50 protein-coding genes and 1 pseudogene (2 of these 51 cut by a window edge) are annotated in these 57,671 nt (G+C 70.9%); 33 read left to right on the forward strand and 18 right to left on the reverse strand.

The window, feature by feature from the left end:
* Both ACFWFZ_RS21110 and ACFWFZ_RS21115 read right to left on the reverse strand, forming a co-directional pair.
* Nucleotides 1–524: the beginning of a FecCD family ABC transporter permease gene (locus tag ACFWFZ_RS21110; RefSeq protein ID WP_387124324.1), read on the reverse strand. The gene continues 577 nt to the left of window position 1, outside the view; only the first 524 of its 1,101 coding nucleotides appear in the window; the start codon lies at nt 522–524; its stop codon lies off the left edge, out of view.
* Nucleotides 514–1,542: an ABC transporter substrate-binding protein gene (locus ACFWFZ_RS21115; protein ID WP_387124325.1), complete on the reverse strand. Its 1,029-nt coding sequence runs from the start codon at nt 1,540–1,542 to the stop codon at nt 514–516. Before ACFWFZ_RS21115 ends, ACFWFZ_RS21110 begins: the two co-directional genes overlap by 11 nt.
* 118 nt (nt 1,543–1,660) lie before the next feature.
* On the opposite strand from ACFWFZ_RS21115, the gene ACFWFZ_RS21120 reads away from it, so the two are divergent.
* On the forward strand, nt 1,661–2,926 hold the full coding sequence (locus ACFWFZ_RS21120) for an MFS transporter (RefSeq protein WP_387124326.1): 1,266 nt from the start codon (nt 1,661–1,663) through the stop codon (nt 2,924–2,926).
* Here ACFWFZ_RS21120 and ACFWFZ_RS21125 read toward each other — a convergent pair.
* A complete protein-coding gene (locus tag ACFWFZ_RS21125) occupies nt 2,923–3,708 on the reverse strand; it encodes a VOC family protein (RefSeq protein WP_387124327.1) in 786 nt (261 codons plus the stop codon). The two genes, ACFWFZ_RS21120 and ACFWFZ_RS21125, sit on opposite strands and share 4 nt — an antisense overlap.
* 174 nt (nt 3,709–3,882) lie before the next feature.
* On the opposite strand from ACFWFZ_RS21125, the gene ACFWFZ_RS21130 reads away from it, so the two are divergent.
* A complete protein-coding gene (locus ACFWFZ_RS21130) occupies nt 3,883–4,728 on the forward strand; it encodes a sulfurtransferase (RefSeq protein WP_387124328.1) in 846 nt (281 codons plus the stop codon).
* Nucleotides 4,729–4,801: 73 nt separating this feature from the next.
* Here ACFWFZ_RS21130 and sepH read toward each other — a convergent pair whose 3' ends face one another.
* Entirely contained in the window at nt 4,802–5,827 is a 1,026-nt protein-coding gene (gene sepH / locus ACFWFZ_RS21135; protein ID WP_387124329.1) for a septation protein SepH, read from the reverse strand.
* Nucleotides 5,828–6,354: 527 nt separating this feature from the next.
* Between sepH and ACFWFZ_RS21140 the strand changes: the two genes are divergently transcribed.
* Nucleotides 6,355–6,480, forward strand: a complete 126-nt coding sequence (locus ACFWFZ_RS21140) for a hypothetical protein (RefSeq protein ID WP_387124330.1) — start codon at nt 6,355–6,357, stop codon at nt 6,478–6,480.
* A gap of 130 nt (nt 6,481–6,610) precedes the next feature.
* Here the strand turns inward: ACFWFZ_RS21140 and ACFWFZ_RS21145 are convergent, their stop codons facing one another.
* Nucleotides 6,611–7,948, reverse strand: coding sequence for a D-arabinono-1,4-lactone oxidase (locus tag ACFWFZ_RS21145; protein WP_387124331.1), 1,338 nt, complete (start codon nt 7,946–7,948; stop codon nt 6,611–6,613).
* Nucleotides 7,899–9,155 (reverse strand): MFS transporter, encoded by a 1,257-nt coding sequence (locus tag ACFWFZ_RS21150; protein WP_387124332.1) that lies wholly within the window; start codon nt 9,153–9,155, stop codon nt 7,899–7,901. Before ACFWFZ_RS21150 ends, ACFWFZ_RS21145 begins: the two co-directional genes overlap by 50 nt.
* Before the next feature lie 173 nt (nt 9,156–9,328).
* Between ACFWFZ_RS21150 and ACFWFZ_RS21155 the strand changes: the two genes are divergently transcribed.
* Both ACFWFZ_RS21155 and ACFWFZ_RS21160 read left to right on the forward strand, forming a co-directional pair.
* Nucleotides 9,329–10,480 (forward strand): ferrochelatase, encoded by a 1,152-nt coding sequence (locus tag ACFWFZ_RS21155; protein ID WP_387124333.1) that lies wholly within the window; start codon nt 9,329–9,331, stop codon nt 10,478–10,480.
* A gap of 117 nt (nt 10,481–10,597) precedes the next feature.
* Nucleotides 10,598–11,359: an inositol monophosphatase family protein gene (locus ACFWFZ_RS21160; RefSeq protein WP_387124449.1), complete on the forward strand. Its 762-nt coding sequence runs from the start codon at nt 10,598–10,600 to the stop codon at nt 11,357–11,359.
* Between the two features lie 108 nt (nt 11,360–11,467).
* Here ACFWFZ_RS21160 and ACFWFZ_RS21165 read toward each other — a convergent pair whose 3' ends face one another.
* Nucleotides 11,468–11,647 (reverse strand): hypothetical protein, encoded by a 180-nt coding sequence (locus tag ACFWFZ_RS21165; protein ID WP_030821464.1) that lies wholly within the window; start codon nt 11,645–11,647, stop codon nt 11,468–11,470.
* A gap of 246 nt (nt 11,648–11,893) precedes the next feature.
* On the opposite strand from ACFWFZ_RS21165, the gene ACFWFZ_RS21170 reads away from it, so the two are divergent.
* From ACFWFZ_RS21170 to ACFWFZ_RS21185, 4 genes are all read left to right on the forward strand, one after another.
* Entirely contained in the window at nt 11,894–12,547 is a 654-nt protein-coding gene (locus ACFWFZ_RS21170; RefSeq protein WP_030036265.1) for a response regulator transcription factor, read from the forward strand.
* Nucleotides 12,548–12,551: 4 nt separating this feature from the next.
* Nucleotides 12,552–13,796, forward strand: a complete 1,245-nt coding sequence (locus ACFWFZ_RS21175; RefSeq protein ID WP_387124334.1) for a sensor histidine kinase — start codon at nt 12,552–12,554, stop codon at nt 13,794–13,796.
* Nucleotides 13,797–14,179: 383 nt separating this feature from the next.
* Nucleotides 14,180–14,476, forward strand: coding sequence for a DUF4193 domain-containing protein (locus ACFWFZ_RS21180; RefSeq protein WP_030036261.1), 297 nt, complete (start codon nt 14,180–14,182; stop codon nt 14,474–14,476).
* Nucleotides 14,477–14,488: 12 nt separating this feature from the next.
* The gene (locus ACFWFZ_RS21185; RefSeq protein ID WP_387124335.1) at nt 14,489–15,418 is read left to right on the forward strand and encodes a hypothetical protein; all 930 of its coding nucleotides are present in this window, start codon (nt 14,489–14,491) and stop codon (nt 15,416–15,418) included.
* A 35-nt stretch (nt 15,419–15,453) separates the two neighbouring features.
* Here ACFWFZ_RS21185 and ACFWFZ_RS21190 read toward each other — a convergent pair whose 3' ends face one another.
* Complete coding sequence (locus tag ACFWFZ_RS21190) at nt 15,454–15,912, reverse strand: DUF3093 domain-containing protein (RefSeq protein ID WP_030650600.1); 459 nt, start codon at nt 15,910–15,912, stop codon at nt 15,454–15,456.
* A gap of 58 nt (nt 15,913–15,970) precedes the next feature.
* On the opposite strand from ACFWFZ_RS21190, the gene ACFWFZ_RS21195 reads away from it, so the two are divergent.
* The 7 genes from ACFWFZ_RS21195 to ACFWFZ_RS21225 all read left to right on the forward strand — a co-directional run bounded on the left by ACFWFZ_RS21195 (nt 15,971) and on the right by ACFWFZ_RS21225 (nt 22,739).
* Nucleotides 15,971–16,555: a PaaI family thioesterase gene (locus ACFWFZ_RS21195; RefSeq protein WP_387124336.1), complete on the forward strand. Its 585-nt coding sequence runs from the start codon at nt 15,971–15,973 to the stop codon at nt 16,553–16,555.
* Entirely contained in the window at nt 16,555–17,100 is a 546-nt protein-coding gene (dut, locus tag ACFWFZ_RS21200; RefSeq protein WP_387124337.1) for a dUTP diphosphatase, read from the forward strand. The genes ACFWFZ_RS21195 and dut overlap by 1 nt, the downstream gene beginning before the upstream one ends.
* A gap of 1 nt (nt 17,101) precedes the next feature.
* On the forward strand, nt 17,102–17,887 hold the full coding sequence (locus ACFWFZ_RS21205; protein WP_387124338.1) for a DUF3710 domain-containing protein: 786 nt from the start codon (nt 17,102–17,104) through the stop codon (nt 17,885–17,887).
* A 238-nt stretch (nt 17,888–18,125) separates the two neighbouring features.
* Nucleotides 18,126–20,849, forward strand: coding sequence for an ATP-binding protein (locus tag ACFWFZ_RS21210; protein WP_387124339.1), 2,724 nt, complete (start codon nt 18,126–18,128; stop codon nt 20,847–20,849).
* Nucleotides 20,846–21,532 (forward strand): response regulator, encoded by a 687-nt coding sequence (locus tag ACFWFZ_RS21215; protein ID WP_387124340.1) that lies wholly within the window; start codon nt 20,846–20,848, stop codon nt 21,530–21,532. Before ACFWFZ_RS21210 ends, ACFWFZ_RS21215 begins: the two co-directional genes overlap by 4 nt.
* Before the next feature lie 25 nt (nt 21,533–21,557).
* Nucleotides 21,558–21,977 carry an OB-fold nucleic acid binding domain-containing protein gene (locus ACFWFZ_RS21220; protein WP_351000611.1) on the forward strand — a complete coding sequence of 140 codons (420 nt, stop codon included), beginning with the start codon at nt 21,558–21,560 and terminating at the stop codon, nt 21,975–21,977.
* Between the two features lie 6 nt (nt 21,978–21,983).
* Nucleotides 21,984–22,739, forward strand: a complete 756-nt coding sequence (locus tag ACFWFZ_RS21225; protein ID WP_387124341.1) for a DUF3159 domain-containing protein — start codon at nt 21,984–21,986, stop codon at nt 22,737–22,739.
* A 193-nt stretch (nt 22,740–22,932) separates the two neighbouring features.
* On the opposite strand, the gene ACFWFZ_RS21230 is transcribed toward ACFWFZ_RS21225, so the two are convergent.
* Nucleotides 22,933–23,595 (reverse strand): potassium channel family protein, encoded by a 663-nt coding sequence (locus tag ACFWFZ_RS21230; protein ID WP_387124342.1) that lies wholly within the window; start codon nt 23,593–23,595, stop codon nt 22,933–22,935.
* Nucleotides 23,592–24,260, reverse strand: a complete 669-nt coding sequence (locus tag ACFWFZ_RS21235; RefSeq protein WP_387124343.1) for a potassium channel family protein — start codon at nt 24,258–24,260, stop codon at nt 23,592–23,594. Before ACFWFZ_RS21235 ends, ACFWFZ_RS21230 begins: the two co-directional genes overlap by 4 nt.
* 315 nt (nt 24,261–24,575) lie before the next feature.
* On the opposite strand from ACFWFZ_RS21235, the gene ACFWFZ_RS21240 reads away from it, so the two are divergent.
* Nucleotides 24,576–26,630, forward strand: coding sequence for an APC family permease (locus ACFWFZ_RS21240; RefSeq protein ID WP_387124344.1), 2,055 nt, complete (start codon nt 24,576–24,578; stop codon nt 26,628–26,630).
* A 113-nt stretch (nt 26,631–26,743) separates the two neighbouring features.
* Nucleotides 26,744–28,075 carry a class I SAM-dependent RNA methyltransferase gene (locus ACFWFZ_RS21245; RefSeq protein ID WP_387124345.1) on the forward strand — a complete coding sequence of 444 codons (1,332 nt, stop codon included), beginning with the start codon at nt 26,744–26,746 and terminating at the stop codon, nt 28,073–28,075.
* 957 nt (nt 28,076–29,032) lie between these two features.
* Here ACFWFZ_RS21245 and ACFWFZ_RS21250 read toward each other — a convergent pair.
* Together ACFWFZ_RS21250 and ACFWFZ_RS21255 are read right to left on the reverse strand one after the other, a co-directional pair.
* Nucleotides 29,033–29,404, reverse strand: coding sequence for a low temperature requirement protein A (locus ACFWFZ_RS21250; protein ID WP_387124346.1), 372 nt, complete (start codon nt 29,402–29,404; stop codon nt 29,033–29,035).
* A gap of 370 nt (nt 29,405–29,774) precedes the next feature.
* On the reverse strand, nt 29,775–30,278 hold the full coding sequence (locus ACFWFZ_RS21255) for a hypothetical protein (protein ID WP_387124347.1): 504 nt from the start codon (nt 30,276–30,278) through the stop codon (nt 29,775–29,777).
* Nucleotides 30,279–30,327: 49 nt separating this feature from the next.
* Here ACFWFZ_RS21255 and ACFWFZ_RS21260 point away from each other — a divergent pair, with 49 nt between their 5' ends.
* Nucleotides 30,328–30,912: a hypothetical protein gene (locus ACFWFZ_RS21260; protein WP_387124348.1), complete on the forward strand. Its 585-nt coding sequence runs from the start codon at nt 30,328–30,330 to the stop codon at nt 30,910–30,912.
* 285 nt (nt 30,913–31,197) lie between these two features.
* On the opposite strand, the gene ACFWFZ_RS21265 is transcribed toward ACFWFZ_RS21260, so the two are convergent.
* On the reverse strand, nt 31,198–31,425 hold the full coding sequence (locus tag ACFWFZ_RS21265; RefSeq protein WP_387124349.1) for a hypothetical protein: 228 nt from the start codon (nt 31,423–31,425) through the stop codon (nt 31,198–31,200).
* 158 nt (nt 31,426–31,583) lie between these two features.
* On the opposite strand from ACFWFZ_RS21265, the gene ACFWFZ_RS21270 reads away from it, so the two are divergent.
* From ACFWFZ_RS21270 to ACFWFZ_RS21285, 4 genes are all read left to right on the forward strand, one after another.
* Nucleotides 31,584–34,151: a helix-turn-helix domain-containing protein gene (locus ACFWFZ_RS21270; protein WP_387124350.1), complete on the forward strand. Its 2,568-nt coding sequence runs from the start codon at nt 31,584–31,586 to the stop codon at nt 34,149–34,151.
* 449 nt (nt 34,152–34,600) lie between these two features.
* Nucleotides 34,601–35,788 (forward strand): DUF4185 domain-containing protein, encoded by a 1,188-nt coding sequence (locus tag ACFWFZ_RS21275; protein ID WP_387124351.1) that lies wholly within the window; start codon nt 34,601–34,603, stop codon nt 35,786–35,788.
* 121 nt (nt 35,789–35,909) lie between these two features.
* On the forward strand, nt 35,910–36,779 hold the full coding sequence (locus ACFWFZ_RS21280) for a hypothetical protein (protein ID WP_387124352.1): 870 nt from the start codon (nt 35,910–35,912) through the stop codon (nt 36,777–36,779).
* Between the two features lie 316 nt (nt 36,780–37,095).
* Nucleotides 37,096–37,647 (forward strand): hypothetical protein, encoded by a 552-nt coding sequence (locus tag ACFWFZ_RS21285; RefSeq protein WP_387124353.1) that lies wholly within the window; start codon nt 37,096–37,098, stop codon nt 37,645–37,647.
* Nucleotides 37,648–38,806: 1,159 nt separating this feature from the next.
* Here ACFWFZ_RS21285 and ACFWFZ_RS21290 read toward each other — a convergent pair.
* Together ACFWFZ_RS21290 and ACFWFZ_RS21295 are read right to left on the reverse strand one after the other, a co-directional pair.
* Nucleotides 38,807–39,441, reverse strand: a pseudogene (locus tag ACFWFZ_RS21290) (transposase); the annotation flags it as partial.
* A 265-nt stretch (nt 39,442–39,706) separates the two neighbouring features.
* Nucleotides 39,707–40,327 carry a TetR family transcriptional regulator gene (locus ACFWFZ_RS21295; RefSeq protein WP_387124354.1) on the reverse strand — a complete coding sequence of 207 codons (621 nt, stop codon included), beginning with the start codon at nt 40,325–40,327 and terminating at the stop codon, nt 39,707–39,709.
* A gap of 102 nt (nt 40,328–40,429) precedes the next feature.
* On the opposite strand from ACFWFZ_RS21295, the gene ACFWFZ_RS21300 reads away from it, so the two are divergent.
* The 6 genes from ACFWFZ_RS21300 to ACFWFZ_RS21325 all read left to right on the forward strand — a co-directional run bounded on the left by ACFWFZ_RS21300 (nt 40,430) and on the right by ACFWFZ_RS21325 (nt 45,616).
* Nucleotides 40,430–42,034: a CocE/NonD family hydrolase gene (locus tag ACFWFZ_RS21300; RefSeq protein ID WP_387124355.1), complete on the forward strand. Its 1,605-nt coding sequence runs from the start codon at nt 40,430–40,432 to the stop codon at nt 42,032–42,034.
* 16 nt (nt 42,035–42,050) lie between these two features.
* Nucleotides 42,051–42,497 carry a DUF6069 family protein gene (locus ACFWFZ_RS21305; RefSeq protein WP_387124356.1) on the forward strand — a complete coding sequence of 149 codons (447 nt, stop codon included), beginning with the start codon at nt 42,051–42,053 and terminating at the stop codon, nt 42,495–42,497.
* Nucleotides 42,498–42,932: 435 nt separating this feature from the next.
* Nucleotides 42,933–43,946: an AMP-binding protein gene (locus ACFWFZ_RS21310; protein ID WP_387124357.1), complete on the forward strand. Its 1,014-nt coding sequence runs from the start codon at nt 42,933–42,935 to the stop codon at nt 43,944–43,946.
* Nucleotides 43,916–44,395 carry an acyl-CoA synthetase gene (locus ACFWFZ_RS21315; RefSeq protein ID WP_387124359.1) on the forward strand — a complete coding sequence of 160 codons (480 nt, stop codon included), beginning with the start codon at nt 43,916–43,918 and terminating at the stop codon, nt 44,393–44,395. Before ACFWFZ_RS21310 ends, ACFWFZ_RS21315 begins: the two co-directional genes overlap by 31 nt.
* Before the next feature lie 152 nt (nt 44,396–44,547).
* Nucleotides 44,548–44,826 carry a hypothetical protein gene (locus ACFWFZ_RS21320; protein WP_359942842.1) on the forward strand — a complete coding sequence of 93 codons (279 nt, stop codon included), beginning with the start codon at nt 44,548–44,550 and terminating at the stop codon, nt 44,824–44,826.
* 616 nt (nt 44,827–45,442) lie between these two features.
* Complete coding sequence (locus ACFWFZ_RS21325; protein WP_387124360.1) at nt 45,443–45,616, forward strand: hypothetical protein; 174 nt, start codon at nt 45,443–45,445, stop codon at nt 45,614–45,616.
* Nucleotides 45,617–46,067: 451 nt separating this feature from the next.
* Here the strand turns inward: ACFWFZ_RS21325 and ACFWFZ_RS21330 are convergent, their stop codons facing one another.
* Complete coding sequence (locus tag ACFWFZ_RS21330) at nt 46,068–46,283, reverse strand: DUF6243 family protein (protein WP_387124361.1); 216 nt, start codon at nt 46,281–46,283, stop codon at nt 46,068–46,070.
* A 583-nt stretch (nt 46,284–46,866) separates the two neighbouring features.
* Between ACFWFZ_RS21330 and ACFWFZ_RS21335 the strand changes: the two genes are divergently transcribed.
* The 4 genes from ACFWFZ_RS21335 to ACFWFZ_RS21350 all read left to right on the forward strand — a co-directional run bounded on the left by ACFWFZ_RS21335 (nt 46,867) and on the right by ACFWFZ_RS21350 (nt 56,129).
* The gene (locus tag ACFWFZ_RS21335; protein WP_387124362.1) at nt 46,867–48,447 is read left to right on the forward strand and encodes a sigma-70 family RNA polymerase sigma factor; all 1,581 of its coding nucleotides are present in this window, start codon (nt 46,867–46,869) and stop codon (nt 48,445–48,447) included.
* Between the two features lie 401 nt (nt 48,448–48,848).
* Nucleotides 48,849–51,218: a non-reducing end alpha-L-arabinofuranosidase family hydrolase gene (locus ACFWFZ_RS21340; RefSeq protein WP_387124363.1), complete on the forward strand. Its 2,370-nt coding sequence runs from the start codon at nt 48,849–48,851 to the stop codon at nt 51,216–51,218.
* Between the two features lie 38 nt (nt 51,219–51,256).
* Entirely contained in the window at nt 51,257–53,881 is a 2,625-nt protein-coding gene (locus ACFWFZ_RS21345; protein ID WP_387124364.1) for an RICIN domain-containing protein, read from the forward strand.
* A gap of 448 nt (nt 53,882–54,329) precedes the next feature.
* A complete protein-coding gene (locus ACFWFZ_RS21350; protein ID WP_387124365.1) occupies nt 54,330–56,129 on the forward strand; it encodes an ABC transporter ATP-binding protein in 1,800 nt (599 codons plus the stop codon).
* Between the two features lie 151 nt (nt 56,130–56,280).
* On the opposite strand, the gene ACFWFZ_RS21355 is transcribed toward ACFWFZ_RS21350, so the two are convergent.
* On the reverse strand, nt 56,281–56,637 hold the full coding sequence (locus ACFWFZ_RS21355) for a hypothetical protein (protein ID WP_387124366.1): 357 nt from the start codon (nt 56,635–56,637) through the stop codon (nt 56,281–56,283).
* Nucleotides 56,638–56,755: 118 nt separating this feature from the next.
* A protein-coding gene (locus ACFWFZ_RS21360) for a DUF418 domain-containing protein (RefSeq protein WP_387124367.1) crosses the window boundary here: on the reverse strand, nt 56,756–57,671 show its 3' portion. The gene runs 341 nt beyond the window's last position; the window shows 916 of its 1,257 coding nt (coding positions 342–1,257); its start codon lies off the right edge, out of view — the gene reads right to left on this strand; its stop codon occupies nt 56,756–56,758.

Here is a 57,671-nt window from a genome sequence, read left to right on the forward strand (position 1 = left end):
GTGCGGCGCAGCAGGAGCAGCAGGCCGGCGAAGGCGAGCAGCGCCCCGGCGAGGGCGCCGCCGGTGATGCCGAGGGCATCGGCGCCGAAGCCGAGGACGACCACGGTGACCGCGCCCGCCCCGGCGCCGGAGGAGACCCCGAGCAGGTACGGGTCGGCGAGCGCGTTGCGCGTGACGGCCTGGAGCACGGTGCCGCAGACCGCGAGGGAGGCCCCGACCAGGGCGGCCATCAGGACCCGGGGCAGGCGCAGGTCCCAGACGAGCGAGTCCAGCAGCGGCGGCAGCGGTTCGGTGCCCAGGCCGAGCCGCGCCCCGAACACCCGGCCCAGGTCGGTCCATCCCACGTCGGCGGTGCCGATCCGGGTGGCGGCGGCCACCGAAACGGCCAGTACGAGCACCAGGACGGCCAGCATCCCCGCCCGCGCCCGCGCCCCCGCCCGCGCCCGGGGGTGCCGGGGCGGCGCGGACGGCGCGGCGGCCGCCCCCGGCGCGCGGGCCGCGGGATGCAGCAGGTCAGCGGACATACCCGAGGTCCTTCATCCCGGCGGCCAGCAGGCCCAGGGCGTGCACGGAGCGCACGGAGGGGTCCAGCTCGATGCCCGGCACCTCGATGATTTTGTTGTCGCGCACCGCCGCCAGCCTGGAGACCATCGGATCCTCGGCCATCGCCTTGCGCTTCTCGGCGGCGCTGTCACCGGGCCGACCGCGCTCGGACAGGTCGCCGATCACGATGAAGTCCGGTTCCCGCTTGGCGACTTCCTCCCAGGACACCTCCGGCCAGTCCTCCTCCACGTCGTCGAAGGCGTTGCGCGCGCCGACGATCCGGCTCATCTCGCTGGGCAGCCCGGTCCGGCCCGCGACGTAGGGCATGCCGTTGAAGACGGAGTAGAGGTAGACGACGGTGGGCCGCTTCCCGTCCTGGGCCGTGCCGGAGGTGCCCTCGGCGGCCTTGGCGACGGCGGCGCGCTGCTCCCGGACGAGCACGGCGGCCCGCTCCTCGGCGCCGAAGGCCCTGCCGAGCTGCTCGTAGTCGGAGAAGAGCAGTTCGAAGGGGGACTTCCCCGCCTCGTTCAGCTGGGGGCAGTCCACGGCGCTGACGAAGGAGGGGACCTTGAGGTCCGCCAGTTCCTCCCGGGTGCCCGCCCGGTCCTTCGTGTAGAGGTCGGTGGAGCCGGCCAGCACGAAGTCGGGCGTGGCGGCGCGCAGTTGCTCACCGGTCGCGATCTTCGGGGCGATCACCGGGATCTTCGCGTACGCGTCCCGGTACTGCGCGGGGATCTTCGTCTTGAGGTTGGCGGTCCCGGCCATCCGGTCCTGGAGGCCCAGTTCCAACAGGGTCTCCGTCGAGGTCTGGTCCAGGGTGACGGCGCGTTCCGGGGGCCGGTCGAAGGAGAGCTGACGGCCGCAGCTGGTGACATCCGGCCGGGCGTCGGCGGCCGCCTGCGGTTTGCGGTCGGCGGTGGTGGTCGAGCAGCCCGCGGTGACGGCGGCGGATGCGAGAACGAGGGTCAGGGCGATGCCGGTTCGGGTGCGGTGGCGCATGGGTTCTCCGGTCTGGGAGGGGCGGTGTGGGCGCGGGTGTGCACCGGGCGGGAGTGCCGCGTTCACACAGTACTGTAATGGTTATCGTTTTCATTAACGGAATGAGGAGCACCCCATCGTGGCGACCACACCTGCCCCCACGGAGTCCAAGAGCCGTCCGCCGGGGACGCGTTCCGTCCTGCTGGACATCGCCTTCCTGCGCCTGTGGGCCGGCACGACCGCCTCCGGACTCGCGACCTGGGCCCTGCCCTTCGTCCTCGGCCTCGCGGTCCTGCAGCGCGAACTGGGCGCGGCCGGCCTCGGCCTCGTCCTCGCCGCGCGCACCGCCGGATTCCTCGCCGCCGTGGCCGTCGGCGGAGTGCTGGCCGACCGGCACTCCCGCCGGGCCGTCGTCCTCTGGTCCGCCCTCGCCGCCGCGGCCGCCGCCCCGCTCCTCGCCCTCGGGCTCGGCCGCTCGCTGCTGCTGATGACCGCCGCCGCCGCGCTCGCCGGCGCCGGCCAGGGCGCCTGCCGCCCCGCCTTCCAGGCACTCACGGCCGAGGTCGTCGACCCCGGCCGCAGGCAGCAGGCCAATGCCGCGACGACCCTCGCGGTACGCAGTTCCACCCTGGCCGGGCCCGCCCTGACCGCGCTGCTCGCGGCCTTCGTCGACGTCGCGACCCTGCTGCTGGGGATCGGCCTGCTCTGGCTGGTCGCCGCACTCCTGCCGGGCCGGGGCGCACCCGCCGCGGCCGGCACTGCGGGCTCGCCGCGACCCCAGCGCACCTCGTTCCGAGCCGAGTTCACCGACGGCATACGTGAGGCCCGCCGCCACCCCTGGTTCCTCGCCGGACTCGGCGCCCTGACCGCGGTGATCGCGCTGGGGTACTCCGCCACCAGCGTCGCCCTGCCCCTGATCAGCCGCGACCGCTACGCCACCGAGTGGGTGCTGGCCGCCGCCATGACGGCCTACACCGTGGGCGCGCTCGGCGGCGCCCTGGTCACGGCCCGCTTCCGGCCGCGCTCCCAGGGCTGGGCCGCGTTCGCGGGCCTGGCCGCCTACGGCTTCGCACCGCTGAGCCTGATGCTCCCGGTGCCCCCGGCCGTGGTGATCGGCGCCTACGCGGTCGCCGGCATCGGGATCGAGCTCTTCAACGTGCCCTGGTTCACCGCCACCCAGCGCGAGGTCGCCCCGGACAAGCTGGCCCGGGTCTCCTCACTGGACTTCCTCGTCTCCTACGGCCTCGCCCCGGTGGGCCTGGCCCTCATCGCCCCGGCCATCCACACCTTCGGCGCCACCCCGGTCCTCGGCGCATGCGCCGCGGCCTGCTTCCTCGTCCCCGCGGCGGCCGCACTGGCACCCACCGCCCGGCACTTCGGGCCGCCGCCGAAGCCCACCCCCTAGACGCGCGACCGTACGAGGGCGAACACAGCACCCTCCGGGTCCGTCACCGTGGCCTGCCGTCCGCGCATGCCCTCGCGGGGCGGGTCGACGACGCGCCCGCCCAGCTCCTGGACCCGCTGCGCGGCCGCGTCGGTGTCCTCCACCTCGAAGTAGGCCAGCCAGTGCGGGCCGCGGTCGTGCGGCAGCGAACGTCCCACACCGTGCACGGCGGCGACGGGCCGGCCCGCCAGGTTCAGGGTGAGGTGGTCGAAGTCGTCCGAGGCGGCGGTGTGGGTCTTCGCCTCGTGGCCGAACACGTGCTCATAGAACTTGCCGACCGTCGAGGTGTCCTGGGTGATCAGCTCGTGCCAGACAGGGGTACCCGGCCCGCCGTGCGGCCGGGGGCCCAGGCCGGGCTGCGCCTGCCACAGCCCGAAGACCGCTCCCAGCGGGTCCGAGCAGATCGCCACCCGCCCCGCGACACCGGCGTCCAGCGGTCCCACCGCGACCGTGCCACCGCACGCCCGTACGGACTCGGCGGTCGCGCCGGCGTCGTCCGTGGCCAGATACGTCGTCCAGGCCGTCGGAAGATGCCCGTCCGGCGGCATCTCGCCGATCCCGGCCACCTCGTGGCCGTCCAGCACGGCACGGACGTACGGGCCGAGCTGCTCGGGCCCGGGCACGTACTCCCATCCGAACAGGTCGGCGTAGAAGTCCTCGGTGCTCCCGAGGCCGTGCACCATGAGGCTCACCCAGCACGGGGTGCCGGGCGTGCGCCGGGTTGCTTCCGCTGCCTCGGTCATGTCAGCCGTCTCCTCCGTCGTGCCGTCACCGGTGCTGATGGTTTCACTCCGACGGACGCGGCGCGCCCCGACCGGGCCGCATTCCGGCGGCCCGGAACGGAGTTGACCGGATCAGGGTGCCCGCTGATGGCGGGCCTGTTACGCGGGTGGCGGGTGGAGTGGAAGATGGCCGCCATGACTGCGAAAACTGCGATCCTCTCCGCCGCCGAACTTGAGGACGAGCTGGCGGGCGCCCACCCGCCGGTCCTGCTGGACGTCCGCTGGCAACTGGGCGGCCCCGACCAGCGGCCCGCGTACGAGGCCGGGCACCTGCCCGGCGCGGTGTACGTCGACCTCGACCGCGAACTGGCAGGTCCGGCCGGGTCCGGCGGGCGCCACCCGCTGCCGGACCCGGAGGCCTTCGGCGCGGCGATGCGCAGGGCCGGGGTCTCGGCGGACGCGCCGGTGGTCGTGTACGACGGAGGCCAGGGCTGGGCGGCGGCCCGGGCGTGGTGGCTGTTGCGCTGGACAGGTCACCCGAACGTGCGAGTCCTGGACGGCGGCCTGGCCGCGTGGACGGAATCCGGCGGCACCCTCGCGGCTGAACGGGTGATTCCGGTTGAGGGCGATTTCAAGCCAAACCCCGGGGCGCGCGGGCTGCTCGACGCCGACGCGGCCGCGCAGCGGGCCCGCGAGGGCGTCCTCCTGGACGCCCGGGCGGGGGAGCGGTACCGCGGTGAGGTGGAGCCGATCGACCCGGTGGGCGGCCACATCCCGGGCGCGCTGTCCGCCCCCACCACCGAGAACGTGGGCCCCGACGGCCGCTTCCTGCCTGCGGACGCACTGCGGGCCAGGTTCGAGGCGCTCGGCGCGTCGAAGGGCACACCGGTGGGCGTCTACTGCGGCTCGGGGGTCTCCGGGGCCCATGAGGTGCTCGCCCTGGAGGTGGCCGGTATCGAGTCCGACCTCTACGCGGGCAGTTGGTCGCACTGGTGCACGGACCCGGCCCGCCCGGTGGCCACGGGCCCGGACCCCCAGTAGGGGGACGGCCCCTCCGGCCCCGTCACCAGCAGCCCGCCGCCGTCCTGGTGCGGCACCAGGACGGCGGTGGGCGCTACTCCTGCTTCTTGCGCCGGGTGCCGAAGACGATCTCGTCCCAGCTCGGCACCGCCGCACGGCGCCCGGGGCGGACCCCGTCGGCCTCGGCCTGCCGGTCGGTGGTGCCCGTCAGCCGGTCGCGGTGGCCCGCCACCGTGCGGGGCATCAGGACGTCGGCGTACGCGGCGCCGGCGCCGGCCGACGCGGCGGGGGCCGGCGGCTCCTCCGCCTCGGCCTCCGTCTCCGTCGGTTCGGTGCGCTCCGGGACGACCATGTCGCCGCGGAAGCTCGGTACCGCCTCCAGCAGGCTGGTCAGCGTGTCCCGTTCCTCCTCCGGCTCCGGTACGGGCGCCGGCCGGGGCTCGGCCCGCTCCAGCTGCCGGTCCAGGGCACGGTCCAGCGGCCGGTCGCGCGGGAGGCGCGCGATCCTCGGCACGAAGGGGAAGCTCGGCTCCGGCGCCGCCGGCAGGTCCTCCGACTCGCCGATGAGCGAGCGGGCCTCGTCGTCCACGGCCACGACCAGCCGGCGCGGGGGGTCGTAGGTCCAGCTCGCCGAGTGCGGCTCGCCGGCGACCCGGTAGACCAGGAGGACCTCCCAGGTGCCGTCGTCGCGGCGCCAGGAGTCCCACTGGACGGATTCCTTCTCGGCTCCGCGCAGGGTCAGGCGTTCCTGTACGGCCTCGCCGAGCTGCGGCCCGGTGTTCTCGCCGGGGCGGCGCACCGGGGTCTTGCGGGCGCGTTCGGCCATGAAGGCGCGCTCGGCGAGCACGGGACCCTCGAAGCGGCGTACGCGGTCGACGGGGATGCCGGCGAGTTGGGCGACCTCCTCCGCGGAGGCACCGGCTCGTATGCGCGCCTGGATGTCGCGGGGACGGAGGTGGCTCTCGACCTCGATCTCGATCTGGTTCAGGCGCGCGCGGTCGTTGCGTACGGCAGCCCGAAGCCGCTCATCGATCGGAAGCGTGTACTCCGTGCTGTCCGCAGCCTTGAGCACCAGTCGTGTGCCGTCATTGGAGACGGCCACGACACGCAGTTCGGGCATGGGGACCTCCCGGGTGGTGCCTGCCGACGTCACGTGCGTCGCTGCTTCCGCTAGTCGAGTGTGGCCTGCCCGGGTGCAGCCTGCCACAACCTTGCCGAGTTAAACCGGCGTGTCGGGCATGCGCCCTTGATCGCCGTTATGGCACGGTTACCTGTTGAGCACGCACAGTGACCGGACGGTTACTGTGCGCAGCAGGATCCGTGCCATGCCGCGGCATCGCCGGTCTTCGAGTGCCGCTTTCCGTCAGCCGGCCCCCTCTCCCGGGTCCGGACATCCGAAAGGAAGGACAGCCCCAGGGCTCGCCACAGTACTCCATTCGGGCCACCTGGGTGGACAGCCGCGCCGCCGAAGTTTCCCCGGACGGTGGGAGTTGGGCTGCCCGCTGTCGGGTCCCACCTGCGTCCGCAGCACGATCCCGGGTGTCCTGCTTCACACAATCACCCGAAACGGAACTATCCCCTTCGCTCAGCTGTCGGTAACTGCTGAACGAGGAGACGCGCGAGAGGTCGGGCACACAGGGGGTGGCGATGGATCGGAAGACGACGCGTGACGTCGGGGCCGAACCGGGCGGCGGGCAGGGGGACAAGAAGCTCGACCTGAGCGTGGCCCAGGTCGCCGGATCCTCCCGCCCCGCCCGAACACGGTCCGGCTGAGGGGGACAAGGAACGGCGGGGCGGCCCCGACACCCCCGGCCCCGACACCCCCGGCCCCGACACCCCCGGCCCCGACACCCCCGGCCCCGACGCCGGGCGCCGGCGGCGCGGCGCCGGGCACGTCAGAGCCTCAGGCCCCCAGCACGCGCCGCAGGTAGTCGTTGCCGAAGACCCGGTCCGGGTCGAGGCGGTCGCGCAGTGCGGTGAACTCGCCGAAGCGCGGATAGATCCGGGAGAAGTACTCCGCGTCCCGCGTGTGCACCTTGCCCCAGTGCGGGCGTCCGCCGTGCGAGGTGAAGATGTGCTCGGCCGCGGTGAAGTAGGCCTGGTACGGCGTGCCCTTGTACATGTGCACCGCGATGTAGGCCGTGTCCCGCCCGGAGGCCGTGGACAGCGCGATGTCGTCCGCGGGGGCCGTCCGCACCTCGACCGGGAAGCTGATCCGCAGCCGGGAGCGGTCGACCATCGCCCGCAGCTCCCGCAGCGCCTCGACCACCGCCTCGCGCGGTAGGGCGTACTCCATCTCCACGAACCGCACCCGCCGCGGGCTGGTGAACACCTTGTACGGGATGTCCGTGTAGGTGCGCGCCGACAGGGCGCGGCTGGCCACGCGGGCGATGGACGGGATGGTGGCCGGGACCGCGCGGCCCAGCGAGTTGACGGCCTGGAAGAGGCCGTTGGAGAGCAGCTCGTCCTCGATCCAGCCGCTCACCGGCCCGGGCGGGGCGGCGGGGCCCTGACTGCGGTTGTTGCGCTTGGTGTTGCAGTTGCCGGTGTGCGGGAACCAGTAGAACTCGAAGTGCTCGTTCTCCGCGAAGTGCTCCTCGAACTCGGCGGTCACCCGGTCGAAGCCCATGGGCTCCTCACGGGCGGTCAGGAAGAAGAGCGGCTCCACGGCGAAGGTGATCGCGGTGACGATGCCGAGCGCGCCGATGCCCACCCGGGCCGCCGCGAAGACCGCGCGCTCCTCGGCGGTCCCCTGCTGCGAGCACGTCAGCACACTGCCGTCGGCCGTGACCAGTTCCAGGGCGCGGATCTGGGCGGAGATGGAGGCCGAGTCGCGGCCGGTGCCGTGGGTGCCGGTGCTGGTGGCGCCGGAGACCGTCTGCTCCATGATGTCGCCCATGTTGGTGAGCGAGAGGCCCTCGGCGGCGAGCGTCCGGTTGAGGTCCTTCAGGGCCGTGCCCGCAGCCACCGTGACGGTGCCCGCGGCGCGGTCGATCGACCGGATCCCCGCCAGGGCCTGCGGCCGTATGAGGACCCCGTCGGTCGCGGCGGCCGCGGTGAAGGAGTGGCCGGTGCCGACCGCCTTCACCCGCAGCCCGTCCTCGGCGGCCCTGCGGACCGCCTCCTGGAGCTCCCCGACCGAGGCCGGGGTCACCACGCGGGCGGGCGTGGCGGTGACATTGCCCGCCCAGTTACGCCACGCGGTCGCCGTGCTGCTGTTCCGTGCTGTCGCCGTCCCCATCGGTTGCTGGCTCCTCCCCTTGCGCCGGCCTCGTCAGCCGGCGGTATCCCGCGAACGCCACCGCCGCCGCGGCCGCCCCCGCCGAGATGGAGACGACGTACCCGGTCCGCGCGCCGGCCGCGTCGACGACCCAGCCGGTCACGGAGGACCCCAGCGCGATACCGACCGCGAGGCCGGTGCTGATCCAGGTCATGCCCTCGGTCAGCTTCGCGTGTGGTACGTGCGCCTCGATCAGGGCCATCGTGGTGATCATCGTGGGAGCGATGGCGAGGCCCGAGACGAAGAGCGCCACGGCCAGAAACGGAAGGTTCCCGGCCAGTAGGAGGGGGATCATACTCACGGCCATCGCACATACGCCCAGTATCCAGCGCAGTTCCGTCCGGCCTTTGAGGTGGAGCAGACCGAAGACGATGCCCGCGAGGCAGGATCCGGCCGCCCAGACGGCCAGGATGAAGCTTGCGGCGGACTTCTGGCCCTGCTCCTCGGCGAAGGCCAGCGTGGACACGTCGATGGAGCCGAAGATCGCGCCGGTCGCCACGAACGTGGCCGTCAGGACCTGGAGGCCGGGGGAGCGCAGGGCCGAGGTGCGGTTGCCGTCCAGCGCGCGCGGGTGCGGCGCGGGCTCGGTGGACCGCTGCGCGGTGAGCAGCCAGACGCCGACGAGCAGGCAGACGGCGGCGATCAGCGGACCGGCCTCGGGGAACCAGGTGGTGGACAGCCCGATGGCGAGGATCGGGCCGAAGATGAAGCACACCTCGTCGACGACGGACTCGAAGGAGTACGCGGTGTGCAGTTCGCGCGGGGAGTCGCGGTAGATGACGGTCCACCGGGCGCGGACCATCGACCCGACGCTGGGCACACAGCCCGCCACGGCCGCACAGACGAAAAGGGTCCAGTCGGGCCAGCCGTTCGCGGCGGCCACCAGCATCAGGGCGATCGCGGCCACGCAGACCAGGGTGGCGGGGCGGAGCACCGCCCGCTGCCCGTGCTGGTCCACCAGCCGGGACACCTGCGGGCCGACCACGGCCGCGGCGAGGGCGAGGGTGCCGGTCAGGGCGCTCGCCATGGCGTAGCGGCCGGTGATCTCGGAGATCATCGTCAGGATGCCGACGCCGACCATGGATATCGGCAGGCGGCCGATCAGGCCGGCGGCACTGAACCCCTTGGTGCCGGGGGCCGCGAAAATCGCGCGGTAGGGACTGGGCAAGGGGGGCCCTCCGTAAGGGACGTGATCGGCCCGTACAGGTTACGACGGCCGAAGAAGCACCGCACGGGAGAGTTTCCGCTGACCGGAACTTAGGGTCACCTTACCTGTGTCGGTGTCCGCCTCGCGGACAGGGTGGTTCTCTCCGGAGCGGCCCGGGTGGCAGGATTCGAGGCATGTCAGACCAGCTCCCCCCGCCCGCCGGCGGGCCCGCCGCCCCGTACGACGCCCTGCTGCTGCTGTCCTTCGGCGGCCCCGAGGGGCCCGACGACGTCGTGCCGTTCCTGGAGAACGTCACGCGCGGGCGGGGTATCCCGCGCGAGCGGCTCAAGGAGGTCGGGCAGCACTACTTCGGCTTCGGCGGGGTCAGCCCGATCAACGCGCAGAACCGCGCGCTGCTGGACGCGCTGCGCAAGGACTTCGCCGAGCACGGGCTGGACCTGCCGGTCTACTGGGGCAACCGCAACTGGGCCCCGTACCTGACCGACGTGATGCGGGAGATGGCCGCCGACGGACGCCGCCGCATCGCCGTGCTGGCCACCAGCGCCTACGCCTCGTACTCGGGCTGCCGGCAGTACCGCGAGAACCTCGCCGACGCCCTGGCCACCCTGGCCGAGGAGGGCGTGGAGCTCCCGCGGGTCGACAAGCTGCGGCACTACTTCAACCACCCCGGCTTCGTGGACCCCATGATCGAAGGCGTGGTGGCGGCGCTCGACGGGCTGCCCGAGGCGGTCCGGGAGGGCGCCCACCTCGCCTTCACCACCCACTCCATCCCGACCGCCGCGGCGGACACCTCCGGCCCCGTGGAGGACCACACCAGGGGCGGCGAGGGCGGCGCGTACGTCAAGCAGCACCTCGACGTCGCCCGGGTGATCGCGGACGAGGTCGCCGTGCGGACCGGTGTCGCGCGTCCCTGGGAGCTCGTCTACCAGTCCCGCAGCGGCGCCCCGCACATCCCGTGGCTGGAGCCCGACATCTGCGACCACCTGGAGGCCCTGCACGCCGCGGGCGCGCCCGCCGCGGTCATGGTGCCCATCGGCTTCGTCTCCGACCACATGGAAGTCCTGTACGACCTGGACACCGAGGCCACCGCCAAGGCGGCGGAACTGGGCCTGCCCGTCGCGCGTTCGGCGACCGTCGGAGCCGACCCGTCCTTCGCCGGGGCCGTACGCGAGCTCGTGCTGGAGCGTGCCGCCAAGGAGCGCGGGGAGCCGGCCGAGGAGTGCTGGGTGGGCCTGCTGGGCCAGAGTCACGACCTGTGCGCGGTGGGCTGCTGCCCGGCGCGCAGCCCCCGGCCGGCCGCCGCGGGCGCGGACAGCCCCTACTAGCGGGCACCCCTACTTGTGTAGCGGGCACCCCCTACCGGGGGGTGCGCCGTACCAGCCGTACGAGGAAGAGGAACCGTGATTTCCGAAGAGCTGAAGGCCGAGCTGCTGGATGTCGGCATGGAGGCCGCCCGGCAGGCCGGGGCTCTGCTGCGCGACGGACGGCCGGCCGACCTGGCGGTGGCGGCGACGAAGACCAGCCCCATCGACGTGGTGACCGAGATGGACATCGCGGCGGAGAAACTGATCACCGGCATCCTCGCCGAACGGCGGCCCGAGGACGGGCTGCTGGGCGAGGAAGGCGCGGACACCCCGGGGACGAGCGGGGTGCGCTGGGTCGTCGACCCGCTGGACGGGACCGTGAACTACCTCTACGGACTCCCCAGCTGGGGCGTGTCCATCGCCGCCGAGTACGGGGGCGAGACCGTGGTCGGCGTCGTGGCGGCGCCGATGCGCGGGGAGGTCTACCACGCGGTCCTCGGCGGCGGGGCCTGGCTGGGCACGGCCCGCCTCGCCTGCCGCCCGGCGGCCCCGCTGGACCAGGCGCTGGTCGGGACCGGCTTCGCCTACGTCCAGGCCCGGCGGGCGCACCAGGCCGACGTGGCGCAGCGGATCATCCCGCTGGTGCGGGACATCCGGCGGGGCGGCTCGGCGGCGCTGGACCTGTGCGACGTGGCCGCGGGGCGGCTGGACGGCTACTACGAGCGCGGCCTGAACCCCTGGGACCTGGCCGCCGGCGAGCTGATCGCCCGGGAGGCCGGGGCCGTGACCGGTGGCCGCCCGGGGCAGCCGGCCTCGGGCGAGCTGGCGCTCGCCGCCGGCCCGGCCGTCTTCGCCTCGCTCCAGCCGCTGCTGGAGGAAGCCGGGGCCTGGCACGACTGAGCGGCGGGGCGAACGCACGCGGACCCCGGCCGCCCGAGGGGGCGGCCGGGGTCCGCGTCGTCCTGGAGTCTGCGCTCGGCGACCGGGCAGGAGCCGGTCAGCAGCCGCTCAGCAGGCGGGTACGGCGGCCGTGACCGGGACACCGTGCTCGGCGGCCAAGCGCTGGAGGTCTTCCAGCTCCGCCTGTTCCACTTCCGCGAGGAAGTCGTCGCCCGTCTCACGGGCGTGCCTGAGATCCGACTGCGTGGCCCTGATGCGGTGCAGGAGACCCGCGGTGAATGCGTCCATGATGGGTTCGCCCCCTCTTCGTGGGTCGGCGGCGGCACGTGGCTATACCGCCGTCAGGGAGTGGATGGGGTGTCTTCACGTCCTCCCCTGCACCCTGGGCGCAGAAACCTCTGAAGGCCAAGGAATTCCCACTTCCGCCTCGTGAGCCCCTCCACGACCCGCCTTACAGCCGGTTTACGGCTGCAACGTGCAGGATGTACGACGCAAGACAGGTGTGCCCTTCAGGGCTCGGAGGAAGGAAACGACGTGCGCGTACTCGTCGTCGAGGACGAGCAGCTGCTCGCCGATGCGGTGGCCACCGGCCTGCGCCGGGAGGCCATGGCCGTGGACGTCGTGTACGACGGCGCCGCCGCCCTGGAGCGGGTCGGCGTGAACGACTACGACGTGGTCGTGCTCGACCGGGACCTCCCGCTCGTACACGGCGACGACGTGTGCCGGAAGATCGTCGAGCTCGGAATGCCCACCCGCGTACTGATGCTGACCGCCTCCGGTGACGTCAGCGACCGCGTGGAGGGTCTGGAGCTCGGGGCGGACGACTACCTGCCCAAGCCCTTCGCCTTCACCGAGCTGACCGCCCGCGTGCGAGCCCTCGGCCGGCGCACCACGGTCGCGCTGCCGCCCGTACTGGAGCGTGCCGGGATCAAGCTGGACCCGAACCGGCGCGAGGTGTTCCGCGAGGGCAGGGAGGTGCAGCTGGCCCCGAAGGAGTTCGCGGTGCTGGAGGTCCTCATGCGCAGCGAGGGGACCGTGGTGTCGGCCGAGCAGCTGCTGGAGAAGGCCTGGGACGAGAACACCGACCCGTTCACCAACGTGGTGCGCGTGACGGTGATGACCCTGCGCCGCAAGCTGGGCGAGCCGCCCGTCATCGTGACGGTGCCCGGCTCCGGATACCGGATCTGACCGCGTGGCGACCACCCCGGCGCCACCGGCGGCGCCACCGAAACCGACCTGGGACCCCGGCCAGCCCGAGGGTCCCTTCCCGTGGCTGAGGCCGACCATCCGGATACGCCTCACCCTGCTCTACGGCGGGATGTTCCTGATCGCGGGCATCCTGCTGCTGTCGATCATCTACCTGCTGGCGGCCCAGGCTCTGCGGCAGGGCAACGCGCTGCCGTTCCAGATCGTCGGCGGCCAGGTCAAGGTCACCAGCAGTTCCTGCCCCGGAGTGGTGGGCCTCGAACTGACGCCCGACCAGTTCAACGCCGCGATCGGCCAGTGCATCCTCGAACAGCGCAGGCACGCCCTGGACGACCTGCTGAGCCGCTCGCTGATGGCCCTGCTGGGCCTGAGCATCATCGCCTTCGCCTTCGGCTACGCGATGGCCGGCAGGGTGCTCTCGCCGCTGGGCAAGATCACCCGTACCGCCCGCCGGGTGGTCGGCTCCGACCTGACCCGGCGGATCGAGCTGGACGGGCCGGACGACGAGCTCAAGGAGCTCGCCGACACCTTCGACGAGATGCTCGACCGGCTGGAGCGGGCCTTCACGGCCCAGCAGCGGTTCGTCGCCAACGCCTCGCACGAGCTGCGGACCCCGCTGGCGATCAACCGGACCCTGCTGGAGGTGCACCTGTCCGACCCTGGCGCCCCGGTGGAGCTCCAGCAGCTCGGCAAGACCCTGCTCGCCACCAACGAGCGCAGCGAGCAGCTGGTCGAGGGCCTGCTGCTGCTGGCCCGCAGCGAGAACCAGATCGTCGAGCGCAAGCCCGTGGACCTGGCGGAGGTCGCCTCGCGCGCCGTCGACCAGGTGCGGGGCGAGGCCGAGGCCAAGGGCGTGGAGATCCGCGGCGAGCGCGAGCCGGCCGTCGTGCAGGGCAACGGCGTCCTGCTGGAGCGGATCGCTCTCAACCTGGTGCAGAACGCCGTCCGGTACAACGTGCCGGAGGACGGATGGGTGGAGGTCACCACCACCGCGCAGCACGATCAGGCGGTGCTCCTGGTATCGAACACGGGTCCCGTGGTTCCCGCGTACGAGGTGGACAACCTCTTCGAGCCGTTCAGGCGGCTGCGTACGGAGCGTACGGGCAGCGACAAGGGTGTCGGACTGGGCCTGTCGATCGCGCGCTCCGTGGCGCGCGCCCACGGCGGCAGGATCCAGGCGATGCCACGGGAAGGCGGTGGCCTCGTGATGCGTGTCACTCTGCCTTTGTGAGACCCCCCACCCCGTGTTCGCTTTTGGCTGAATGTGTGGCCTTTGAATCCATCCGCCCCTGTGTGATCGATCACAGTGGGTGGTGTCCGGCCCTGCGCGTTCGGTGACTCGGAGGCGGCCGGAACGCCCGGGAAGTCCGGGTTTCCGGCCCCTCGAATGGCGGGAAATACACGGGGTGGCGTTTGTGCAAGACGGCACCCGGACCGTGTACGGTCCCGGTCGTCATCCCAGCCAATCGCCCCTCCAGGTGGGCGGCTGGGTGTCGATTGAGTAACAGACCTTGATGTGAGGCAAAATCTCCGCCTCAGGTCGGGCACAAGTCCGGCCTCTCGTGCGTTACGTGCGCTGAGACACCGCTAACACCCAGAGGGGGAGAGCGAACAATGGCAACGGACTACGACACCCCGCGCAAGACGGACGACGACGTCGACAACGACAGCATCGAAGAGCTGAAGGCTCGACGCAATGAGAAGTCGTCCTCGTCCGTCGACATGGACGAATTCGATTCGGCCGAGAGCCTGGAGCTTCCCGGTGCGGACCTCTCCAACGAGGAGCTGGCCGTCCGGGTCCTGCCCAAGCAGGCCGACGAGTTCACCTGCATGAGCTGCTTCCTGGTGCACCACCGCAGCCAGCTGGCGCGTGAGAAGAACGGTCAGCCGATCTGTCGCGACTGCGACTGAGAGGCGTCGGCCGTGGCTGGCTCCACACCCTTTCGGAAGCGCCGCTTCCGAAAGCCGGGTGATCCGGCGGAGACGCAGGTGGTGACCACGGACCCGGAGACGGGCACCGAAGCCCCCGGCGGCTCCGCCAGTGCGGCGCTCGTCGTGCCCTCCGCCGCCGCCCCGGCGGCGTCGGACACGGAGCCCGGCGAGGAATCCCGGCGCGGCCCCGGGGGCCGTCGCCTGCAAGCCGTCAGGAACGGTGTGCGCAAGGGCGGCGAAGGCGTGCGCGGCGCCGCCCTCTACATCACCGACAGGATCATCGAGAACGCACCGCGCGTTCCGGTCCGGGACCTCGCGACGCTGCGCGCGCAGTTCCCCGGCCTAGGCCCCGACCAGCTCGCAGACAAGCTGATCTCGGGCGCCACCGCCGCCTCGGCGACCGTCGGGGCGAGCATCGGTGCGGCGGCCATGCTGCCCGTGCCGCCCGCGATGCCCGCCGAACTCGCGGCGGAGATCACCGGCGTCGCGGCCATCGAGCTGAAGCTCATCGCGGAACTCCACGAGGTCTACGGCCAGCGGCCGCACGGCAACCTCAAGGAGCGCACGTTCGCCTACCTGACCGCGTGGACGGAAGAACGCGGGGTCGACCTGACCAAGCCCACGACGCTGAACGCGGCGCTCGGCGGGCAGATGAAGCGCGAACTGCGCCAGCAGATCGTGAAGCGGATGATCCGCAGCCTGCCGAACCTCATGCCGTTCATGGTGGGCGCGGCGGTCGGAGCGGTCATGAACCGCCGCGGCACCCGCAAACTCGCCGAGAAGGTCCGTGGGGACCTGCGCAGGCAGGCGGTGGCCTGGGAGGCCCTGCGCGCCCTGCCGCCCCTGGAGCGGCCCGTGGAGCCCCTTCCCGAGGCGACCAGGGCCGCCCTTGAGGGGCCGGAGTACTTCACGCGCGGCTGACGCCGTCCGCGGGCCCCGCCGAGGGCCCGGCGGGATCAGGCCGCCCGCGCCGCGCGCAGGGCCGAGACCAGGGCCTGCGGCTCACGGGTGGAGACGTAGACGTACGGAGTCGGGTCGGCGGGGTCGGTGACCTCGACGCGGACCGCCGTCGGCACGTAGCTGCGCATCAGCATGAAGGCCCGGGTGTCCGCCTTGTACGTCCGCCAGGCGCGGGCCTCCTCGGCGTCCAGGATCTCGGGCTCGCCCAGCGCCGACACCGGGATCCGCGCGTCGCCGACGGCCAGCGCCCCGTTCACCACGCGTACGCGTGCGGAGCCGTACGAACTCACCAGCAGCCCCGCCAGCGCGGTGCCTCCGACCAGGCCGGCCAGCAGCGGCAGCGTGCCCAGGGGCAGCAGCATCAGCGCGCCCGCGAGGCCGGTCAGTACGGCGATGCCCCACCAGGAGCGGGGGGCGGTCAGGCGTTCGTCGTGGTGCGCGGTGGAGAGCTGCATGCGCTCAAGCCTGCCACGAGGCGACCGACGGGTAGCCGCGCGGGTAAGGTCTGCGGCTGTGAGTGGACGAAACACTGCGCTGACGCCCCCGGCCGATGCCGCCGCACCGGTCCGGCATCCCGACGCGCCGGCCCCCGGCGAACTCCTCGGTGCCCACTACGAGCACTGCTTCGGCTGCGGCGGGAGCCAGCCGCACGGCCTGCACCTGGAGGCCCGGGCCGGCGACGGTGTGCGCGTCACCGCCGAGTTCACCGTCAAGCCCGCCCACCAGGGTGCCCCCGGGCTCGCCCATGGCGGGGTGCTCGCCACCGCACTCGACGAGACGCTGGGCTCGCTGAACTGGCTGCTGCGCGTCATCGCCGTGACGGGACGGCTGGAGACGGACTACGTGCGGCCGGTGCCCGTGGACACCGTGCTGTACCTGGAGGCCGAGGTCACCGCCGTCGCCGGCCGGAAGATCTACTGCACGGCCGTGGGCCGGATAGGCGGGCCCGAGGGCCCGGTCGCGGTCCGCGCCGACGCGCTCTTCATCGAAGTGAAGGTCGACCACTTCATCGACAACGGTCGGCCCGAGGAGATCCAGGCGGCCATGGCCGACCCGGACCAGGTCAGGCGCGCACGCGCCTTTGAGGTGAACCCCTGATGTCCCTGAACCACAACGGATCCCGCCATGAGGTCGACGTGCTGATCCGCCGCGTCGACCCGGAGGTTCCCATTCCGGCGTACGGGCACCCCGGTGACGCCGGCTGCGACCTGGTGACCACCGAGGCCGCGGTGCTGGAGCCCGGCGAGCGCGCTGTGCTGCCCACCGGGGTGTCGATCGCCCTGCCCGACGGGTACGCGGCCTTCGTGCACCCGCGGTCGGGTCTGGCCGCACGCTGCGGGCTCGCGCTCGTGAATGCCCCGGGGACGGTGGATGCCGGGTACCGTGGAGAGATCAAGGTGATCGTGGTCAATCTCGACCCTCGCGAGAGCGTCCGGTTCGAGCGTTTCGACCGCATTGCCCAGCTGGTTGTCCAGCGGGTCGAGAAGGTGCGCTTCCACGAGGTGGCGGAACTTCCCGGCTCGGCCCGGGCCGAGGGGGGTTTCGGCTCCACCGGCGGTCATGCGGCCGTGGCCGGATCCGGGGCTGGTCAGCAGGGTGGGAATGGCTACGCTTCGGTCGTAACCGACCGGGAAGGACAGTGACGTGTTCGGACGTCGCAAGAAGAACGACTCCGCCCATGACGGCGGCGCGGCCGAGCAGGTCGTAGACGGCGTCGCCGCCGCTGAGCAGGACGACGCGGGCGAGCCGGACGGCGCTGCCGCGCCGCGCCGGATCAACCTGCCCCCCGCCCCGCGCCCTGACGGCCCCTGGGACGTCTCCGAGGTGCTCGGGAACCCGGCCGACGGCCGGGTCGACCTGGGCGGCATCTTCGTACCCGGTGTCGACGGCATGGAACTGCGCGTCGAGGTCGCCGGGGACGCGATCGTGGCCGCCACCGTGGTCCTGGGCGACAGTGCCGTGCAGCTGCAGGCCTTCGCCGCGCCCAAGAAGGAGGGCATCTGGGGCGAGGTCCGCGACGAGATCGCCGCGGGCATCACCCAGCAGGGCGGCATCATCGACGAGGTCCAGGGCGCCCTGGGCTGGGAGCTGCGCGCGCAGGTGCCCGTCCCGCTGCCGGACGGGCAGACCGGCGCCCAGCTGGTCCGCTTCGTCGGCGTCGACGGCCCGCGCTGGTTCCTGCGCGGCGTGATCTCCGGCCAGGGCGCGGTGCGCCCCGAGTCGGCGGGTGTGCTGGAGCAGATCTTCCGGGACACCGTCGTCGTCCGCGGCGACGGCCCGATGGCCCCGCGCGACCCGATCGTCCTGAAGCTGCCGAACGACGCCCAGATGGTGCCGGACGGTGTGCAGACGGAGGAGCAGGAGGGCTCCCGCTTCGGCGGCGGTATGGGCCAGCTTGAGCGAGGCCCGGAGATCACCGAGGTCCGCTGACCCCGGTGCGGCCCCCGCGCGGCCCCCGTGCACAGGGGGGTGCGACGTTTCTTCGGCCGGTGGGCCCCACCCCGGCGGGGTGGGGCCCAACGGAGTTCGCGCGCTGTGTCCGCCCGGCCCGGCGCCGCACCGCACTCCGCGACAGAGAACCTCGGGGATCCGTAAGGGATCCGTCAGGGATCGGTCCCGGGGTCGCGATCGGTACGTGCGCCGCCCGCCCGTCCCCGAGAATGAGCCCATGGGACGCGGCAAGCTCAGGATCTATCTCGGCGCGGCGCCCGGCGTGGGCAAGACCTACGCGATGCTCTCCGAGGGGCGCCGCCGAGTGGAGCGGGGCGCGGACTGCGTCGTCGGCTACGTCGAGCACCACGGGCGGCCGCGTACGGAAGCCATGCTCCACGGCCTCGAACAGGTGGACCGCAAGCCCCTCGCCCACCGCGGCTCCTCCTTCGACGAGATGGACGTGGACGCGGTCCTCGAACGCGGGCCGGCCATAGCGCTCGTGGACGACCTCGCGCACACCAACGTCCCCGGCTCGCGCAACGCCAAGCGCTGGCAGGACGTGGAGGAGCTGCTGCGGGCCGGCATCGACGTCGTGTCCACGGTCAACATCCAGCACCTGGAGTCGCTGGGGGACGTGGTCGAGTCGATCACCGGGGTGCGGCAGCGGGAGACCGTGCCCGACGAGGTCGTCCGCCGGGCCGACCAGGTGGAACTGGTCGACATGTCCCCGCAGGCGCTGCGCCGGCGGATGGCGCACGGGAACATATACAGGCCCGAGAAGGTCGACGCGGCCCTCTCCCACCACTTCCGGCCCGGCAACCTCACGGCCCTGCGCGAGCTGGCGCTGCTGTGGGTCGCCGACCGGGCGGACGAGTACCTCCAGCAGTACCGGAGCGAGCACGGTATCCGCTCGACCTGGCAGGCGCGGGAGCGGATCGTCGTCGGGCTCACCGGCGGCCCCGAGGGACGGACGCTGATCCGGCGCGCCTCGCGGATGGCGGCCAAGGGCTCGGGCAGCGAGATCCTCGCCGTCCACATCGCCCGCGGCGACGGCCTGACAGCGGCCGCGCCGACGGAGCTCGCGGTCCAGCGGACGCTGGTCGAGGACCTTGGCGGAACGTTTCACCATGTCATCGGCGACGACATCCCCGACGCCCTGGTCGCCTTCGCGCGCGGGGTCGACGCCACCCAGATCGTGCTCGGCTCCAGCCGACGCCGCTCGTGGCAGTACGTCTTCGGACCCGGTGTCGGCGCGAGCGTGGCCCGCGACCCGGGACCCGACCTCGACGTCCACATCGTCACGCACGACGAGGTCGCCAAGGGACGCGGCCTGCCCCTGCCCCTGGCCCTGCCCCTGGCCCCCTTTGCCGCCCGCCTCGGGCGCGGCCGGAGCCTCGCCGGCTGGGTCGTCGGCACGGTCCTCCCGGTACTCCTGTGCCTCCTGCTCACGCACACCGCCGCGGACCTCGGCATCGCCAACGACATGCTGCTCTTCCTGGCGCTCACCGTGGCGGCCGCCCTGCTGGGCGGGCTCTGGCCGGCCCTGGCCTCCGCCGCCGTCGCCTCGCTGCTGCTGAACTACTACTTCGCGCCGCCGCTGCACGGGTTCACCGTCTCCGACCCCAGGGACATCGTCGCCATCGCCGTCTTCTTCGGCGTGGCCGTCTCGGTGGCCTCGGTGGTGGACCTGGCCGCCCGGCGCACCCACCAGGCGTCCCGGCTGCGCGCCGAGTCCGAGATCCTCTCCTTCCTCGCCGGGAGGGTGCTGCGGGGAGAGACCACCCTGGACGCGCTGCTGCAGCGGGTACGCGAGACCTTCGCCATGGAGTCGGTGGCGCTGCTGGAACGGGCGGACGAGCGGGAGCCCTGGAAAAGGGCCGGCAGCGTCGGCCCCCGCCCGGTGGCCCGGCCCGAGGACGCCGATGTGGACATGTCCGTCGGGGACCACATGGCGCTCGCCCTGTCCGGGCGGGTCCTGCCCGCCGAGGACCGCCGGGTGCTCGGTGCCTTCGCCGCCCAGGCCGCCGTGGTCCTGGACCGCCGGCGACTGGTCGGCGAGGCCGAGGAGGCCCGCCGGCTGGCCGAGGGCAACCGGATCCGGACCGCCCTGCTGGCCGCCGTCAGCCATGACCTGCGCACCCCGCTTGCCTCCATCAAGGCCTCCGTGACCTCGCTGCGCTCCGACGACGTGGAGTGGTCCGAGGCGGATCGCGCCGAGCTGCTGGAGGGCATCGAGGACGGCGCCGACCGCCTCGACCACCTGGTGGGCAACCTGCTGGACATGTCGCGCCTGCAGACCGGGGCCGTCACCCCGCTGATCCGGGAGATCGACCTCGACGAGGTGGTCCCGATGGCGCTGGGCGGCGTGCCGGAGGACAGCGTGCTGCTGGACGTGCCCGAGTCGCTGCCGATGGTGGCGGCGGACCCCGGACTGCTGGAACGCGCCGTGGCCAACGTCGTCGAGAACGCCGTCAAGTACAGCCCGGCCGGGGCGCCGGTACTGGTGGCGGCCAGCAGCCTCGGCGACCGGGTCGAGGTCCGGGTCGTCGACCGCGGGCCCGGGGTGCCCGACGAGGCCAAGGACCGGATCTTCGCCCCCTTCCAGCGGCACGGGGACGCCCCGCGCGGAGCCGGAGTGGGCCTCGGGCTGGCCGTCGCCCGCGGCTTCACGGAGTCCATGGCCGGCACGCTCGCCGCCGAGGACACCCCCGGCGGCGGGCTGACCATGGTGCTGACCCTGCGCGCGGTCCCCCGCGGCCGCGCGGCGGCCCGGGGCACAGTGGACCGCGACGAGGGCGGGGGCGGAGGCGGGGACGAACTCGGAGCCGTCGGCGCGGACGCACGCCAGACCCCTGGCGCGGACGCGGTGCAGACCCCGGGCGCGGACGCAGTGCAGAACGGTCACGGCCGTGACCGGAGGACGAATGTGAAGACGCGACAGAAGGCAGGATCCCGATGACCCGGGTGCTGGTGGTGGACGACGAGCCGCAGATCGTCCGAGCCCTTGTGATCAACCTGAGGGCACGCGCGTACGAGGTCGACGCCGCCGCCGACGGTGCGAGCGCTCTGGAGCTCGCGGCGGCCCGCCACCCCGACGTGGTCGTCCTCGACCTCGGGCTCCCGGACATGGACGGGGTGGAGGTGATCAAGGGGCTGCGCGGCTGGACCCGCGTGCCCATCCTGGTCCTCTCCGCCCGGCACAGCTCCGACGAGAAGGTCCAGGCCCTGGACGCGGGCGCCGACGACTACGTGACCAAGCCCTTCGGCATGGACGAGCTGCTGGCCAGGCTGCGCGCCGCCGTCCGCCGGGCGGAACCGGCCGCCGGTGCGGGAGAGAGCGAGGTCATCGTGGCGACCGAGGGCTTCACGGTGGACCTGGCCGCCAAGAAGGCGGTGCGCGAAGGGCGTGACGTACGGCTGACGCCCACCGAGTGGCACCTGCTGGAGGTCCTGGTCCGTAACGACGGCAAGCTGGTCGGCCAGAGGCAGCTCCTCCAGGAGGTCTGGGGGCCTTCGTACGGCACCGAGACGAACTACCTGCGGGTCTACATGGCCCAGTTGCGGCGCAAGCTGGAGGCGGATCCCTCGCACCCGCGGCACTTCATCACCGAACCGGGCATGGGATACCGCTTCGAGAGGTAGTCGGCGCGCCGGTAGGCTTTCAGGTATGAGTGCTGAACCGCGTCCCGAGAAGCCCGCGAAGCCGGCCAGGCCGGCGGGCCGGTTCCGCCGGATGATCGAGCGGCTGTCGACCTCGCAGGAGGAGCTGCACTCCGCGGAGCTGCAGGAGGACGCAGAAGCCGCGGGCTGTACGAGGATCTGCGACTGCGACGACCGCCAGATAGTCAAGGTGACCGGCACCCTGCGTACGGTCACCCTCCGCCCGCGCGCCGGCGTCCCCGCCCTGGAGGCCGAGCTGTTCGACGGCTCCGGCGCAGTGGACGTCGTCTGGCTCGGGCGTCGCTCGATCGTGGGAATCGAGCCCGGACGACGCATGATCGCCTCCGGGCGGATCTCGCTGAGCCACGGCCGTCGGGTGCTGTTCAACCCGAAGTACGAACTCCGACCGCTCGGACAGGAGCAGTAACCGGCGATGTCACTCGACAAACCGACCAACCCGGAGCCCGGCGCCGAGTCGTCCGCGGACCAGCCCACGGACCAGTCCACGGACCAGAAGGCCGTGACGCAGGCGGCGCTGTTCGACGCGTTCGGAGGTGTCCGGGGCACCATCGAGACGATGCTCCCCGGGCTGCTCTTCGTCATGATCTACACGGTCAACAAGGACGTGAAGATGTCCGCCATCGCGGCGGGCGCGGTCGCCGTGCTGCTGGTGATCGTGCGGCTGCTGCGCAAGGACACGGTGAAGCACGCCTTCAGCGGGGTCTTCGGCGTGGGCGTGGGCGTGGCCTTCGCCCTGTTCACGGGCAGCGCGAAGGGCTTCTACCTGCCGGGCATGATCTACGGCGTGGGCCTGGGCGTGGCCTTCACAATCTCGGCACTGGTGGGCTTCCCGCTGCTGGGCGTGATCCTCGGTCCGGTCTTCAAGGAGAACCTGTCCTGGCGCACCCGCAACCCGGGGCGAAAGAAGGCGTACACGAAGGCCAGCCTGGCCTGGGGGCTGATCTTCCTCGCCAAGTACGCGATCCTCTTCCCGCTGTACTGGTGGGGCGACGCGACGCAGCTGGGGTGGGTGCTGATCGCGCTGAAGCTCCCGCCGATGGTGCTCGCGGTGTACTTCACCTGGGTCTTCCTGGCGAAGGCGCCGCCGCCGATCGACGTCATCGCCGAGTGGGAGGCCAAGGAGGCCGCCGAGGAGGCCCGCAAGGCACCGTCCCACCGAAAGGCGTGACCGGCCGGCGGACATCGTCAGGCGAACCGGCCCCAAGCCCGCTCCCAGCCCTCGGCGCCACTGCGGAACCCCGGGCCTGGGGCAGGGCCGAGGCCGGCGCCCGGTACGACGACCGCGCCCCGCAGGGCTGTGGCGGGGAAGCACGAAGGGGGCGCGCCCCCTTCGTGCTTCGACCGTGTCCGCAGGACGAGGACTAGCGGCGGGCCTGGAGGATGTCCTCCAGCTGCTCCTCGCGGGCCTGGGCCGCCACGAAGAGGAGCTCGTCGCCCGGCTCCAGGGTCTCCTCGCCGTGCGGGGTCAGCACCCGGTTGCCCCGGATGATCGTGACCAGCGAGGTGTCCTCGGGCCAGCTGAGCTCGCTGATCTGCCGACCCGCGACCGAGGAGTCGGCCGGCAGGGTCAGCTCGACCAGGTTGGCGTCGCCGTGGCTGAAGCGCAGCAGCCGTACCAGGTCGCCGACGCTCACGGCCTCCTCGACCAGGGCCGACATCAGGCGCGGCGTGGAGACCGCGACGTCCACGCCCCAGGACTCGTTGAAGAGCCATTCGTTCTTGGGGTTGTTGACGCGGGCCACCACCCGCGGGACCCCGTACTCGGTCTTCGCGAGCAGCGAGACGACGAGGTTGACCTTGTCGTCACCGGTCGCCGCGATGACCACGTTGCAGCGCTGCAGAGCCGCCTCGTCCAGCGAGGTGATCTCGCAGGCGTCGGCCAGCAGCCACTCGGCCTGCGGCACCCGCTCCACCGAGATGGCGGTCGGCGCCTTGTCGACCAGGAGCACCTCGTGGCCGTTCTCCAGCAGCTCGCCCGCGATGGAGCGGCCCACCGCGCCTGCCCCGGCGATAGCGACCCTCATGCGTGTGCCTCCTCAGGCCCCTCGGAGAAAGCCGCCTCGACCGTGTCGATCTCGTCCGTGCGCATCATCACGTGGACGAGGTCGCCCTCCTGCAGCACCGTCTGCGACGTCGGCAGCATGGCCTCGCCCAGCCGGGTGAGGAACGCGACACGCACGCCGGTCTCGTCCTGGATCCTGCTGACCTTGTGCCCGATCCAGGCGGGGGAGGTGTGCACCTCGGCGAGCTGGACGCCGCCGCTCGGGTCCCGCCACAGCGGCTCGGCGCCCGAAGGGAGCAGCCGGCGCAGCATCTGGTCGGCGGTCCACCGCACGGTGGCGACGGTGGGGATGCCCAGGCGCTGGTAGACCTCGGCGCGCTTGGGGTCGTAGATGCGCGCGGCGACGTTCTCGACGCCGAACATCTCCCGGGCCACCCGCGCGGCGATGATGTTGGAATTGTCACCACTGCTGACGGCCGCGAACGCGCCCGCGTCCTCGATTCCCGCCTCCCGCAGGGTGTCCTGGTCGAAGCCGACCCCGGTGACGCGGCGGCCGCCGAAACCGGCGCCGAGCCGGCGGAATGCGGTGGGGTCCTGGTCGACGACTGCGACCGTATGCCCCTGCTGTTCCAGGGTTTGCGCGAGGGCGGAGCCCACTCTTCCGCAACCCATGATGACGATGTGCACGGCCGTCCTTCCGGCTGTCAGCGACTCGCTGGTTCCCAGCCTCATTGCATCTCTGGTTTAACAGGGTCTCAGACCATGGCCCAAGCTACACACGGGCGGTCACGGGTGAGGCCTCTTGTCCGCTTCTCGGGACGCACCCGAGCCGACCTGGGCACATCCGGGGCGCATCCGCGACGAATGAGCGGCACGTCAGCGACACGCCCGCGGCGCACTCGTGGTGCGCTCGTGGTGCGCTCGGGGAGGAAATGCGGCGGGATTGCGGGATGAGGGGGTGGGGGTTCGTCAGTCCGATTTCGAACGCTTACGATCCTCTGCGTGTCCAAACTGACCGACGTGCCCAAACGGATCCTGATCGGCCGGGCGCTACGCAGCGACCGCCTCGGGGAAACACTCCTTCCCAAGCGGATCGCCCTTCCCGTCTTCGCGTCCGACCCTCTCTCCTCGGTGGCCTACGCCCCGGGCGAAGTCCTGCTGGTCCTGTCGATCGCGGGTGTGTCCGCGTACCAGTACAGCCCCTGGATCGCCCTCGCGGTCGTGGTGCTGATGTTCACGGTGGTCGCCTCCTACCGGCAGAACGTCCACGCCTACCCCAGCGGCGGCGGCGACTACGAGGTGGCCAACACCAACCTCGGCCCCAAGGCGGGACTGACCGTGGCGAGCGCCCTGCTCGTCGACTACGTCCTGACCGTCGCCGTGTCGATTTCCTCCGGAGTGGAGAATCTCGGCTCCGCGGTGCATTTCGTCATCGAGCACAAGGTGCTCTCGGCGATCGTCATGATCCTTCTGCTCACGCTGATGAACCTGCGCGGCGTGAAGGAGTCGGGCAAACTTTTCGCGATCCCGACCTATGTCTTTGTCGCCGCGGTCTTCGTCATGATCGGCTGGGGTGCCTGGAAGGGCATCGTCCTCGGCGAGACCATGTCGGCACCGACGGCCGACTTGGAGATCGAACCCGAGCAGAAGGGCCTCGCCGGCTTCGCGATGGTCTTCCTGCTGCTGCGCGCCTTCTCCTCGGGCTGCGCCGCACTTACGGGCGTCGAGGCCATCAGCAACGGCGTCCCCGCCTTCCGCAAGCCCAAGAGCAAGAACGCCGCGAGCACCCTCGCCCTCATGGGCGGCCTGGCGGTCACCATGTTCTGCGGCATCATCGGCCTGGCCATGGCCACCGACGTGCGCATGGCCGAGAACCCCGCCGTGGACCTGCTGGACAACGGTGTCCCGGTCGGCGCCGAGTACGTCCAGGACCCGGTGATCTCCCAGGTCGGCGAGGCCGTCTTCGGCGACGGCAGCATCCTGTTCATCCTGCTGGCCACGGCCACCGCGCTGGTCCTCTTCCTGGCCGCGAACACCGCGTACAACGGCTTCCCGCTGCTCGGCTCGATCCTCGCGCAGGACCGCTACCTGCCGCGCCAGCTGCACACGCGCGGCGACCGGCTCGCCTTCTCCAACGGCATCGTGCTCCTCGCCGGCGCCGCCATACTGCTCGTCTGGATCTACGACGCGGACTCGACCAAGCTGATCCAGCTGTACATCGTCGGCGTGTTCGTTTCCTTCACGCTGAGCCAGATCGGCATGGTCCGGCACTGGAACCGGCACCTGAGGACCGAGCGCGACGCCGCCGCCCGCCGTCGCATGCACCGCTCCCGCGCGATCAACACCTTCGGCGCCTTCTTCACCGGCATGGTCCTGGTCGTCGTCCTGGCCACCAAGTTCACCCACGGCGCCTGGGTCGCCCTGCTCGGCATGGTGATCTTCTACGGCACGATGACCGCGATCCGGAAGCACTACGACCGGGTGTCCGCCGAGATCGCCGCAGCCGAGGGCCCCAGCGACGACAGCGTGCGCCCCTCCCGCGTCCACTCGATCGTCCTGGTCTCCAAGGTGCACAAGCCCACGCTGCGCGCCCTCGCCTTCGCCAAGCTCACCCGCTCCGACACCCTCGAAGCGGTCAGCATCAGCGTCGACACGGCCGAGACCAAGGCACTGCGCGAGGAGTGGGACCGGCGCGGGATCAACGTCCCCCTCAAGATCCTCGACTCGCCGTACCGCGAGATCACCCGCCCGGTCGTCGAGTACGTCAAGGGCCTGCGCAGCGAGAACCCGCGCGACGCGGTCAGCGTGTACATCCCGGAGTACGTCGTCGGCCGCTGGTGGGAGCACCTGCTGCACAACCAGAGCGCGCTGCGCCTCAAGGGCCGGCTGCTCTTCACCCCCGGTGTGATGGTCACCTCGGTGCCTTACCAGCTCGAATCCTCGGAGCTCGCCAAGCGGCGGGCGAAGAAGCGCCAGGACTGGAACGCCCCGGGCTCGGTGCGCCGCGGTCCGGTGGACACCCCGCGCTCTGCGAAGGCGCCGACCGACAAGGGCTGAACGGGTCGGTGAAAGGGTTGGTGAACGGCCGGACGAGATCCACGTAAACTGGTGGGTCGGTCGTCCGGCCGTTCACTTTTTTTGGTCTTTCTTATCCTTGGAGCCTCCCCGCCATGACGGAGCAGAACGAGAAGCAGTCACTGGTCGGGGAGGAGTACGAGGTAGAGGTCGGCCCCGTCGCGCACGGCGGCCACTGCATCGCCCGGACCTCCGAGGGCCGGGTCCTGTTCGTCCGCCACACCCTGCCCGGCGAGAAGGTCGTCGCGAAGGTCACCGAGGGCGATGCGGACTCCCGCTTCCTGCGCGCCGACGCGATCACCGTGCTCGACGCCTCCAAGGACCGCGTCGAGGCCCCGTGCCCGTACGCAGGCCCCGGCAAGTGCGGTGGCTGTGACTGGCAGCACGCCAAGCCGGGCGCGCAGCGCCGGCTCAAGGGCGAGGTCGTCGCCGAGCAGCTGAAGCGGCTCGCCGGGCTCACCGCGGAGGAGGCCGGCTGGGACGGCACCGTCATGCCCGCCGAGGGAGACAAGCTGCCGGCCGGGCAGGTGCCGCAGTGGCGCACGCGCGTGCAGTACGCCGTGGACGAGGACGGCACCGTCGGCCTGCGCAAGCACCGCTCGCACGAGATCGAGCCGATCGACCACTGCATGATCGCGGCGCCGGGTGTCAGCGAGCTCGGCATCGAGAAGCAGGACTGGCCCCAGATGGCCACGGTCGAGGCCATCGCCGCCTCCGGCTCCCAGGACCGCCAGGTCGTCCTCACCCCGCGTCCGGGCGGCCGCCTCCCCCTGGTCGAGCTCGACAGGCCGGTCTCGGTCCTGCGGGTCGAGGAGAAGGACGGCGGGGTCCACCGGGTCCACGGCCGCCCCTTCGTACGGGAGCGCGCGGACGGCCGTACGTACCGGGTGGGCATGGGCGGCTTCTGGCAGGTCCACCCGCAGGCCGCGGACACCCTGATCAAGGCCGTCATGCAGGGCCTGATGCCGCGCAAGGGCGAGATGGCCCTCGACCTGTACTGCGGCGTCGGCATCTTCGCCGGGGCCCTCGCCGAGCGCCTCGGCGAGACGGGCGCCGTCCTGGGCATCGAGTCCACGAAGCGCGCGGTGGAGGACGCCCGGCACAACCTGGCGGACTTCCCCCGGGTCCGCATCGAACAGGGCAAGGTCGAGACGGTCCTCCCGAAGACCGGCATCACGGAGTGCGACCTGGTCGTCCTGGACCCCCCGCGCGCGGGCGCGGGCAAGCAGACGGTCCGCCACGTGGCGTCCCTCTCGCCCCGCCGCATCGCCTACGTGGCCTGCGACCCGGCGGCCCTGGCCCGCGACCTGGCGTACTTCGCGGAAGCCGGCTACAAGCCCCGCACCCTCCGCGTCTTCGACCTCTTCCCGATGACCCATCATGTCGAGTGCGTCGCGATCCTTGAGCCCGCCGAAAAGGGCCGCTGACCTGCAGGTTTGGCGAGTGTGCATGGTGGGCGCTATGTGCGTTACGGGCGATATCTTGACGCATATCTGACGCATGTGACGCACGTTTGACGCACGAACGGCCGACATCCTGATGGCCCGTCACCTTGACTTTCAGGCTGCTGGGCGGACACTCGCTGTGTGGAGGCGGCCCCCATAAAGGGGTGATGAGGCGGGCTGCCGCGGGGATGGCCAGTCCTGCCCCGTAGTTTCCTGGCCGTAACGTTCCGTGATGCTCGGCGGGTGTGGGCGCCGGTCTGGTGCTCGACGGCTACCACGGGCTCGTTCTGCGCAGCACTGTCAGTGGCAAGTGCCATGGTGTGTGGGAGGGGTTCGTTGCGAAGTCGGGGGTGCCGTGGCGTTCGAGTGGGAACGGATCAGCCAGCCGCATTTTGACCGTGTCGTGGAGGCGTTGGTGCACAGACATTCACCAACACTGCGGTGCTGTGGAGGCCGATCCCGCCCGCGTCAGAGACCTGTGCTGCAGTCTCCGTAGCCTTCCTCGGTGAGGACGGCAGCGTGCAGGCGTCGTACTCGGGTGGACTGAAAGCGCGGGGTTCCGGCTCCTTCGGGAGCTCGATCGAGGTGGACCTGCCTGGTGCGCTGCTTCGACTGCTGAGCCCGTTCGATGAATCGGCTCCTGGGAGGCTCGCGTATCAATTCGATCTTGCCGGGCTCAGTCCCGCAGAGGCGCTGACGGTGCTGCGGCTGCGCCGACGCCTTTCGCTCGGGGGCGACTTCCGAGTGATGATCGACGGCCACCTCGCAGGGGCGGGACGCCTGCCGATGAGCGGCACCGCAGACGATCTCCGCCGCTGGGCACAGCTACAGCTGTTCCTGGAGGACCTTGAGGTGGTCCAGCGATACTGCGATCAGGACTTCCCCATCCCCGCCGACATGCCGATGACCGACCGAATTGCTCTGCCAATGGCCCGTCTCCTAGAAGAACCAGGCGGTGGTGGCGAGGCGCCGGGCAGCGGGTGGGCGAGCCAGGTGCCGGTGAGGTCGATGAGGGCTGCGGCGGCCCACCACCACGGCCGCGGCCGGAGCCGACCGCCGCGCCGGCGAACCACAGCGGGCCGTCATCCAGATCAGGGTGCGGCGGAAGTGTTCGCACAGCGCGTCGGTGCGGGCGGCCAGGGCTGTCACCGAGCCGGCGAAGAAGAGGATGGCGAGGAGTGGGATCACGAACGCCCACGCCCGGTCGTCGAAGGCCTCGGGGATCGCGGCGTTCATGAAGAGCCCGAGGCCCATGACGATGACGATCATCCATCGGCTGACCTGGCGGTGGACGTCGAGGAAGGTGGCCACCTAGCTGGTGTAGGCCCAGGTGCCGACGACGGCGATCAGCAGGACGGCGGTTTCTGCGGCGCCGCGTCAGTTGAGGTGGTCGAGGAGGTGGGGGGAGAGTTGGGAGACCGCGAAGACGAAGACGAGGCCGTAGAGAGCTCCAGCGGCGAGACGACCCGCCGCAGTCGCAGTCGCAGTCGCAGGGCTGGGGAAGGCTGCTCATGGCGGTATCTCCTACGCCTCGTTTCGGACGGGGCCCGGGGCGTGCGGGCCGGGCGGTGAACATGGGTGCCCGTCCGGTGCGCGGCTGTAACGCGGCTGTGGCCCGCCTGGGCCTGCGCCGCCCGGTATACCCGGGGTCAAGACGGGTATTACATCGCGTACCAGACTCTCAGGCGCCGAGTTCGTCGCAGAGGGCGGCGTACGCCGCAAGGTGGTCCGGGTTGCTGCGGAACCTGCCCAGGCCGATCACGTCGAACTCGTCTGCAGTGGCCGTCGCCATCACGCCGAGTGCCGCCAGTGCCTGGTTGATCGACGCCCCGTCAGGTGACAGTCTTTCCTCGCCGTCGAACGCGACCGCCCACTGGCGGCCCGCCCCGCCGAAGTACTCGGTCTGGACAATGGCGAACCGAGGCCTGTGCCCGCCGGTCACCTCGCGGACGAGGTCGTGCAGCACCGCCTCGCTCGGGAATGTCACACTCTCCGCAAGGATCCCATCGGGCACGTCGAGCTGCGCGTCGTTGCCTCGCGTTGCAGCCCAATAGGCGGAGAAGTAGTGGTCGATCGGGAACACGCTGATGTCCTCGTACGTGAGCGTGGCACGCAGCCCCAACGACCCGGCCCACTGGGTGTCGACCTGTCCGGCCACGACGAGGGCGCAGATAGTGTGGGACATGCGAGGCATGGTATCCGGCGGAGCGAGCGGCCAACGGGAGTTGAGGGCCTTGAGCGAGGAAATCGCAGGCGCGGCGCAGGAGTTCGAGCGTTCGGCGGGTCGACTTCGGAGTGGGTTGATGGCCGTCGCGGCCGACGTCGCGCCAGGCGTGCAACCTGAGGTCGAGGAGAGCGTCAAGGAACGGCGGACCACGCACGGGTCCATGGGGCGCCAGTTCAAGATATCCATGACTCTGCCCGGCGTTCCGTGGACGAGTGCGGCGCCGGCCGTTTCCGACGCGCTGGGCGCAGCAGGCTGGTGCATCGAGGGCGGTGAGGGGGCCTCTGGGCCCTACGTGAAGGCACGGCGCGACGGGCTCGAGGCGGGCCTCTTCCGTCAGCCGTTCGGTGCAGTGTGCCTGTGGGGAGAGGCGCCCACCGTCTGGTTCCGCGCCCGCTGGAAGCGTCCGCCGCGCGTGGCCACGCCACAGACGGTGATGCCCGGCTACCGGCTGTGCCGCATGTGTGACGGCTGGGGAACCTGCATCGAGTGCGAGGGCCTGGGCTTCATGGACGGCCGTCAGTGTATCGAGTGCGGCCTCGGAATGGACTGCTCGTACTGCCGAGGCACCGGCCAACAGCACCTCGACAGCTGACCGGCCGGGCGAGCTCCGGGGCGGGGTACGCAGCGGGCCTCTCGCGGAGCTCGTCGGTGATCCCCGGGACACCGTAGGCGCCGTCCGAATTCCCGCTGCACGGTCCGTATCCGACTGGCGAGCCGGCGGCGGCCGCCTGCCGCCGCAGGCTGGTCCGCGGCGGCAGGCGTCAGTAGGAGAAGGGAGCGGGCGATACGAGGGTGGCACACAGCCGCCGCCCTGCCCCGGGTGCCCACCCACCAACCGCTCCCGTCCGTCGCGACGCGGCACGCCGAGGGGGGCGCGTCAGTGACGGCAGGCGGCCAAGATGGCCAGCAGGACGAGCGCGATGGCCGCGAGCTTGAGGCACGCGCGGGCTCCGCCCGAGTCCCTCCTGCGGCTCTCGATCTGACCGCCGGGGGGCGTCCCGGGGTGCTTCCCGGCGTAGTGCTCGATCTGCTGGCGCAGTCCCTCGGACTCTCCCAGCCAGGGCGTCTTGAAGCTGCAATCGCCGCACCAGTAGCGGTAGATCACGTGGACTCCTCGTCTGCCGTCGGTGTGTGCGCTGGACCCACGACAGTGACCTTCGTCATGTGAAGTGAACAGGACATAGAACCGGCCATCTGTGACCGGTGGTCAGTGGCTGTCGGTAGGCTCACCGCCGTCCGTACTGCCGAGTAGGGAGTTGCCCCGTGACCGATGACCTCGGCACGCTGTTGCGTGCGCTGCGCGATGCGGCGCAACTGACGCAGGAACAGGTCGCCGAGCAGTCCGGGGTCAGCGTGCGTACCATCCGCCGGCTGGAGAGCGGCACATCCACGAACCACCGGATGGGCACGGTCAATCTGCTCGCTGACGCCCTTGAACTCGGCGAGGAGGACCGTCGCCGCCTGGCGGCCGCGATCGCCCGACCGCGCGGCGAGTCGGCGCCCCAGACAGACGGCTCCGTGCCCCGCTCCGAGTCCGAATCCCACGGTGAGTCCGGAAGTCGGCCTCCGCAGGACCCCGATCGCGTGCCCGGACACGCTTACGGGGTGGTCGCCTCCATCGCCGAACCAGGTCGGCCGCCCGGCGACGGGCTGCCAGGACCCGCCGCTTCCGCGACTGCGTCAGCGGCTCCCGCCCCGTCCCCCGTACACCCCGTACTCGCCGACGCCGTACGCGAGCTCGCGATGGAGGTCCGGCGCCGCTGGCGTCGCGAGGAGGGGCAGCGCCGGGTCCACGACCCCTTCCCCCTTCCCGTCAGGTGGGAGCCGGCACCTGCCGGTCTGACCGACCGGCCGGAGAACATTCAGCGCCTCGGCCCAGGGGGGACACCCCGGGAGGTGAACGTGAACGGTGACCTGGGTGGCGTCCTCGACGTCTATTGCAGGATCCCCTCGGGACGACTGACGATCCTCGGCCGGGCCGGCTCCGGGAAGTCCGTCCTCACCATCAGATTCACCCTGGACCTCCTGGAGGCACCGGCCACACACGGCCGCGTGCCGGTCATCTTCAGCATCAGCTCGTGGGACCCGACCGCCACCGCACTGCGGGACTGGCTGATCGGCCGCCTGATGCGCGACCACCCGCATCTGGCTCGTCGCGGCCCCTACGGGACGACGCTCGCCGCAGCCCTCGTCGACGCCGATCTCGTCCTCCCCGTCCTCGACGGCTTCGACGAGATCGCCGAGGGCCTGCGGGGGGCGGCCCTGGACGCGCTCAACACCACCTCGTCACCACTCGTCCTCACCAGCCGGCGCGACGAGTACGCCCAAGCCGTCCAGGCGGCACATGCGCCGCTCGTCTGGGCGGCGGCCATCGAACTCGTCGACCTCACTCCGGACGACCTCGCCGGGTACCTGCCCCGTACCGTCCGGACGATCGCAGGCGACACACACGTCATAGCAGGTACCGGCGGTTCCGGGGATGTATGGGACACGGTCCTCGAAGAACTGCGCACACGGGGCACCCCCGCGGGCGCGAACCTCGCCACGGTACTGACCACCCCGCTCATGGCTATCCTCGCCCGCACGCTCTATAGCGAGATGCCGGGCCGGGATCCCTCCGAACTCCTTGACGCCGCCCGTTTTCCCACGGTGAAGGCGCTGGAGGAACACCTGCTGGCCGGCTTCGTGCCCGCCGTCTACCGGCACCGCGCCCCCGAACGGGATGCCGAGGGCCGGCGGCCCAGGAGCCCGGGCTGGGACTCCGCACGTGCCGAGCGCTGGCTCGGCTACCTCGCCCACCACCTGGTCGGTCTCGACCGCGACCGGCACGACCTCGCCTGGTGGCACGTTGGCGACTCACTGTCCCGTGCGACCCGCACCCTCGTCATCGCCCTGGCCACCGCTCTGAGCGTCGCCCTGGCCGACTGGCTGATCGGCCTGCTGCTGACGCCGCTCGGCATCGGTGAACTCCTGCTGCAGGGAGCTCTCATGGGCCCGGTTGCGGGACTCGCCTTCGGGTCCGTCTATGCGCTCATGGACAGGTCCGGGCTCCGGACGGACTTTGAACCGGCCCGCATCCGAGTGACGCTGCGGGCCGCCCACGACCGGCTCGGCCGCAGTCCCCTGCGCACCTTCATCGTCCGATTCGGACACGGTCTGTTCGGCGGGAGCGTCATGGGCATCGGCTGTGCCTGCGCGCTCGCCCTTGAGCGCTCTCTGTACTCGGGGATCCCGCTCGCGGAGCCCCGGGTCATCGAGGGCACCCTGATCAACATGCTGTTCCTGGGGCTGACCTTCGGCTCGGCCGCCGGCCTCGTCTTCGGGCTCATTGCCGCGCTGGAGGCGCCCGTGGACGTCACCGCCGCGGCTACCCCGGTCAGTGCGCTGGCGTCCAACCGCACGACGGTGGGCCGGCAGTTCCTCGTCCTGGCCACCGCGCTCACAGTGGCCATCGCCTTCGGCGGGTACCTGCTCGTCCTGCTGCTCCAGGGCTCACTGGGCCGGCTCAACTGGGGAATGCCGGACAGCTTGTTCATCGGATCGATCGGCGGACTCGGGGGCGCGGGGTCCTACGTGCTCGCTTTCACCGCATGGGGGCAGTGGTTCGTGTTCGCCCGAGTCTGGCTGCCGCTGACCGGGAGGCTCCCCTGGGATCTCGTCGCCTTCCTGGAGGATGCCTACCACCGCGGAGTACTTCGGCAGACCGGCGCCGTGTACCAGTTCCGACACGTCCGGTTGCAGCATCACCTCGGGAGCGCGTTCCGCCGACAGGACACCGCCTTCGCACCGGTCACCCTTCCGCCCCCACGGACTGGCGCCGGTACCTCCTGACCACGGGCGTGCGACACCAGACGACCGTCGGGACGACCGGTCGGGGCAGGGATGGCCCACTCCGGTGAATGCCGGTCACATATGGCCGGTGGCACGGCCTGTCCGTCGAACGGCACGGGACACCAACATCGGGGCGTCCGGTCCGCCGCACCTCACCGTGCCGCGGGCACACCCCTCGACGAAGGGTTCCCGATGATGTCCCTCCGCCGCACCGCCGCAGGCGCCGCCCTCGCGCTTGCCGCCCTGACGGGCGCCGCCGCGGCGCACGCCGACACCCTGAGGACCGCGCCCGCGGTCACCGCCCCCCCCTGCCGTCGCCGCTCGCCTCGAAGCCGCCTTCGCCGCGGCGGGCTGACGCACGCCCAGGCCTCCCGGGCCCGCGCACACCCCATCGCATCGCACTCACAGGCACCATCTGCTCCCCTTCCCCTCTGCTCGGAGGAACGACCATGACCGAATCGCCCCCCACGGGCCGCCGACCCCACCTCTCTCGCCGTACCGTCCTCAGGGCCGGCGGCGGCCTTGCCCTGGGCGCAGGCCTGGCCGCCGTCGCCCCGGCCACCCCCGCCTGGGCCGCACAGCGCGGCACCCCCCTGTGCGACGAGCCCGGGGACTCGGCCGCCGCCCAGGGGATCGGCTCCAGCGACCTCGCCATCCCGTACTACCGCGAACACGACGGCACCTGGGGCTACGTCTTCGGCGACACATGGTCCGGCATGCAGCAGTACGGCGACTACCTCGGCTCGCCGCTGATGCTTTGCCAGGGCGGCTTCGACGCCTCCGGCGCGACCCCCATCGCGTTCACCTGGGCATTGCCCACGGGCGGCCAGGCCCGGCAACTGTTCGACTACCAGACCAACGCGGACAACGGGTTCGGCTTCGAGGTGAGCCGCATCCCCAACGATTGCATCGAGTTCGGCGGACGCACGTACATCCAGTACACCTCGGTCGGCACGTGGGAGCCGCCCGCGGGCTACGACGGCTCGGTGATGTCCGGCGTCGCCTACTCGGACGACCACGGCGTCACCTGGCACGACTACCCGTACCACTGGGCGGGTGACATGCAGGGCGTCAACCAATCCATGTACGGGATGTGGTCCTTCGCGGGCATCGACCCCGACGGCTGGCTTTACATCTTCTCCAAGCGCTGGAACGGGACACACCGCAACACCGCCGACGGTGGGGCCATCCAACTCTTCCGGATCCGCCCCGACGACTTCCGGGCGGGGAACTTCGGCGCCCAGCAGAACTGGGCACACCACGAAGGTCGCTGGCATTGGACCAACGCCGTCGGGCCCTCGCCGATCCTGACCGGCAACCACATCGGCGAGTTCTCGGTCAAGCGGATCGGCGGCCGGTACTGCATGAGCTACTTCGACGTCACCGACTACTCCATCAGCACCCGGTCCGCGTCGCGTCCCGACGCCGTGTGGACCGCACCCAAGCCGCAGATCGTCGGCGACAACCGCTGGCCGGCGAACCACTGGGGCAAGCCGCAGATCCCCTACCTGTACGGCGGCTACATCCACCCGGGCAGCGCGAGTGCGACCTCGCTCACCCTCATCGTCTCCCAGTGGCCCGGCGTCCTGCACCAACCGCCCTACCGGGTCCTGCAGTTCGACGGCATCAACCCCTAGCCGCGCCCTACGGCACCGCGGCGGGGCGCCTCAGCCGTGATCCACATCGCGTCGATCGACACCCCGCCAAGGGCATGGCGGACGAGGCACGAACAGCCACCCCGACAGACAGGAAGCACGCATGTTCCGACGACTCAGCACACTCACCATGACCCTGGCACTCGCCGGGACCCTCGGCGCCGGCACCGCCTCCGCCGCCGACACCGCGCCGAAGGACCGCGTTTCCGGCAAGCGCGTGCACAACGGCATGCAGATCGCCTTCAACCCGGCCATGCCCGACGCCTTCTGCACCGTGGGAGCGGTCGGCAAGGACGACTACGGGCGGAAGATCGCCATATCCGCAGGCCACTGCATCAACGACCCGCACTATGCGGACCGCGAGATCCACGAGAACATCGCCCCCGTCTACCACCGGCAGGACATCGCCGCCGGCCCGATCGGGTACGTGCGCTATTTCAAGGACCCCGAGGGTTCGATGACCGGACACCTGACCAAGGACTACATGATCATCGAACTGGTTGATGGAGTGGCACTCTCATCACAGGGGCCGCATCTGAAGCAGACCGGCGAACTGGAGGTCCCCGGCGGCAAGGCCAGCCCGAACGCCCTGTCGCCCGCCCGCGACGACGAGCGTCTCCTCGGCGCCGCTCTGTTCAACAACAACGAACTCGTGGTGTCCGGACAACTGGGCGTCTGGTACGGGCGGATCACCAACAGCAGCAGCGGCATCTACCAGTCGCACGCCAAGCACAAGGGTGGCGACTCCGGCGGCCCGGCCATCTGGCACGTACCGGGCACCGCGTACCCCTCTGAGGCCAATGGATTCCAGGCGGAGGGCCCCTGGGCGGGCATAACCAAGGGCATCATCCTCGGCATTCCCCCCTACGTATACACCAGCTCGGCCAACATCCTCGCCGACCTGCGCGCCCGTGACACCGCCGATCCCGCCGACGTCTACGGCTCGGGCTTCGAGGTGACAAGCAACCCGTAGAGCAGCACGTTCTTACGAGCGCCCACATAGGGAGGAGGGCCGGCGACACCGGCCGGCGCGACCCGGTCGGGTGAACTTTGCGACGGCTGGTGAACCGGTACGTCATCAGGGCGTCGGTCAGGGCATGAGGCCGATCAGAGACGTGAACATCGCGGAAGCCGGACTTGTCGTGCTGGCTTGATCGCACTTCGGGAGATCACGGCATGACCCGTCCGCGACCCGCTCCCCTATCAGTCCGACGCGCGGCACGTCCTCTTCGGCATGTCCTGACCGCCCACCGCCCGCGATACTTTCGATCAGTAACACAGGGGGAACCTTGAACACTCGTACGGTACTCGCCGTCCTCGCCGCCGCCACATTCGCACTCACCGGATGCTCCGGCGCCCAGGAGCTGTCTTATGGTGCCAAGGCGAAGAAGGACAACCTTGAGGTCAGCGTGTTGCGCGTGGTCGCCGGGACCTCCGGCGACCTGTCCGTGCTCAAGGAGGCAGCCAAATATCAAGGCCGTACGCCGTACTACGTCCATTACCGTGTGACCAAGACCGACGCCGGCGATGTGAACGGACCCTCCTTCGAGGTCACGGCGGACGGTGCCCTGTTGACCCAGTTGAACATCATGAGCGCCTTCCCGGAACCCATCGTGGGCACGGACGGGAAGCTCAGCTACAAGGACGCTCCGAAGTTCGACAAGTGCCTCGACGAACACAACTTCAGCGAGTTCAAGCAAGCCGCGGCCGACGAGAGTTACGAGGCATGCACGGTCTACCTCTCCGCCTCGGGCTCCAACGCGGCGCCCGAGAAGGTCGAGTGGGTAAAGGGCGGCCTTCTGCGGCGCAGCGACGACCAGGCGTTCGCCGTCTGGAAATGAGCCCGCCCGCAGAGAGCGCCACTCAGTCGGGAACGCACAGCCGCTTGGGTTGGCGACGGCGCCGTTGCGGGAGCGGGCAGCAGCGGCGCCACCCGCTCCCACAGGTCGTCGCCGGGGCTATCCGACCGGGGCGGCGAGCGCTACGGAACGTAACTGGGGGGCAGTTGGCGAGCGGGGGTCAGAGCGATGGCAGGCTCCCTGGGGGCGTTTCCGTGTGTGGCGACCGTCTTGCGTCGGTGTGGCAAAACGGACGTCCCTGGTCCGCCTCGCCGAACCCGCACCTTCTTGACCTGGGGACACGCCCCGCTTGCCGCCCCGCTCCCGGATCGCCTGCAACGTGCCGGCGATCAGCGAGACCGAGGTGCCGCTGCTGCGGCCGCCGAAGGGAGGGGAACCGGTGCCGTTGTCAGCCATGACACGAGTACGGCATTTCGCATGCCATACGGCGGGATCCCTGCCTGCGGGGGTATGGCTGCGCTCTCCGGCGTAACCTCAGATGCCGCACATAGCGACCACAGCGCACGCATTGCACATTGATCTTGAGTCCATTTTATGCTTCACGTGCCGCTGACCTGCTGTTTTCTTTAACGTGTTTCGGCTCTACATGGTTTGCGATGACCCATCACGTGGAGTGCGTGGCGATCCTGGAGCCGATCGCAAAGGGCGTCTGACCTGCGGTTTTGTCGGTGCGCATTATGTGTGTTGTGGGCGTTGCGGGCGATATCTTGACGCTGATCTGACGCTCGTGACGCTCGTTTGACGCTCATCGGAGGTGCTTCTTGATGGGGCGTCAACATTAGCTGACGTAGCGTCAGCGCGGGGAGTCGCCTTCCCGGCTGGGCCGTGTGTCTGGCCGGGGAGGCGGCCTTGTGCGTGCCGTGGTGCCGAATGCCGGCCTTGCCGGTTCGATGTGCGATAGCCCCTGCCGGTCACACTCTGTAGCAATTCTGGCTATCCGCTATTCGTGTCGGCGGTGGGGGTCAGGCCCCTCAGCCTGTCTTTTACCGTCCTGGCCGCCGTCCCCACTTCCGTGGGCAGAACGTCTAGCCGATGCCGGTCGAGGTGGGGTCAGGTCGTGTCCCTTCTCGTGGTGTAGCCGATCAATCGGGCGTTGTGTTGGTGGTGTGGGTAGCGTGGGGGCGCTTTCGGGGAGCTTGGCGGGGTAGAGCTGGTCCATGCTGCCTTCGGGCAGGTAGCGGCGGGGGAAGGCGGTCCACTCGTCGTGGAGCTCGAAGGGCACGGCGGCGACCAGCCGTAGGAGCGCGTCGTCGTTCGGGAAGACCTGGACGACGTCGGTGCGGCGTTTGACCTCGCGGTTGATCCGTTCCAGCGGGTTCGTCGACTGGATCTTCTTCCAATGTCGCTCCGGAAGACCGCGAAGGCGGTCAGGTCGTCCTTGGCCTCCAGCGGCATCGCTTTGACCTTGGGGAACTGGGTGCCGAGCATGTCGGCGACGGTGTCGAGCTGGGTGCGGACCGCGTCGGCGGTGGGCTGGGCGAAGATCGTGCCCCCGGTGTCCGCGCCGAGGGCCTTGACCAGGCCGTCGACAGACCGGGTGGACACCCCCCGGACGTAAGCCTCCATGATCAACGCCTATAGGGCCTGGTCGATCCGGCGCCGCCGTTCCAGCAGGGCGGGAAAGAAGCTCCCCGACCAGAGCTTGGGAATCGCGAGGTCCAGGTCGCCGGCCTGGGTGGTCAGTGCCTGGTCCCGGTGGCCATTGCGTAACGCGGTGCGCGTGTCGGTGTGCTCGTTCCACTCCGCGCCGATCCTCGCGGTGGCCTCGGCCTCGATCCTGTCGACGACGCCGCAGCCGTCGGGGCATCCCTGGCCGAACCCCGCTGTCGGCGGGTCAGGGCAATGATGCCCCGCGACCGCAAGCACTTCCACCGAGGCCTGGATACGGGCACGCAGCCTCTCTGCAGGAGTTCCGCGAAGTCGGAGGTCCCAGGTATGCGCGTACAGGCTTCCCGAGCCCGGGAGCGGAACGGCGCCGCGCGCCGGCGGGCTTGTCGGAGCGCTGGAGAACCATGTGCGGGATTCGCTGGAGAGGGTTGGGTCAGCCCGGGCTCGGGCCGTCGTCGCTGAGGCTCGGGGGCAGGGGGCCGGTGAGGTAGTGCTGGATGGTGGGGGCGATGAGGTCGGTGACGGAGGAGGCGGGGAGGGTGGCGATGGTGCCGATCTGCCAGATGTAGCGGTTCATGACCATGCCGACGATCTGGGTGGAGATGAGGCTGGCCCGCAGGTTGCGTTCGGTGTCGGGCAGGCTGTGGGAGACGACGGCCAGCACGAGTTCGGAGAAGAGCTGCCGCAGGCGTTGCAGGGCGGCGGGTTCCTGGGCGGCGGTGAGGATGATGGCGCGCAGGGTCTCGGCGGAGACGGGGTCCTCCCACAGGTTCAGGGCGGCCGCAACGAAGGCGTGCCCCCGGCGGTCCATGGGCTGTTCGGCGGCGGCGGCCACGGCTGCGCCGAACGCCTCGGGGGGTTGCATCACCTCTTCCAACAGCCCGGTCTTGGTGCGGAAGTAGTAGTTCACCAGGCCGGGGTCGACACCGGCCTCCTGGGCGACCGACCGGAGTGAGGTCGCGGCGTAGCCGCGCGTGGCGAAGGATCTGCGGGCGGCGGCGACGATCTTGTCCGCCTGCTCTCCGCGCTCACCCCGGGGGCCTCGACCGGTCACACCGCATCACCTTCCGTAACGGTTGGAAGAGGGCTTCCCTCAACGAGAGTTTCAGTATACGTTGAAATTAATTTCCACGCATGTAGAAATTAGGGGCTGGTCATGCGAACGATCAAGAACGAGTGGATCACCGCGTCCGACGGCATCCGGATCTGCGCTGATGTGTACCTGCCTGAAGGGGACGGACCGTTTCCAGCGCTGTACGCGGTGGCGCCGTACCAGAAGGACCTGCTGCACCTGCCGGCGGTGCCGATGTACCGGTTCATAGAGACCGGCCCCCTCGACTACTGGACCGGCCACGGCTATGCCGTCGTGGTCGGCGACCAGCGAGGCACCGGCGCGTCCGAGGGCCGGTTCGAGCTGTTCGGCCCCGCCGAGCAGCGCGACTTCTACGACACCATCGAGTGGATCGCCTCCCGCCCGTGGTCGACCGGCAAAGTGTCGATGATCGGCGAGAGCGCCTACAGCGTGAACCAGTGGCTGGCCGCCGCGCAGCGCCCGCCGCACCTGACCTGCGCGCTCATCTACAGCGGATTCACGGACGTCTACCACGACGCGGTCTACCACGGCGGGGTCTACTCGATGGGGTTCCTCAACTTCTGGTCGACCGACAACCTCCGCGCCGGCGCCTCGATCGGCGGCGGTACTCCGCCCCGGCCCGGCGGCACCGCCGACGTCGTCGGCATGACCCTGGACCGGCCCGTCTTCGACGACTGGTGGAAGCAGCGGGCGGTGAAGGTGGAGGACATCGACGTTCCGGTGCTGAACATCGCCTGGTGGTACAGCGTCGGCCTGCACCTGCGCGGTCAGCTCGACGGCCACGAACGGCTGGGGGGCACCGACAAGCGCCTCGTCGTACTCGCCGGCACCGACAGCCACGAGCGCTACTACCAGACCGATTTCCTCGACACCCACATCCGCCCCTGGTACGACCACTGGCTCAAGGGCGTCGACAACGGTGTCATGGACGGCCCGGCGGTCCGCATCGAGGTCGCCAACTCCGGGCGCCCGCCGCGGGAGGAATCCGAATGGCCGCCCCAGCGCGCCGTGCCGGTCACCCTCTACCTGGACCCCGAACCCGCACGCGCCGTCCCCTCACTCAACGACGGCAGCCTCGCCACCACCCCGCCCACCCGGCCGGCCTCAGCGGCGACCGTCTACGACTACCCCAACCCGGAGTGGACGGTGGGCACCACCGTCATCACCGACGGCATCCCGCAACCCACCCGGGGCATCCTCACCTTCACCACCGCGCCCCTGGAACACGACACCGAGGTCACCGGGAAGATCGCCCTGGTGCTGTACGCGGAGTCCGACCAGACCGACACCGACTTCCACGTCAAGATCTCCGAGCAGAAGGCCGTGCCCAGGCTCAAGAAGGCCCTCATGCGCAAGGTCGCGGAGAACGTACCGCCGCCGTCCGTCATGGTCACCCGCGGCTGGCTGAAGGCATCCCATCGCACCCACCCGCCCCATCCGATCGAGCCGGGAAACGTCGTCCGCTACGAGATCGAGATCTGGCCGACCTCCTACCTCTTCCCCAAGGGCAGCCGAATCCGCCTGGAGATCGCCAACGGCGACTCGGCGGTCGCCGACGGCCTGTTCCACCACTACTACGGCCACCAGGTCGGCCGGACCCTGATCCACCACGACGCCGACCACCTCTCCCACCTCGTCCTGCCCGTCATCCGCCAACCCGCCAACTGACAACGGAGCATCCACCATGGCCATCACATCGTCCTCACCGAGACCGCCCGCCCGCCACCTCACCGACACCCCCGGCAGAGCGGCTCGACCGGCTGCCATCGGCATCGGCCTCCTCGCCAATCTCGTCTACGTCGTCGTCCTCACCACCGTCGCCGGATACGATCTGATGGCCCCCGCAGGTTTCGGCCGGCCGGCCCAGACCGTTCAGATCGGCGTGGTGATCGCCGCCTCCGTCGTTCCTGCGCTGCTCGGCTGGGGACTCCTGGAGCTGCTGGAACGATTCATCCCACGGCGGGCCACCCTCATCTGGTCGACACTCGCGATCCTGCTGCTCGTCGGCGGTCTTCCCTACAACGGGGCCGGTGTCACCGCAACCGACCAGTTCCTGCTGGCCCTCATGCACCTGGTGGTCGGCGCGGCGGTGATCCCCGCATTCGTGATCACGTCGCTGCGCAAATCCTGACGCCCGGCTCGGGCCGCCCGACGAGCGCGTGGTGCACATCGCCGAGGCCGCTGAGGAGGTCTGCGCTCCTTCCCGGCCGAATGGCGCCGCCCCGCAGGCCCTCGCCGACGCCAGCGCCCAGCCCCCTTCCCCACCCGGCCCACCACGCGGGCCGCCCCACCCACGCCCGTCGGTAGCACGCATGCCGCGCCGCCGACCGGAGTCCGCCTGTGTGGGTCGGAGACGAACGCCACGAACTGTCCGAAGGCGGCATCGTCTACCTGCCGCGCAAACCCTGCGCGGCAATCTCATCCTCGGACCACCCTGCTGAGCCGACCGCCTCGCACCAGCCGTAGCGCCTCCCCGAGGGAGACGGTCATGCCGCCGCAGGACAACGCGCCCGGCACCGCCCTCCCGCCCAATCGGCCCCGCACACACGAACCCAGAGGAACCGTCATGACCAATATCGCCACCCTGCTGACGGGCTCCACAGCTACTCACGGTGACCGCATCGCCATACGACACGAGACCACTACGCTGACCTATGCCCAACTCGACGACCTGACCGCCCGGACTGCCGCGCTGCTGCAGGACCGCGGCGTACGCCCGGGCGACCGGGTGGCCGTCATCACACCCAACGTCCCGCACTTTCCCATCGCCTACTACGGAATTCTCCGCGCGGGGGCCGTCGTCGTGCCGATGAACCCATTGCTCAAGGCCCCGGAGATCGCCTTCATCCTGCGCGACGCCGGCGCCCGGACGGTGCTGACCTCCCCGATGTCGGCGGCCGAGACAGCCGAGGCGGCCGAGGCCACCGAAACCGACTGCCTGGTCCTCGAACCGGACAGCTTCGACTCCCTGCTCGACCGTATCGAGCCGATCGCCGCCGTCTTCGACGCGCAGGACACCGATCCCGCGGTGATCCTCTACACCTCAGGCACCACCGGTACGCCAAAGGGCGCCGAACTGACGCACCGCAACCTCCTCACCAATACCGCCACTACCGTGCACACCCTCTTCCACGTCGGCCCCGGCGACGTGCTCTTCGGCGGCCTGCCCCTGTTCCACGCCTTCGGCCAAACCTGCGGCCTCAACACGGCCGTGGCCGCGGGCGCCACACTGAGCCTCCTCACCCGGTTCGATCCGGCAGCGGCGTTGGAGATCATCCACAGGGACGCTGTCACCGTCCTCCTCGGCGTCCCGACCATGTACGCCGCGCTCGTGCACGCCGAGCTTCCCGACGGCTTCGACGCCCCGCGCCTGCGCCTTGCGGTCTCCGGAGGCGCGTCGCTTCCGGTCGAGGTGCTGCACGGCTTCGAGCAGCGCTTCGGCGTTGACGTGCTCGAGGGGTACGGCTTGTCCGAGACGTCCCCGGTGGCCGCCTTCAACATGCCTCGGTCGAGGGCGGCGGAGAGCATCCCGGCGAGCTCGCGGGTGTGGTGGGCGAGGGCGAGGTCGGCGAGATCGTGATCCGCGGCGAGAACGTCATGGCCGGCTACCACAGACGGCCGCGCGCCACCGCGGAGGCGATCCGCGACGGCTGGTTCCACACCGGCGACCTCGCCCGCGTCGACGAGGACGGCTACTACTTCATCGTCGACCGCGCGAAAGACATGATCATTCGCGGCGGCTACAACATCTACCCGCGTGAGGTCGAGGAGGTCCTGTACAAGCACCCGGCGGTCGCCGAAGCCGCCGTCGTCGGCATACCGGACCCTTGGCTGGGGGAGGAGATCGCAGCGGTGGTGGTCCTCAAGCCCGAAGGACAGGCCACCGCCGAGGAGATCCGCGACCACGTCAAGGCACAGGTGGCCGCGTACAAGTACCCGCGGATCGTCGAGCTCACCGATGCACTCCCCAAGGGGTCGACAGGGAAGATCCTCAAACGGGACATCGTCATCACCCCCACCGATTCTTGACCCGTGTCACATCCCGACAACGGTGTCGTCCCGCCTGCTACCGGCCCCTCACGCCAGAGGACCAGGAGCGCGCCTTCACGCACGAGTAGCCGGAGCTCACCAGTGACAGCCCCGAAGCGCGGGGCCCCACGACATCGACAGGAGGCCCTGCCATGGCCAACCCTGCCCTGATCCACCCGATCGCGGCCGCCGTCGGAGCCACGCGCGCGGCCGCCGCGTGGGCCTGGCGCCGCTACAAGGCCGCGGCCCTGGACGGCGTGTACCCCGGCTCTCCGGAACACCAGGCCGCGCTCAAGTCGGTTGAGGACCGCACCGCACCCCAGTTCACGTACTGGCCCGTACCTGCCGGACCACGACGCAGTCCGCGCACTACCAGACGGCCACCGACCATGACGCATGGAACATCTGTCCGCCGTCCCGGCGGATCGTGAGGGAGAGGCCCCACCCACGAGAACTACCGGCCGGCCCCCACTCAACCCAGAAGGCATCCGTCCCAGGCGCGACCCTTGTGGCCGTCTTCGGGAACCTGGTCGACGACCCCGAACCCGGGTTCGCCCCAAGGCGCAGTAGCCGCCGCGTGCCGCATCGCGTCCGTACCGCGCACGACCCATTGGCCCCACACAACTGCTCACAGGTGCCATTCCAGCCACTCATGCATGAGCAGCACCTTGATCCCGACAAGGAGTCCCGCCCCCGTGACCCGCACACCCGACGTCGTCACCCCCGACGGTGTCACCTTCGCTTCCCTCGACACTCATCGCCTGATCGTCACCCTTCCGAACCAGGGCCCCGCCGACGTCCGCTCGAACCTCCCGCGCGCCACCGCCGCCGCCATGCTGCGCCGTCTCGCCGACGAGCTCGACGCAGAGCGGCCGCTCGCCGTCCTGCCCGGGGAAGCCTTCGCCGCCCTCACCCAGCAGCTCGCCCGCCGCCACCGCCCCGCCGAGGCAGCCCGGCTCGCCGCCACCGCCGGGCCCGGTCGTCGTCCCGTCCTCGTTGACCAGCCGGAGCTCGACGCCGCGAACGGGCAGGCCTACGGAGCCGGGCTTGCGCGGTCGGTCCGGCATCCCCGCGGAAGCCCCGTCGGTCGGCCGGCACCTGGTCTCGATGCTGCGCAGCCACGCCGTCCATCTCGACAGGCCGCCCCGGACCGCCATCGACGATGTACTCGACCTCGCAGCCGCCCGCCGCGCCCGCCTCACCCGCCGGACGCAACGATGAACAGCGATACCACCCTCGGCGTGGCCGCCGCCGTCGACGCCCCCCACCGGGCCCGCGCCGGGCGGGCAGGCCCCGGCCGAGGCCGCAGGGAACCCCGAGGGCGGTCAGGAAGCCGTGCAAGGCATTGCCGGGTTCGACGGCGGGTGCCGTGGGGGTGGAAACCGCACAGGTCGACGAAAAGCTGTCCGTCGGGGAAGGAAGCGGCGATGCGGTGGGCGTGGGTGGACGGCGAAGGTGGTCTTGCCGACCCCGGGAGCCCCACCCTGGGGTGGATCACCTCGACGAGCGCCGCGGCGGCGGTGAGCCACTCATGGACCTCGTGGTCGGCCGGGAGGGAGTGGGACCGGCCGTGCCCCCGGCCCGGCGGCGGGGCTCGGTACGGCAGCAGGCCCGGACCGCGCGTCGCGCTCCCGGCCTGCCCTGTGCGCTGCCGCCCTGCGGCGGCCGTGCGTCAGCTCTGTGCGGGTTCGTCGCCCGCCTGCCCGGCGGCCTCGGCTGCGCCTGTCTTCTCGCGCATCCTGCGTACCAGCTCCGCCTTCTTGTCCGCTGCGTTCTGGCGGTCGAAGTTGCGGTGCGGACCGTTGTTCTGCCGTTCGGCGCGGGACAGCCTCTTGCGCTGGCCGCCGCCCTGGCCCACGGGGTTGTTGATGTTCTTGCTGTCGGTCACGGGTTCTCCCGGTGGTGATGTGAAGTGATCTACGGATTCATCGGTGGGGGACGGGCGGCGACGTCGAAGAACGTCAGCAGAGGCCCATCACGCTCTCACTCGTAAATCGGCGTCTGGAAGAACATGACAAGGACGTTACCCGGTTCCATCGGCCTCGCACACCAACCTCTTCGCCGCCCCGGCGTCGGCCGTGCCTTCGCCGAGCGCCTGGAGTCAGCCGATTCCTTCGGGAATCAGCACGAGCCTTCCTGGCAGGTGGCACGGTCGTACTTCGCGGTGATGTTGAGCTGGGCGGCCTTGGTCATACGCGCGCATACGCCTTCCCGCCGTTCTGGCCGAGGGCGTCGAGGTAGTCGTCGGCCGCCTGCTCCAGGGGGGCCGAGGGCGCTGTCGATCAGCGAGCTGCACCGGGCCGTCAGCGAGTTGGCCGAGTGCGACCGGACACACTCCCCGGGCACCGGGCCTTCCATGCCGGCACGCGGCCCAGACCGTCCGCCCGAGACGCAGGCTTTGGCCGTTTGCCGTCGTCGAGGCTAGGGTGTGCCGCCGTACTCGGCGGATCGCTCCCCTGAAGAAGGTGGGAATGGGGCTCAAGGACGCAGACCACGCGGATCTGGTCGTCGCGGCGCAGGCCGGTGACGATCGGGCGCGCGAGGAGCTGATCGCCGCGTACCTGCCGTTGCTGTACAACATCGTCGGGCGAGCGCTGAGCGGACATGCCGACGTCGACGACGTCGTCCAGGAGACCCTGCTGCGTGTGGTGCGCGACCTGCCCGCCCTGCGTGCCCCGGAGAGCTTTCGGTCCTGGCTGGTGTCGATCACGCTCCGCCAGATCAACACCCACTGGCACCGGCAGCACGCCCTCGCCGACCGGACCACGGTCATCGACGAGGCACTCCGCATACCGGACGCCGGCGCCGAGCCCGTGGACGTGACGATCCTGCGGCTGCACGTGTCGGACGAGCGGCGCCGGGTCGTCGAAGCCGGCCGGTGGCTCGACCCGGACCACCGGGTGCTGCTGTCGCTGTGGTGGCAGGAATGCGCCGGCCTGCTCAGCCGGGAGGACATGGCCGCCGCGACGGGGCTCACGGTCGCGCACGTCGGAGTGCGCCTCCAACGCATGCGGGAGCAGCTGGAACTGTGCCGGACGATCGTCGCCGCGCTGGAGGCCGACCCGCGCTGTCCGCAGCTGGGGGAGACCGTCGTCGCATGGGACGGTCACCGTGCACCGGTGTGGCGCAAGCGGATCGCGCGGCACACACGTGACTGCCCGGTCTGCATGGCGACGTCGGCGGAACGGGTTCCGGCCGAACTGCTGCCCCTCAGCCTCACGACGCTGGCCGTCCCGGCCGCACTGATCGCCGCGCTGGCCGCCAAGGGCTTGCTGTCCGGCACGACCGCGAGCGCCGCCGGGCTGGCCGCGGCCCCCGTCGCCGTCGGCACGGCGACGGGGGGAGGCGGTCTGCACGGCGCTCTGATCGGCAAACTCCAGGCGGTGACCGCTCATCCGCTGATGAGCCTCGCGACCGGCGCGGTGCTCATCGCCGGAACCGTCACCTATGCGACCTGGCCCGAACCGGCGCCTCGGGTGCCCGGCGCCACCGCCGCTCCCACGGTCGGCACTCCCACGCCCCTTCCCTCGCGCAGCACCACCTCGGCCGGACCGGCCCCGGCGAGTCCGTCCCCGGTGAGCCCGTCCCCGGTCAGCCCGTCCGCCGTCGCGGGCACCGTTGCGCTGGGTGCACAGTCGCTGGAGTCCGCGGACAGTCCCGGCCTGTTCGTCACGTATACGGGCGACTTCGCGTCGCTCGGCAGCGTCGCCGCGTCCGGCAGCGCGCAGGCACGACAGCGGGTCACCTTCACGGTCGTCGGGGGACTGGCCGACACGCGCTGCGTCACCTTCCGCGCCGCAGACGGCCGGTATCTTCGGCACCACTACCTGCGGCTGCGGCTGAGCACCGACGACGGCAGCGCACTGTTCCGTGAAGACGCCACCTTCTGTCCGCGTCCCGGGGCGGTCGCCGGGTCCGTGACCCTGCACGCGCACAACTATCCGGGATCGGTCCTCCGCCACCGCGACGGTGGCATCTGGCTCGACGGCTCCGACGGCACGCGGGCCTTCGCCGGCCAGGCTTCCTTCATCGTGCGCACCCCCGGGGCCTGAGCACCACTCCTCGGGCGGTCCCGACCGAGTCGCACGGTCCCAGCCGGTGATCCTCCAGCACTATTCCCCACGGTTGCACCACACCGTGGCCGGCGTTCACTGCGGATCAGTGCAACGCCCCTTTTCCGCGGGCGCGACCAGCCCAGGGCGCCCGGCATAACGCTTTCTGCCTGCGAGATGCATCACGGGGCAATCCTGCGGGCGGCGCCACTTTTCTGTTACGAGACCGCCTGCTCGCAAGCCTCCACTTCAGGGGTGTCCTTCCCGCCGCCGTCATGACGTGCCGACGCGGCAGGGTCCCGACTTCCCCCACCGACGTATCCCCTGAAGAAAGCCCCTCACATGACGCAGCACACCCACGAACCCGGAACGGCCGGTACGCAGGACCCCGGAGCAGAATCATGAAGGGCCTGCACCGGCTCCGCCGGCGTCGCCGGACATGGGCGGTAGGACTGTCGGCCACGGCGCTGGTGGCCGGCGTCGTGACGCTCCTCCCCAGCTCCGCCGGAGCCGCGGGCCTGGGGACCCAGGCCGGCCCCTCGGGCAGGTACTTCGGTACGGCCGTGGCCGCCGGCAGGCTCGGCGACTCCGCGTACACCGCGATCGCGGACCGGGAGTTCAACATGATCACCCCGGAGAACGAGATGAAGTGGGACGCAGTCGAACCGTCCCGCGGCAATTTCAACTTCGGCCCCGCAGACCGGATCGTCGATCGTGCCCTGGCACGCGGCCAGCGCGTGCGCGGCCACACCACGGTCTGGCACTCGCAGCTGCCCGCCTGGGTCGGCTCCATTCGCGACGCGCAGACGCTGCGCGGTGTGATGAACCATCACATCACCACCCAGATGACCCACTACAAGGGCAAGATCTACGCCTGGGACGTGGTCAACGAGGCGTTCGCCGACGGCGGCAGCGGCCGACTGCGCAGCTCGGTCTTCCAGGAGGTGCTGGGCGACGGCTTCATCGAGGAGGCGTTCCGCACCGCCCGCGCGGCCGACTCCTCGGCCAAGCTCTGCTACAACGACTACAACATCGAGAACTGGTCGGACGCCAAGACCCAGGGCGTCTACCGCATGGTCAAGGACTTCAAGTCCCGTGGCGTACCGATCGACTGCGTCGGGTTCCAGAGCCACTTCGGGGCGGGCGGCCCGCCGGCGAGCTTCAAGACCACCCTGGCCGGCTTCGCCGCCCTGGGCGTCGACGTCCAGATCACCGAGCTGGACATCGCCCAGGCATCACCCGCCCACTACGCGAACACGGTCAGCACCTGCCTGTCCGTGGCCCGGTGCACCGGCATCACGGTGTGGGGTGTCCGTGACAGCGACTCATGGCGCAGCGGCGAAAGCCCGCTGTTGTTCGACAGTGGTGGCAAGCCCAAGCCCGCGTACGCCGCCGTCGTGAGCGCTCTCCATTCCGGCTCCGGTACCACCCCGGGCAAGCCGACCGACGGTACGGGGGAGATCAAGGGCGTTGCCTCCGGCCGCTGTGTCGACATCCCCGGCTCCGCCACCGCCAACGGCACCCGGGCGCACCTGTGGGACTGCAGTGGACAGGTGGGCCAGCGCTGGACCTACACCGCCGCCAAGCAACTGAAGGTGCACGGCAACAAGTGCCTGGACGCCAAGAGCAATGGCACCACCAACGGCACCTCGGTGATCGTCTGGGACTGCAACGGCGGCGCCAACCAGCAGTGGAAGATCAACACCAACGGCTCGATCACCGGCGTCCAGTCCGGGCTGTGCCTCGACGCCGTCGGCGCCGCCACCGCGAACGGCACCACGATCCAGCTGTACGCCTGCGCGGCCGTCAACAACCAGAAGTGGACCTGGACCGCCCCGTCCGGGACGGGCGGCGGCACGTGTGATCTCCCGACGACGTACAAGTGGAGCTCGACGGGTCCCCTCGCACAGCCGTCGAACGGATGGGCCGCCGTGAAGGACTTCACCCACGTGGTGCTGGGCGGCAAGCACCTGGTCTACGCGTCGAGCGCGTCGGGAACCTCGTACGGCTCGATGGCGTTCAGCCCCTTTACGAACTGGTCGGACATGGCGTCGGCCGGGCAGCTCCGCATGAGCCAGAACGCGGTGGCGCCCACCCTGTTCTACTTCGCGCCCAAGAAGATCTGGGTGCTGGCGTACCAGTGGGGTGCCTCGCCCTTCAGCTACCGCACGTCGAGCGACCCCACCAACCCCAACGGCTGGTCCGCGCCGCAGCCGCTGTTCACCGGCAGCATCCCCCGCACCGAATCCGGCACCGGACCGATCGACCAGACCCTGATCGCCGACGAGAAGAACATGTACCTGTTCTTCGCCGGTGACAACGGCAAGATCTACCGCGCGAGCATGCCGATCGGGAACTTCCCGGGCAACTTCGGCTCGTCGTACACGACGGTCATGAGCGACACGGAGAAGAACCTCTTCGAGGCACCGCAGGTCTACAAGGTCCAGGGCCAGAACCAGTACCTCATGATCGTCGAGGCTCGGGGTGCGAACGAGCGGCGCTACTTCCGCTCGTTCACGGCCTCCAGCCTGAGCGGTGCGTGGACCCCGCAGGCAGACAGCGAGAGCAACCCCTTCGCGGGCAAGGCCAACAGCGGCGCCACCTGGACCGACGACATCAGCCACGGTGACCTGATCCGCACCAATCCCGACCAGACCATGACCATCGACCCCTGCAACCTGCAGTTCCTGTACCAGGGCAAGTCCCCCACCGCGGGCGGACCCTACGACCAACTGCCGTACCGGCCGGGCGTCCTCACCCTGCAGCGCTGACCTGCCCGATCCACGGTTGCACAAGGAGAAACACCCCCATGAACAACCCCACCAACGCCGGGCGCCGCGGACGTCACCGCCGTCGCGGCACCGCCACCGCTCTGCTGCTCGGTGTGCCCGCCACCGTCGTGCCGTACCTCCTGTTCGTGCAGGACGACTCGCAGGCCGCGACGGTCGACGACAGGGCCTACTACAAGCTGGTCTCGGTGCGCAGCGGCAAGGTGCTGGACGTCAACGCCTTCTCCACCGCCGACGGCACCCGCATCCAGCAGTGGACCGACCAGAACACCGCCAACCAGCAGTGGCGGCTGCGGTCCACCGGGAACGGCTACTACGAGCTGGTGAACCGCAACAGCGGCAAAGTGCTCGGCATAGCGGGCGATTCGACCGCGCAGGCGGCTGCCGCCGAGCAGCAGACCGACAGCTCTTCCGCCTCCCAGGAGTGGCGGATCGACGAGGTGAGCGGTTCCGACGCCGTCACCTTCACCTCCCACAGGACCGGCCAGGTCCTGGACGTCTCCGGAGCCTCCACGGCCGACGGCGCGGCGGTCATCCAGTACGGCGGCCATGGCAGAACCAACCAGCAGTGGAAGCTGGTGAAGACGGCCGAGGCGCCGGCCACCGGGACCGGACCGTACGCGTGGAAGAACGCCCAGGTGGTGGGCGGGGGTTATGTCACCGGGCTGGTGTTCAACCCCCGGGAGAAGGGGCTGCTGTACGCACGTACCGACATGGGCGGCGCCTACCGCTGGGACGCCGCGGCCGAGCAGTGGATCCCGCTCACCGACTGGCTCGGAGAGAAGGACTGGAACCTGCTGGGCATCGACGCGCTGGCCACCGACCCCGTCGACCCCGGCCGGCTCTACCTCGCGACCGGCACCTACACCAACGACTGGGCCGGCAACGGCGCGATCCTGCGCTCCACGGACCGGGGCCGCACCTTCCAGCGCACCGATCTCCCCTTCAAGCTGGGCGGCAACGAGGACGGCCGCGGGGCGGGTGAACGGCTGGTGGTCGACCCCGCGGACAACCGCACCCTGCTGCTGGGCACCCGCAAGAACGGCCTGTGGCGCAGCACGGACAGCGGCGCGACGTGGCGGCAGGTCTCCTCGTTCCCGGTCAAGGACGGGGCGAGCAGTGGCGCGGGCATCTCCTTCGTGACGTACGGTCCGGCCGGCAGCAAGACGGTCTACGTCGGCGTCGCCGACAGGTCCACCTCCCTGTACCGCTCCACCGACGGCGGCAGCACCTGGCAGGCGGTCCCCGGGCAGCCCACGGGTCAGTTGCCGCAGCACGGCGTGCTCTCCGGTGACGGCTCGCTGTACCTGACGTACACCAACGCCCTCGGACCCAACGGCGTGACGGCGGGATCGGTCTGGAAGTACGCACCGGCCGGCGGAACGTGGAAGAACGTCTCCCCGTCCCAGGGCGGCTACGGCTTCTCCGGCCTGGCCGTCGACCCGCGCCAGCCGTCCACGGTGATGGTCACCACCCTCGACCGCTGGTGGCCCGAGGACGAGATCTACCGCACCACCGACGGCGGCACGACCTGGAAGGCACTGGCGGACAAGTCGGTGCGGAACGCCTCCGCCGCTCCCTACGTCGGCACCCACACCGGGCACTGGATGACCGCTCTGGCCATCGACCCCTTCGACTCCGGGCACGTGCTGTACGGCACCGGCAACGGCATCTGGCGCAGCAAGGACGCCAACGCCACCGACAGCGGCGGCACCAGCCACTGGACCGCGGGGGCGCGGGGCCTTGAGGAGACCGCGCTGATGGACGCGATCGCCCCGCCCGGCGGTGCCGCTGTCGTCACCGCCATGGGCGACCAAGGCGGTTTCCGCCACGACGACCTGAACAAGGTCCCGGCCGGGCGGCTGAGCAATCCCGTGATGACCAACAGCACGGACATCGACTTCGCCCAGTCCATGCCCTCGATGATGGTCCGCGTCGGCCGCGGCGGCGCGCAGGACGGCGCCTACTCCACCGACGGCGGCATCAGCTGGAACGGCTTCAAGGCCGAGCCCGTGGCCGGTGCCCAGGACGGCCGCGTCGCGCTCGCGGCCGACGGCTCGACCATCGTCTGGACCCAGGCCGGCCAGGTCCCGTACCGCTCGACCGACAAGGGGGCGAGCTGGTCGAAGGTCAGTGGCCTGGGCACCGACGCCGTGGTCGTCGCCGACCGCTCCTCGGCCGGAACCTTCTACTCCCTTTTCCGCGGCACGTTGCACGCCAGCACCGACGGCGGGGCGACCTTCACCGCCCGGGCGACCGGCCTGCCCGCGGGCCGGCTCACGGCCGTCCCCGGCATCGCCGGAGACCTGTGGATCGCCGGCGGCGGCCAGGGGCTGCTGCACTCCACCGACGGCGGCCGCACCTTCACCACGCTCACCACGGTGAAGTCCGCCTCCGCCCTCGGCTTCGGCAAGGCCGCACCCGGCGCCTCCTACCAGGCCCTGTACCTGATCGGCACCGTCAAGGACGTCACCGGCGTCTTCCGCTCCACCGACAAGGGCGCCACCTGGCTCCGCGTCAACGACGACGCCCACCAGTGGGGCAGCATCGGTGGCGTCGGCGTCATCACCGGCGACCCGGACACCTACGGCCGCGTCTACATCGGCACCAACGGCCGCGGCCTCCAGTACGGCGACCCCTCCTGACCCCGACACGGGATGCACTCACGTTCGGCGTGTGAGCTGACGCGCGATCACTGACAGACTGCCGCCCTCCTGGCCGATGCAACATCTCGGTCGGAGGGCGGCTTTCCGCTGGAGAGCGGCCCGGGTTCGTAGGCGGTGGCACCGTCCTTGACCGCGGCGGAGCCGCAGGTGCCCGGCTCCGGCTCCGCCGACCCCGCCACCTCCTTCGCCGGCGTCGTCTGTTCCGGTCACTGCGTGCGGGCGGCTCCAGCCAGTTGGCGGGGGTCCGCCCGACGATCGACGGATGGCCGGAGAGACCTCTGGTCTTCCAGGCTGGGGCATGACACGCCACGCACGAGCAGGCGCTCGCCACCTCACACCGGCCACCGACCGGGGCGGCTGATCGCCACGACGTCATGGCTGTGATGCCCGCCTGCCGCAGCGGCAGAACACGTAGGGAAGGAATCTTGTGAACACCGCATCCGCCCCGGAGACGACGGGTGCCGAGTCGCAGCGCGTCCGCGAGACGCTCACCGCCCTGCACGGGTATGTCCGCCCGCACCGGTGGACCGTCGTGCTCGGCCTGCTCCTGGCGCTCGCCGGGTCCGCCGGCGGGCTGCTGCAGCCGCTGGCCACGAAGGCGCTGGTCGACCGGCTTTCGTCCGGTGGCACGCTCGCCACCATCCTGCTGGCCCTGACCGTGCTGGTGCTGCTGAGCACGGTGGCGGAGGCGTTCGGCGCCTACGTCCTGGAGCGGACGGCGGAGTCGGTGGTGCTGGCCGCCCGCCGCAGCCTCGTCGGCCGGCTGCTGCGGCTGCGGCTCTCGGCGGTGGACCGGATGCAGCCGGGCGATCTGATGTCCCGGGTCACTTCCGACACCACGCTGCTGCGGGCCGTCAGCACCCAGGCGGTGGTCAACGCCGCTACCGGGGCGCTGACGCTGATCGCGGCGGTCGTGGTGATGGCGTTCCTGGACGCCGTCCTGCTCGGCGTCACCCTCGTCGTGGTCGCGGTCGTCGGGGCGGGCGCCGCCCTGGTGATGCCGAAGATCGGACAGGCCGCCGAGCGCTCCCAGGCCGCGGTCGGGGAGATGTCCACCGGCCTGGAGCGGGCCTTCGGCGCGTTCCGCACGGTGAAGGCGTTCGGCGCCGAGGAGCGGGAGACCGCCCGCGTCGAGGCGTCGGCCCGGCGGGCATGGCGCCACGGCGTGCGCGGCGCGAAGTGGGAGGCCCTGCTGGGAACGGCGGACAATCTCGCCGTCGAGTTGGCGTTCCTCGCGGTGCTCGCGGTCGGCGGGGCGCGGGTGGCGTCCGGGGACATCCCTGTCTCCACGCTGATCGCCTTCCTGCTGTACCTGTTCTACCTGATGGAGCCGGTGTACAAGCTGGTCGAGGCCGCCTCCCAATACCAGGAGGGTGCGGCCGCGATCTCCCGGATCAAGGAGGTGGACCGCCTGGCGGCAGAGCCCCCGGCCAAGCAGCCGGTGTGGCCCGAGGCGGCGGCGCCCGTGCGGCGTCCGGCATCGGTCCGCTTCGAGGACGTGTCCTTCCGCTACGGGCCCGGGCTGCCGTACATCCACCAGCAGGTGGACTTCGAGGTGCCGGGCGCCGGGATGACCGCCTTCGTCGGGCCTTCGGGCGCTGGCAAATCGACGGTCTTCTCGCTCATCGAGCGGTTCTACGAGACGACCGGCGGGCGCATCCTGGTCGACGGCCAGGACATACGGCAGTGGCCGCTGTCGGAACTGCGGTCCGCCATCGGGTACGTGGAGCAGGATGCTCCGGTCCTGGCCGGCACGCTGCGGGAGAACCTGGTGTTCAGCGCGCCCGGCGCGACGGACGACGACATCCGCGCCGTCCTCGCCCGGACCAGGCTCGACACCCTCGTCGACCGTCTCCCGCACGGCCTGGACACCCTGGTCGGGCACCGCGGCTCGAAGCTGTCCGGCGGTGAGCGCCAGCGCGTCGCGATCGCCCGCGCACTGCTGCGCAGGCCCCGGCTGCTGCTCCTGGACGAGGCGACCTCACAGCTCGACGCCGTCAACGAGCTGGCACTGCGGGACGTCATCGCCGAGACGGCACGCGAGACCACCGTCCTGGTGGTGGCGCACCGCCTGTCCACGGTGACGGACGCCGACCGCATCGTCGTCATGGACGCCGGCACGGTCCGCGCGATCGGCACCCACGAGGAGCTGGTGGCCGAGGACGAGCTGTACGCACAGCTCGCCGCGACCCAGCTCCTGCTGCCCACCGGGCGCCCCGGCCGCTGAGAGAAGTCCCCCGGCTGCCCCCGCCACACGGTGGGGGCAGCCCTGCTGTACGGGCGGAGTGGCACCGGTTTCGAGGCACCAGACGATGCGTGAGGCTGACGGCAGAGCCTGCGTCACCAAGCGCTTCGCTCTTACGCGCTCAGTCCGCCACTCACCTGGAGTCCCCATGCCCGCCCTCATGGCCAAGGGCCAGCAGGTTCCACTGCACACGGCGGGCGGCCGCCCGCTCAACCTGATGCGGATAGACGAGCAGCGGTGTGACCAGGACGAGGACGCGGCGGGACTGTCCGGTCATCCACTGCCTGCGGTCGGCCGTGGTGATCAGGCATGCGAGCAGGGAACCGAAGGCCACGCCTACGGCCAGCGCCTTCGCGGCGAACGGTACGGCCGTGCCCAGTGCCTGCACGGGGGTGTGCGCCTGTGAGGTCGAGCCCGCCAGGATGACTTCGGCCGCGTGCTGGGCGATCTCGGAGTTGAGCGTCACCGCGATCTGGCTGTGCGTGAACACCCCGGTGAGCCGCTCGGGCCTGTTTCAGCCGTTCGGCGGGGTGCGGAACCGGACGGCCGATGGGAGCGGGCCGTCGGAGCCGGGGCGGGCCGTGAAAGACTGCCCGCCCCGGCCGGCGTCATCGGACGTACTTCGCCGGCTTCGTGGCGGCGTTGAGCAACGCCTCCAGCGGTCCGCGGCGGAAGAAGCGGGACCAGACTGCGGCGAACACGATCGCCCCGAGGATGAACGTGAGCACGGGGATCCAGGACGTCTGGGTGCTTTCGCCGGCCGATACGCCGAGCGTGGACTGGGCGAGGAAGTGGCCGACGTAGGCCGTCAGGGACATGGTGCCCACGGCGATGGCCGGCTTCGCGAGGCTGCGCAGGCGCGGCAGGCGGTCCATGAGCACCGTCGCACCGACGATCACGAGGATGGCGACGCCGGCGCTGCCGATGATGTCGAAGGTGGTGCCGCTGTGCGGCCCGGCGGACAGCAGTTCCGAGGCCGCCCGCTGGGGGGCCTCGAAGGATCCGCTGCCGAAGGACGACGCCTTCTCGAACCCGGCGGACGACTTCCCGCCCTCCGCCGTGCTGCGCAGAGCGTCCTTGCCCGCCAGGAGCAGGGACAGGCCGTACGCGCCGACGGTCAGGGCGGCGCCGAGCGCGGCCAGGCGCCGCTGGACGGAGACGGCCGAGAGGTCCAGGCGGGCCAGTGCCATGCCGGCGACGACGAACGACATCCAGGTGATCGTCGGGTAGAAGCCGGTGAGCAGCAGGTCGATCACGCCGACCTCGCTGATCTTCTTGAGCGGGTCGTAGGCGTCGATGGTCTGCTGGACGGACTCGCTGAGCAGCGAGTTCAGGAAGAACGCCAGCTGGGGTGTGACGAGCGCGAGCCCGGCCGCGGTGATCGCCAGTGCCTTGGCGGACAGCCGCAGCAGGGGCAGGGCGACGAGGAAGTAGACACCGTAGAAGCCGAGGATGATCACGCCCCCGTACTCCATCGCCAGCACGCTGCCCAGGGCCAGCAGGACCACGGCGCGGATCGCGATC

The organism is Streptomyces sp. NPDC060232 (assembly GCF_042726555.1).
GTDB lineage: Bacteria > Actinomycetota > Actinomycetes > Streptomycetales > Streptomycetaceae > Streptomyces.

Coding starts and splice junctions, on each gene's coding strand:
- ACFWFZ_RS21335 (WP_387124362.1), top strand. CDS start 46,867: ATGGGGCTCAAGGACGCAGACCACGCGGATCTGGTCGTCGCGGCGCAG.
- dut (WP_387124337.1), top strand. CDS start 16,555: ATGTCCCTGAACCACAACGGATCCCGCCATGAGGTCGACGTGCTGATC.
- sepH (WP_387124329.1), bottom strand. CDS start 5,827: ATGCCCGAACTGCGTGTCGTGGCCGTCTCCAATGACGGCACACGACTG.
- ACFWFZ_RS21125 (WP_387124327.1), bottom strand. CDS start 3,708: ATGACCGAGGCAGCGGAAGCAACCCGGCGCACGCCCGGCACCCCGTGC.
- ACFWFZ_RS21160 (WP_387124449.1), top strand. CDS start 10,598: ATGGAGGCCGCCCGGCAGGCCGGGGCTCTGCTGCGCGACGGACGGCCG.
- ACFWFZ_RS21115 (WP_387124325.1), bottom strand. CDS start 1,542: ATGCGCCACCGCACCCGAACCGGCATCGCCCTGACCCTCGTTCTCGCA.
- ACFWFZ_RS21165 (WP_030821464.1), bottom strand. CDS start 11,647: ATGGACGCATTCACCGCGGGTCTCCTGCACCGCATCAGGGCCACGCAG.
- ACFWFZ_RS21215 (WP_387124340.1), top strand. CDS start 20,846: ATGACCCGGGTGCTGGTGGTGGACGACGAGCCGCAGATCGTCCGAGCC.
- ACFWFZ_RS21145 (WP_387124331.1), bottom strand. CDS start 7,948: ATGGGGACGGCGACAGCACGGAACAGCAGCACGGCGACCGCGTGGCGT.
- ACFWFZ_RS21340 (WP_387124363.1), top strand. CDS start 48,849: ATGAAGGGCCTGCACCGGCTCCGCCGGCGTCGCCGGACATGGGCGGTA.
- ACFWFZ_RS21245 (WP_387124345.1), top strand. CDS start 26,744: ATGACGGAGCAGAACGAGAAGCAGTCACTGGTCGGGGAGGAGTACGAG.
- ACFWFZ_RS21300 (WP_387124355.1), top strand. CDS start 40,430: ATGCGAACGATCAAGAACGAGTGGATCACCGCGTCCGACGGCATCCGG.
- ACFWFZ_RS21255 (WP_387124347.1), bottom strand. CDS start 30,278: ATGTCCCACACTATCTGCGCCCTCGTCGTGGCCGGACAGGTCGACACC.
- ACFWFZ_RS21220 (WP_351000611.1), top strand. CDS start 21,558: ATGAGTGCTGAACCGCGTCCCGAGAAGCCCGCGAAGCCGGCCAGGCCG.
- ACFWFZ_RS21140 (WP_387124330.1), top strand. CDS start 6,355: ATGGATCGGAAGACGACGCGTGACGTCGGGGCCGAACCGGGCGGCGGG.
- ACFWFZ_RS21275 (WP_387124351.1), top strand. CDS start 34,601: ATGACCGAATCGCCCCCCACGGGCCGCCGACCCCACCTCTCTCGCCGT.
- ACFWFZ_RS21345 (WP_387124364.1), top strand. CDS start 51,257: ATGAACAACCCCACCAACGCCGGGCGCCGCGGACGTCACCGCCGTCGC.
- ACFWFZ_RS21320 (WP_359942842.1), top strand. CDS start 44,548: ATGGCCAACCCTGCCCTGATCCACCCGATCGCGGCCGCCGTCGGAGCC.
- ACFWFZ_RS21130 (WP_387124328.1), top strand. CDS start 3,883: ATGACTGCGAAAACTGCGATCCTCTCCGCCGCCGAACTTGAGGACGAG.
- ACFWFZ_RS21230 (WP_387124342.1), bottom strand. CDS start 23,595: ATGAGGGTCGCTATCGCCGGGGCAGGCGCGGTGGGCCGCTCCATCGCG.
- ACFWFZ_RS21190 (WP_030650600.1), bottom strand. CDS start 15,912: ATGCAGCTCTCCACCGCGCACCACGACGAACGCCTGACCGCCCCCCGC.
- ACFWFZ_RS21280 (WP_387124352.1), top strand. CDS start 35,910: ATGTTCCGACGACTCAGCACACTCACCATGACCCTGGCACTCGCCGGG.
- ACFWFZ_RS21155 (WP_387124333.1), top strand. CDS start 9,329: ATGTCAGACCAGCTCCCCCCGCCCGCCGGCGGGCCCGCCGCCCCGTAC.
- ACFWFZ_RS21180 (WP_030036261.1), top strand. CDS start 14,180: ATGGCAACGGACTACGACACCCCGCGCAAGACGGACGACGACGTCGAC.
- ACFWFZ_RS21310 (WP_387124357.1), top strand. CDS start 42,933: ATGACCAATATCGCCACCCTGCTGACGGGCTCCACAGCTACTCACGGT.
- ACFWFZ_RS21305 (WP_387124356.1), top strand. CDS start 42,051: ATGGCCATCACATCGTCCTCACCGAGACCGCCCGCCCGCCACCTCACC.
- ACFWFZ_RS21210 (WP_387124339.1), top strand. CDS start 18,126: ATGGGACGCGGCAAGCTCAGGATCTATCTCGGCGCGGCGCCCGGCGTG.
- ACFWFZ_RS21225 (WP_387124341.1), top strand. CDS start 21,984: ATGTCACTCGACAAACCGACCAACCCGGAGCCCGGCGCCGAGTCGTCC.